The organism is Pseudomonas sp. p21, assembly GCF_001642705.1.
In the GTDB taxonomy this organism is placed as follows: Bacteria; Pseudomonadota; Gammaproteobacteria; order Pseudomonadales; family Pseudomonadaceae; genus Aquipseudomonas.
Genome location: NZ_LWBV01000001.1, coordinates 742,582 through 798,110 on the forward strand (window position 1 = coordinate 742,582; position 55,529 = coordinate 798,110).

A 55,529-nucleotide genomic window follows, 5' to 3' on the forward strand; every position below is an offset into this window, starting at 1 on the left:
GCTGGCGGTGGCCAACCTGCCCGGGCTGGTGCAGGCGGATTGCCAGCTGTATTGGCAGTTACCGACGAACGCGCAAGGTTTGAGCTGAAGGGTACATTCGGGTAGACTACCCTCCCTTCTTGATACAGCTTCTGTGGGTTCCTCGAAAACACAGGGGTTGCCGATTACCAAGCAGTTTTTTGCTGGGCTGATTCTGAAAATGACGAGCGAGCTCCATGCCGGGGATACCCCTGGTCTGTACAGACGCGGCAGTTTTTCGAGATGCACTGTGATTGACGCAGGTGATCGGGGGCTTCGGCCTTCCTTCGCTTTCTCCGGCGGCGCTGGCCGCCTTAACGCAGACTTCTAGGGTTTTTCATGACGCGCTACATATTCGTCACGGGCGGTGTTGTTTCTTCATTGGGGAAAGGCATTGCCTCGGCTTCCCTGGCGGCCATCCTGGAAGCGCGGGGCCTGAAGGTCACCATGCTCAAGCTGGATCCGTACATCAACGTCGATCCGGGCACCATGAGCCCGTTCCAGCACGGTGAAGTGTTCGTCACCCACGATGGCGCCGAGACCGACCTCGACCTGGGCCACTACGAGCGGTTCATCCGCACCACCATGACCCAGAACAACAACTTCACCACCGGCCGCATCTACGAGCACGTACTGCGCAAGGAGCGTCGTGGTGACTACCTGGGCGCGACCATCCAGGTCATCCCGCACATCACCGACGAAATCAAGCGTCGCATCATCAAGGGCGCCGGCGATGCCGACGTGGCCCTGGTGGAAATCGGCGGTACCGTGGGGGACATCGAGTCGCAGCCGTTCCTCGAGGCCATCCGCCAGCTGCGCGTCGAAGTGGGCTCCAAGCGCGCCATGCTGATGCACCTGACGCTGGTCCCATACATCGCCACCGCTGGCGAGACCAAGACCAAGCCGACCCAGCACTCGGTCAAGGAGCTGCGCTCCATCGGCCTGCAGCCTGACGTGCTGATCTGCCGCTCCGACCACCCGGTCGATGCCTCGTCGCGTCGCAAGATCGCGCTGTTCACCAACGTTGAAGAGCGCGCGGTGATTTCGCTGGAAGACGTCGACACCATCTACAAGATCCCGGGCGTGCTGCACGCACAGGGCCTGGACGACTTCGTCGTCGAGCGCTTCGGCCTGCAGTGCAACGGCGCCGATCTGTCCGAGTGGGACAAGGTGGTCGATGCCAAGCTCAACCCTGAGCACGAAGTGACCATCGCCATGGTCGGCAAGTACATGGAGCTGCTGGATGCTTACAAGTCGCTGATCGAAGCGATGAGCCACGCCGGTATCACCAACCGCACCAAGGTCAACCTGCGCTACATCGACTCGGAAGACATCGAGAACCAGGGCACCAGCCTGCTCGAAGGCGCCGATGCCATCCTGGTGCCGGGCGGTTTCGGCCTGCGCGGCGTGGAAGGCAAGATCACCGCGGTGCAATACGCCCGTGAGAACAAGGTGCCGTACCTGGGTATCTGCCTGGGCATGCAGGTGGCCGTGATCGAATTTGCCCGTAACGTGATGGGCTGGAAAGACGCCAACTCCACCGAGTTCGACCGCAACAGCGGCCACCCGGTAGTCGGCCTGATCACCGAGTGGGCCGATGCCACCGGTGCTGTCGAAACCCGCAGCGAAGCCTCCGACCTGGGTGGCACCATGCGCCTGGGCGCACAGGACTGCCAGCTGGCGGCCGGTTCCAAGGTGCACGATTGCTACGGCAAGGACGTGATCACCGAGCGTCACCGCCATCGCTACGAAGTGAACAACAACCTGCTGCCGCAACTGATCGATGCCGGCCTGGTGGTTTCCGGCCGTTCCGAAGACGGCGCGCTGGTGGAAGTGGTCGAGTCCAAGGACCACCCATGGTTCGTCGCTTGCCAGTTCCACCCGGAATTCACCTCGACCCCGCGTGACGGCCACCCGCTGTTCAGCGGTTTCGTCAAGGCAGCCCTGGCTCAGAAGGACAAGGCCTGATCAATGACCCAGAAGATCATTCGCGTCGGTAACATCGAGATCGCCAACGACAAGCCGTTCGTCCTGTTCGGCGGCATGAATGTCCTGGAGTCCCGTGACCTGGCAATGAAGGTCTGCGAAGAGTACGTGCGGGTGACCGAAAAGCTCGGTATCCCGTACGTGTTCAAGGCCAGCTTCGACAAGGCCAACCGTTCGTCAGTGGCGTCCTACCGTGGCCCGGGCATGGAAGAAGGGCTGAAGATCTTCGAAGAGATCAAGCGCACCTTCAATGTGCCAGTCATCACCGACGTGCACGAGCCTTACCAGGCCGAGCCGGTAGCCAAGGTGTGCGACATCATCCAGCTGCCGGCCTTCCTGTCGCGGCAGACCGACCTGGTAGTGGCCATGGCCAAGACCGGCGCGGTGATCAACATCAAGAAGGCCCAGTTCCTCGCACCCCAGGAAATGAAACACATCCTGACCAAGTGCGAAGAGGCCGGTAATGACCAGTTGATCCTCTGCGAGCGTGGTTCGAGCTTCGGCTACAACAACCTGGTGGTGGACATGCTCGGCTTCGGCATCATGAAGCAGTTCGAGTACCCGGTGTTCTTCGACGTGACCCATGCCCTGCAGATGCCGGGTGGTCGCGCCGATTCCGCCGGTGGTCGCCGCGCCCAGGTCACCGACCTGGCCAAGGCCGGCATGAGCCAGGGCCTGGCGGGGCTGTTCCTCGAAGCCCACCCCGATCCGGACAACGCCAAGTGCGATGGCCCATGCGCCCTGCGCCTGGACAAACTGGAGCCGTTCCTGGCCCAGCTCAAGCAACTGGACGACCTGGTGAAAAGTTTTCCGACGGTAGAAACCGCGTAAAGCTCAATTCTCGGGTAAAGTACCGCCCGATCCACCCCTGACCAGTCGGTCAGGGGTTCCCTTCACCCGGCCTGCCCACTGCAAGTCCGCCCGGTGAACGGCAAGAATTTCCTAAGCTAAGTTGTTTTCGTCAATTCTGGAGTGCTTACAACAATGGCAAAAATCGTCGACATCAAAGGTCGTGAAGTTCTCGATTCGCGTGGCAACCCCACCGTGGAAGCCGATGTACTGCTCGACAACGGCATCATCGGCAGCGCCTGCGCGCCGTCCGGTGCTTCCACTGGCTCGCGCGAAGCGCTGGAGCTGCGTGATGGCGACAAGAGCCGTTACCTGGGCAAGGGCGTGCTGAAGGCCGTCGCCAACATCAACGGCCCGATCCGTGACCTGCTGCTGGGCAAGGACCCTGCCGACCAGAAGGCCCTGGATCGCGCCATGATCGAGCTGGACGGTACCGAGAACAAGGCCAAGCTGGGCGCCAACGCCATCCTGGCCGTTTCCCTGGCTGCCGCCAAGGCCGCTGCCCAGGACCAGGACCTGCCGCTGTACGCGCACATCGCCAACCTGAACGGCACCCCGGGCCAGTACTCGATGCCGGTACCGATGATGAACATCATCAACGGTGGCGAGCACGCCGACAACAACGTCGACATCCAGGAGTTCATGGTTCAGCCGGTTGGCGCCAAGACCTTCTCCGACGGCCTGCGCATGGGTACCGAAATCTTCCACCACCTCAAAGCCGTGCTGAAGGCCCGTGGCCTGAACACCGCTGTTGGTGACGAAGGTGGTTTCGCCCCTAACCTGGCTTCCAACGAAGACGCCCTGGGCGCCATCGCCGAAGCCGTTGAAAAAGCCGGCTACAAGCTGGGCACCGACGTGACCCTGGCCCTGGACTGCGCGGCTTCCGAGTTCTACGAAGACGGCAAGTACAACCTGTCCGGCGAAGGCAAGTCGTTCGACGCCGAAGGCTTCGCCGAGTACCTGAAAGGCCTGACCGAGCGCTTCCCGATCATCTCGATCGAAGACGGCCTGGACGAGTCCGACTGGGCTGGCTGGAAGATCCTCACCGACAAGATCGGCGCCAAGGTGCAGCTGGTTGGCGACGACCTGTTCGTGACCAACACCAAGATCCTCAAGGAAGGCATCGAGAAGGGCATCGGTAACTCGATCCTGATCAAGTTCAACCAGATCGGCTCGCTGACCGAAACCCTGGAAGCCATCCAGATGGCCAAGGCTGCAGGCTACACCGCGGTGATCTCGCACCGTTCCGGTGAAACCGAAGACTCGACCATTGCCGACCTGGCCGTGGGTACCGCTGCTGGCCAGATCAAGACTGGCTCGCTGTGCCGTTCCGACCGCGTTTCCAAGTACAACCAGCTGCTGCGCATCGAAGAGCAACTGGGTGCCAAAGCGGTTTACCGCGGTCGTGCCGAGTTTCGCGGCTAAGCAAGAGATGGTAAAAAGACAGCAGCCGGAGTTGTAGGAACGTTCGTACTGATCTTTCCTACATTCCAACGGGTTTCTGTCGACGAAGCCTGGCCTCGGCCAGGCTTCGTGCTATTCAAGGCCCCGAAGTAAAAAGTACCCGGCAGCCTTTTTAACCTGGATAACGTGATGCGCAGTCCCTATTGGTTGTTCCTCGTCCTGCTCCTGCTGCTGGGTGGCCTGCAATACCGCCTGTGGGTGGGTAATGGCAGCCTGGCGCAAGTGACCGAGCTGAAGCAGCAGATTGCCGAGCAGCATGCCGAAAACGAGCGCTTGCTCGAGCGCAACCGCGTGCTCGATGCCGAAGTGCTGGAACTGAAAAAAGGCATGGAGACCGTTGAAGAGCGGGCTCGCCACGAATTGGGAATGGTCAAAGAGGGCGAAACCCTCTTCCAGTTGCCACAAAAATGATCGAAACGTTACCGGCCTTCTGGGCCGTGATTCCTGCTGCGGGCGTAGGTGCCCGCATGGCTGCCGACCGCCCCAAGCAGTACCTGGAGCTGGCCGGGCAGACTATTCTCGAGCACAGCCTCGACTGTTTTCTTGGCCACCCGATGCTCAAGGGCGTGGTGGTCAGCATTGCCGAAGACGACCCGTATTGGCCTCGCCTGCGTTGTGCCAGCGACTCGCGCATCCAGCGCGCGGCGGGTGGCCGCGAGCGTGCCGACTCGGTGCTCAATGCCTTGCTGATGCTGCATGCCCAAGGGGCAGCGGACAGCGACTGGGTGCTGGTGCACGATGCCGCGCGACCGAACCTGGCGCGCAGCGATCTGGACAAGCTGTTGTCGGAGTTGGCGGGCGACCCGGTGGGTGGCCTGCTGGCGGTGCCGGCGCGCGATACCCTCAAGCGGGCCAATGCCGATGGCCGGGTGGGCGCTACCGTAGACCGCAGCACCATCTGGCAGGCCTATACCCCGCAGATGTTCCGCCTGGGGGCCTTGCATCGGGCGCTGGCCGAATGCCTGGTGTCGGATGTGCCGGTGACCGACGAGTCCTCCGCCATCGAGTGGTCCGGCCAGGCGCCGCGGCTGGTCGAGGGGCGCAGCGACAACATCAAGGTGACCCGGCCGGAAGACCTGGAGTGGTTGCGCCAGCGTTGGGCGGGGCGCCGCTGAATTTCTTGCTCCTGTGCCGGCCTCTTCGCGGGTAAACCCGCTCCCACAGGTACAGCGCAAACCTGAAGGGATGTGCGATACCTGTGGGAGCGGGTTTACCCGCGAAGAGGCCGGCACAGCCAACATGCCGCTTCAGCCTTGCCGATACTCCGGCAACCCCGCCAACCCTTCCTTCAGGTAATCCACCAGCCGCCGTACCTTCGGCGACAGGTGCCGCTGCTGCGGATACAGCGCCCACACCGCCGTGTTCGGCGGCTGGTGCGCCTCCAGCAACGACACCAGCGCGCCACTGTTCAGGTGCTCCAGCACGTAGTAATCCGGCAATTGGCACAACCCCATCCCCTGCAGCGCCGCGTCCAGCACCGCCTGCCCGCTGTTGCAGCGCCAGTTGCCCTGCACGCGCTGGCTGATCTCGCGGCCGTCCTGCAGCAGCGCCCACAAGTCAGAACTGCCCACCAGGCAATTGTGCCGCGCCAGTTCTGACAGGCTGTGTGGCCGACCGTAACGTTCCAGGTAGGCCGGTGAGGCGCACAGGTACATGCGCCGAGGCGCCAGGCGGGTTGCCACCAGTCGCGAGTCGGCCAGCCGGCCCAGGCGGATGGCCAGGTCCATGCCTTCATGCACCAGGTCGAGGGTGTGGTTGCTCAGTTCCACATCCACCCGCAACTGCGGGTAAAGCGCCATGAACCGCGTCACCAGCGGTACGATGAAGCGCTCGCCATAGGCCACCGCGCAGGTCATGCGCAGCAACCCCTTGGGTTCGCTCGCCAGGTCGCCCATGGCGCGCAGGGCCTCCTCGCGGCCATCCTGCAGACGCTGGCAGTGCTGCAGGAATGTCTGCCCGGCCTCGCTCAGGGTCACCCGCCGGGTACTGCGGTACAGCAGGCGCGTCTGCAGCCGTTCTTCCAGCCGGGCGATCTGCCGGCTGATGTGCGACGAGGAAACCCCCAGGCGCTCGGCGGCCGCGGTGAACTGGCCCGACTCGGCCACGGCGACGAATTCGTCGATGCCTTCCCAGCGGCTGCTCATTGATTATCCCTGCATGGCAATAATGTTTTGTCTTTGCCCGGATTATTCATCAAATGGCGGTGAATTACACTGCCAGACTGAATCGACCCTCTGTCTGGAGACCTTTGATGATCAAGTCCCGTGCTGCCGTAGCCTTCGAGGCCAAGAAACCCCTGGAAATCGTCGAAGTCGACGTGGCCATGCCCAAGGCCGGTGAAGTGCTGCTGCGCGTGGTCGCCAGCGGTGTCTGCCACACCGACGCCTACACCCTGTCCGGCGCCGACCCGGAGGGTATCTTCCCGTCGATCCTCGGCCACGAAGGTGGTGCGATCGTCGAGGCAGTAGGCGAGGGCGTCACCTCGGTCGCCGTCGGTGACCACGTCATCCCGCTGTACACCCCGGAATGCGGCAAGTGCAAGTTCTGCCTCTCGGGCAAGACCAACCTGTGCCAGGCCATCCGCGCCACCCAGGGCAAGGGCCTGATGCCGGACGGCACCACGCGCTTCTCCTACAAGGGCCAGCAGCTGTTCCACTACATGGGTACCTCGACCTTCTCCGAGTACACCGTGCTGCCGGAAATCTCCGTGGCCAAGATCCAGAAAGAAGCGCCACTGGAAAAGGTCTGCCTGCTGGGCTGTGGCGTCACCACCGGTATCGGCGCGGTGCTCAACACCGCCAAGGTCAAGCCGGGTGACACCGTGGCCATCTTCGGCCTGGGCGGCATCGGCCTGTCGGCGGTGATCGGTGCGGTCAAGGCCAAGGCCTCGCGCATCATCGCCATCGACATCAACCCGGCCAAGTTCGAAATCGCCCGCCAGCTGGGTGCCACCGACTGCATCAACCCGAAAGACTACGATCGCCCGATCCAGGAAGTGATCGTCGACCTCACCGACGGCGGCGTGGACTTCTCCTTCGAGTGCATCGGCAACGTGCAGCTGATGCGTGCTGCGCTGGAGTGCTGCCACAAGGGCTGGGGCGAGTCGGTGATCATCGGCGTGGCCGGTGCCGGCCAGGAAATCGCCACCCGTCCGTTCCAGCTGGTCACCGGCCGTGTATGGCGTGGTTCGGCGTTCGGTGGCGTGCGTGGCCGCAGCGAACTGCCAAGCTACGTGGAAATGTCCGAGAAGGGCGAGATCCCGCTGGATACCTTCATCACCCACACCATGGGCCTGGAAGACATCAACAAGGCCTTCGACCTGATGCATGAAGGCAAGAGCATCCGCAGCGTGATCCACTTCTGAGGTTTGCCATGAGCCTGGATAACATCTCCTGCCAGAAGAGCTTCGGCGGCTGGCACAAGCGTTACCGGCATCACTCCAAGGTGCTGGGCTGCGACATGGTGTTCGCCGTCTACCTGCCGCCGCAGGCCGAACAGGGTGAGAAGCTGCCGGTGCTGTACTGGCTCAGCGGCCTCACCTGCACCGACGAGAATTTCATGCAGAAGGCCGGCGCCCAGCGCCTGGCCGCTGAGCTTGGGCTGATCATCGTCGCCCCCGACACCAGCCCGCGTGGCGAGCAGGTGCCGGGCGATCCGGACGGCGCCTGGGACTTCGGCCTGGGTGCCGGCTTCTACCTCAATGCCACTCAGCAGCCCTGGGCCCAGCACTACCGCATGCACGACTATGTGGTGGAGGAGTTGCCTGCGTTGATCGAGGCACACTTCCCCGCCTCGGGCGAGCGCAGCATCAGTGGCCACTCCATGGGTGGGCATGGCGCGCTGGTGTGCGCCTTGCGCAACCCGGGGCGCTACCGCTCGGTGTCGGCGTTCTCGCCGATCAGCAACCCCATGGATTGTCCGTGGGGTGAGAAAGCCTTCAGCCGCTACCTGGGTGAAGACCGTGCGCGCTGGCGCGAGTGGGATGCCAGCGTGCTGCTGGCCGAAACTCCGGCCGGCGAGTGCCCGCCATTGCTGGTGGACCAGGGCGACCGCGACGACTTCCTCGAGAAGCAACTCAAGCCTGAAGCGCTGGAGCAGGCGGCACGCAAAGGGGGGCATGAACTGACCCTGCGCCTGCAGCCTGGCTATGACCACAGCTACTACTTCATCGCCAGCTTCATCGAGGAGCATCTGCGTCATCATGCGGTGGCGCTGGGGCGGGTGTAAGGCATAGCTGCGGTGTTTGCTTCATCGCCTGTAGGAGCAGCCTTGTGCTGCGAATGGGCTGCGAAGCAGACCCTGGGTCTAACGCTATCGCCGATATTGCCGGGGCCGCTTTGCGGCCCATTCGCAGCACAAGGCTGCTCCTACAACGACGGCCCCAATACTGGCTAAAGCAGGTAGAATCACGCCCTGACTCATTCAGGGCGTTTTTCTATGCGTATTGGCCACGGCTACGATGTGCACCGTTTCTGCGACGGTGATTTCATTACCCTGGGCGGGGTGCGTATCCCCCACAAATACGGCCTCCTGGCCCACTCCGACGGCGACGTGCTGCTGCACGCCCTGAGCGATGCCTTGCTTGGCGCGGCAGCGCTGGGCGATATCGGCAAGCACTTCCCCGACACCGACCCGCAGTTCAAAGGTGCCGACAGCCGCGTGCTGCTGCGCCATGTGGTCGGCATCCTCCAGGCCAAGGGCTGGAAGGTCGGCAACGTCGACGCCACCATCGTCGCCCAGGCGCCGAAGATGGCCCCGCACATCGAAACCATGCGCCAGCTGATCGCCGAAGACCTGCAGGTCGAACTCGACCAGGTCAACGTCAAGGCTACCACCACCGAGAAGCTGGGCTTCACCGGCCGCGAGGAGGGCATCGCCGTGCATTCGGTAGCCCTGCTGCTGCCCGCATGACCGAACTGGAATTGCTGGGCCCGCGCGCATCGGGCGAACCACTGGGTACCGCCGTCCTCAAGGCGGTGGCTGAAGATTTCCAGGTCGACGAAGTGCTGGACATCCCGCTGTCGGGCCAGGGCGAGCACCTGTGGCTGTGGGTCGAAAAGCGAGACCTGAACACCGAGGAGGCCGCCCGCCGTCTGGCCCGTGCCGCTGGCGTGCCGGTGCGCACGATCAGCTACGCCGGCCTCAAGGACCGCCAGGCCCTGACCCGCCAGTGGTTCAGCCTGCACCTGCCGGGCAAGGCCGACCCGGACCTGTCGCGTGCCGAGGATGCCAGCCTGCGCGTGCTCAAGCAGGTGCGCCACCAGCGCAAGCTGCAGCGCGGCGCGCATTCGGCCAACGGCTTCACGCTGCGTCTGACTGCCCTGGCTGCCGATCACCAGGCGGTGGATGCGCGCCTGGAACAGCTCAAGCAGCACGGCGTGCCCAACTATTTCGGCACCCAGCGCTTCGGCCACGGTGGCGGCAACGTTCACGACGCCCTCGACTGGGCCGCACGCAAGGCCCTGCCCGAGCAGCGCAACGTGCGCTCGCGGCTGCTGTCGGCCGGGCGCAGCTACCTGTTCAACCAGCTGTTGGCGGCCCGTGTCGCCGATGGCAGCTGGGCGCGGGCCCAGGTGGGCGACCTGCTGGCGTTCACCGACAGCCGCAGCTTCTTCCCGGCGGGTGAGGCGGAATGTGCCGACCCGCGCCTGGCGATACTCGACCTGCACCCGACCGGCCCGATGTGGGGCGCGGGCGATTCGCCGGCCGCTGGTGTCACCGCACAGTTGGAAAACGCCGTCGGCGCGCGTCAGCCGGAACTTTGCCAGTGGTTGGCCCAGGCGGGCATGGATCACGAACGACGCATTCTGCGGCTCCCTATTGGCGGCCTTACGTGGCATTATCCCGAGCCTGATATCCTGCAACTGGAATTCGTCCTTCCGGCCGGATGCTTCGCCACCGTGGTGGTGCGCGAAGTCGTGGATCTGGTGTCGGCAGGGCAGACGGACAGCTCATGCGTATTCTGATTTCGAACGACGACGGTGTTACCGCACCCGGCATCGCCGCGCTGCACGCTGCACTGGCGGATTACGCCGAGTGCGTGGTGATTGCCCCGGATCAAGACAAGAGCGGCGCCAGCAGTTCGCTGACGCTGGACCGGCCACTGCACCCGCAGACCTTGGCCAACGGCTTCATCAGCCTCAACGGTACACCGACCGACTGCGTGCACCTGGGGCTCAACGGGCTGTTGCCGCAGGCGCCGGACATGGTCGTGTCGGGGATCAACCTCGGGGCCAACCTGGGCGACGACGTGCTCTATTCGGGTACGGTCGCGGCCGCGTTGGAAGGCCGTTTCCTCGGCGGTACCTCGCTGGCGTTTTCGCTGTTGTCGCGCCAGCCGGACAACCTGCCGACCGCGGCCCATATCGCCCGCCGCCTAGTCGAGGCGCAGTCGCGCCTGGCCTTGCCGCCCCGCACCGTACTCAACGTCAACATCCCCAACCTGCCGCTGGAGCACATTCGTGGCATCCAGCTCACCCGCCTCGGTCACCGGGCGCGGGCGGCGGCGCCGACCAAGGTGGTCAACCCGCGCGGCAAGGAAGGCTACTGGATCGCCGTGGCCGGGGATGCCGAGGACGGCGGCCCGGGCACCGACTTCCACGCGGTGATGCAAGGCTACGTATCGATTACTCCGCTGCAGCTCGACCGCACCTTCAGTGATGCCTTCGAGCAGCTCGACGGTTGGCTGGAGGGCCTGCTCTGATGCGCGAGGACGATATGCTGCGGCGTGGCATCGGCATGACCTCCCAGCGTACCCGGGAGAGGCTGATCCAGCGTTTGTGCGAAGAGGGCGTTTCGAACACCAAGGTGCTCGACGTGATCCGTCGTACCCCGCGCCACCTGTTCGTCGACGAGGCGCTGGCGCATCGCGCCTACGAAGACACTGCGCTGCCGATCGGCCACAACCAGACCATCTCGCAACCGTTCATGGTTGCCCACATGAGCGAGCTGCTGCTCGAGGCCGGGCCGCTGGACAAGGTGCTGGAGATCGGCACCGGCTCGGGCTACCAGACGGCGATCCTGGCCCAGCTGGTCGAGCGGGTGTTCTCGGTGGAACGCATCAAGGTGCTGCAGGACCGGGCCAAGGAGCGCCTGGTGGAACTGAACCTGCGCAACGTGGTGTTCCGCTGGGGCGACGGTTGCGAGGGCTGGCCGGCGCTGGCGCCGTACAACGGCATCATCGTCACCGCCGTGGCGCCGGAAGTGCCGCAGGCACTGCTCGACCAGCTGGCACCCGGTGGCCGTATGGTGATCCCGGTGGGGCCAGCCGGCGAAACCCAGCAACTGATGCTGATCGTGCGCGAGGAGCATGGATTCTCCCGTCGCGTGCTGGGGGCGGTGCGCTTCGTACCGCTGCTCAACGGTCCGCTGGCCTGAACACTGCGGGTTCGAGCTACGCGATATTTTTGCGCCAGCACCGAATTCTTGCAGCAACGCCCTGTCTATCTGGCGGGGTGAAGCGTTAGCGCACAGCTTGCACCAAGGCTTTGCAGCAGTCCTTCACCAACCCTGCCAATGCGGGCGGGCTTGGTTATAATTGCAACAATATTGCATTTCTTGTCTTCATATCGTTTTTCGGCACCATGAGGGGAGCGCGGGTGGGTCACACAGTCATTCGGCAGCGCAAGGACGGGTCGGGTTTCACGCTTCTGGTGATTGCACTGGCCATGGGCACGCTACTGGTGGGTTGCTCGAGCACCAGCAGCAACAGCGCGCGGGTGGTCGACCGCAATAACACCGTGCCCAAGCGCCCGGCGGTAACCACCGGGCAGTACATCGTCAAACCTGGCGATACGCTGTTCTCCATCGCCTTCCGTTATGGCTGGGACTACAAGGAGCTGGCCGCGCGCAACGGCATCGCGGCGCCCTACACCATTCGCCCGGGGCAAGCGATTCGTTTCAGCAGCGGCTCTACCGGCAGCACCACGGTGGTGTCCAGCCCGTCGTCGTCGAGCAAGACCACGGTCATCCGGCGGCCTGTGGGAAGCACCGCCACACCCCCTGTCAACACCAGCAAACCGGCCACGCCGGCAGCCTCCAGCAGCGCCCCGGTGGTCGCCACCGTGCCTGCTGCGGAGCGCGCGGTAGGCGGCTGGACCTGGCCTGCCAACGGCGTGCTGATTGGAAAATTCGCTTCAAACGGTAGTTTGAATAAAGGCATTGATATCGCCGGTGATTTGGGACAGCCTGTTTTTGCTGCGTCTGATGGTGCAGTGGTTTACGCCGGGAGTGGCTTGAGGGGCTACGGCGAACTGATCATCATCAAGCACAGCGATACCTACGTCAGTGCCTACGGCCATAACCGCAGGCTGTTGGTTCGGGAGGGGCAGCAGGTCAAGGCAGGGCAGTCGATTGCTGAAATGGGGTCCACGGGCACTGATCGGGTGAAGCTGCATTTCGAGATTCGCCGCCAGGGTAAACCCGTCGATCCGCTCCAGTTCCTGCCACGTCGTTGACCGTTGTGCCCGGCCTGTTCCTGTGATGTAGAGGGGACAGGCTCCAGCGCTGCCAAGGAGATAGGTGCCGCTCGAGTCTGAGTTCGAACTCAGCAAAGGACTATAACAATGGCTCTCAGTAAAGAAGTGCCGGAGTTTGACATCGACGATGACGTCCTCCTGATGGAGACGGGCATCGTTTTGGAAACGGATGTGGTGTCAGACGAACCTGCTGTATCTTCGGTTCGGACGAGGGCCAAGTCGGGCTCTTCGCTCAAGCAACACAAGTACATCGATTACAGCCGGGCGCTCGATGCCACCCAGCTGTATCTCAACGAGATCGGATTCTCGCCTCTGCTTTCGCCGGAAGAGGAAGTGCACTTTGCGCGTTTGTCGCAAAAGGGCGACCCTGCTGGCCGCAAGCGCATGATCGAAAGCAACCTGCGCCTGGTTGTAAAAATTGCCCGTCGTTACGTGAATCGCGGCCTGTCGCTGCTCGACCTGATCGAGGAGGGTAACCTGGGGCTGATCCGTGCGGTCGAGAAGTTCGACCCGGAGCGTGGTTTCCGTTTCTCGACCTATGCGACCTGGTGGATTCGCCAGACCATCGAGCGGGCGATCATGAACCAGACCCGCACCATCCGCCTGCCGATCCACGTGGTCAAGGAACTGAACGTCTACTTGCGTGCGGCGCGCGAGCTGACCCAGAAGCTGGACCACGAACCCTCGCCAGAAGAAATCGCCACGCTGCTGGAGAAGCCGGTCGCCGAGGTCAAGCGCATGCTGGGCCTGAACGAGCGGGTGTCTTCGGTGGATGTGTCGCTCGGCCCGGATTCGGACAAGACCCTGCTCGATACCTTGACCGACGACCGCCCGAGCGACCCGTGCGAACTGCTGCAGGATGACGACCTGTCGCAGAGCATCGACCAGTGGTTGGGAGAGTTGACCGACAAGCAGCGTGAAGTGGTGGTGCGTCGCTTTGGCCTGCGCGGGCATGAAAGCAGCACCCTGGAAGATGTTGGCCTGGAGATTGGCCTGACCCGTGAGCGGGTGCGGCAGATACAGGTTGAGGGGCTCAAGCGTTTGCGCGAGATCCTCGAGAAGAACGGCCTGTCCAGTGAGTCGTTGTTCCAGTAGCGAAAGCCTGTAACACAAAGCGCCTCGATGAACTCGGGGCGTTTTTGTATGTGGCGATCAGAGGTGCCCCATTCAAAATTGCCGGGGGCGCTTTGCGCCCTTTCGCGACACAAGGCCGCTCCCACAGATACTTCATCGCCTTTGAATGCACCACTATCCTGTGGGAGCGGCCTTGTGTCGCGAAAGGGCTGCAAAGCAGCCCCAAGACATTATGTACTGCGCTATCCCAGTAACATCGCGTGTAAGCCTTTTCTTACTTGTTTTGTAAGCTATTTATGCGCGCTTCAGTAAATCATTGTCGTATCCAGATCCTGCGTTTTCCCAACCTGTTGAAAATTCTGGCTTATTCTGCTGTGAGGAATTGTGTCACCTGCAACACCCTGTGAGGTTTCACGGTTGCTCGCCCGGCCCAAGCCGCTAGTATTCGAACTGTGCACAGGGACATGCACAGGCTTTCAGGAGGAAGGCCAGGGACATCGCAAGAGGCGATTTCATCAGGATGATGTTTGGGACAAGCAGGGACTACGGAAAAAATGTGGGCGGGTCAAACCGCCCCTTTTTTTGCCCGCAGAAAAACAAAAAAGGCCCCGAGGGGCCTTTTTCGTGTCCGGGCGCTATCAGCGCTCCAGGTCTGCAATCTTGCCAGTCTTGCCATCCCACTCTTCAGCGTCCGGCAGGGCGTCCTTACGCTCGGTGATGTTCGGCCAGATTTCCGCCAGTTCGGCGTTCAGCTCGATGAAGTTCTCCATGCCCGCAGGCACTTCGTCTTCCGAGAAGATAGCTTGCGCTGGGCACTCCGGCTCGCACAGGGCGCAGTCGATGCACTCGTCCGGGTGGATGACCAGGAAGTTCGGGCCTTCGTAGAAGCAGTCCACCGGACAGACTTCCACGCAGTCGGTGTATTTGCATTTGATGCAGTTGTCGGTGACGACGAAGGTCATTTCTAATTCTCTCCTCAGGCGACGGCGGCGGCCCTTCCTCTCAGGGCCGCGCGGTTTACGGGTATGTGGCTGCAGGCCAGGCTAATAACCTGCAGCACCAGCAAACCGCGGCGGATTCTACCAGCTTGTAGTGGGCGCCGTTATAACAGGTTCTTTAGTTGATATAGCATTTCGATAGCTTGACGCGGGGTCATGTCGTCCAGTTGCAGTTTGCCCAGCTTCTCGATGGCCGGGTGTGGCAGGCTGGCGAACAGGTCGCTCTGGTGCGGGACCTGTGGTACGTCCTTGGCCTTTTGGGCCTGGGGGTGTTCATGCGGCAGGCTGGTGGTTTCCAGCCGCCCCAGGTGTTCGCGGGCACGCTGGATGACGGCCGTCGGCACGCCGGCCAACTGCGCCACGGCCAGGCCGTAACTCTGGCTGGCAGGGCCAGGCAGCACGTGGTGCAGGAACACGATGCGTTCGTTGTGCTCGGTGGCGTTCAGGTGCACGTTGGCCACCAGTGGCTCGCTTTCCGGCAGCACGGTGAGCTCGAAGTAGTGCGTGGCGAACAGCGTGTAGGCACGCAGTTGGGCCAGGCGCTCGGCGGCGGCCCAGGCCAGCGACAGGCCGTCGAAGGTGCTGGTGCCGCGGCCCACTTCGTCCATCAGTACCAGGCTGCGGTCGGTGGCGTTGTGCAGGATGTTGGCGGTTTCACTCATCTCGACCATGAAGGTCGAGCGGCCGCCGGCCAGGTCGTCGCTGGAGCCGATACGGGTGAAGATGCGGTCGACCAGCGACAGCTCGCAGCTGGCTGCCGGCACGAAGCTGCCGATGTGCGCCAGCAGCACGATCAGGGCGGTCTGGCGCATGTAGGTGGACTTACCGCCCATGTTCGGGCCGGTGATGATCAGCATGCGCGTGCTGTTGTCCAGGCCCAGGTCGTTGGCCACGAATGGCGTGGTCAGTACCTGTTCCACGACCGGGTGGCGGCCCTGCTCGATGCGCAGGCATGGCTCGTCGACGAAGCGCGGGCAGTTCAGGTCGAGGTTCAGCGCACGTTCGGCCAGGTTGCTGAGCACGTCCAGTTCGGCCAGAGCGGCGGCGCTGTCCTGCAGCGGTGCCAGGTGGCTGATCAGGGTTTCCAGCAGGGCGTCGTAGAGCATCTTCTCGCGGGCCAGGGCGCGGCTCTTGGCCGAAAGCGCCTTGTCCTCGAACGCCTTCAGCTCCGGGGTGATGAAGCGTTCGGCGCCCTTGAGGGTCTGGCGGCGGATGTAGTCGCCCGGGGCCTGCTCGGCCTGCTTGGTCGGCAGCTCGATGAAGTAACCATGCACGCGGTTGTAGCCGACCTTGAGGTTGGCCAGGCCGGTGCGGGCCTTTTCCCGGGCTTCCAGGTCGATCAGGAACTGGCCGGCGTTCTCGCTGATCGCCAGCAGTTCGTCCAGCTCGTTGTCATAGCCGGCCTTGAGCACGCCGCCATCGCGGATCACCGCCGGCGGGTTGTCGATGATCGCCCGCTCCAGCAGGCTGGCCAGTTCGGGGTAGGTGCCGGTAATGGCAGCCAGGCGCGCCAGGTGCGGCGCCTCCAGCTCGGCCATGGCGTTCTGCAGTTCGGGCAGCGCACCCAGGGCATCGCGCAGGCGTGCCAGGTCGCGTGGGCGGGCGTTGCGCAGGCCGATACGGGCAAGAATCCGCTCGATATCGCCAATTTCCTTGAGCTGCGGTTGCAGTTTCTCGAAGCGGTAGCCGTCGAGCAGGCAGCGGATCGAGTCCTGGCGTGCCTGCAGCACCTTGAGGTCGCGCAACGGGCGGTTCAGCCAGCGGCTCAGCAAACGGCTGGCCATGGCGGTCTGGCAGCGGTCGATCACCGACTGCAGGGTGTTGTCACGGCCGCCGGCCAGGTTGATGTCCAGCTCCAGGTTGCGGCGGCTGGCGCCGTCGAGGATGACCGTGTCGTCCAGGCGTTCGTGGCGCAGGCTGCGCAGGTGTGGCAGGGCCGTGCGCTGGGTTTCCTTGGCATAGATCAGCAGGCAGCCGGCTGCACCGATGGCCAGGGTAAGCTTGTCGCAGCCAAAGCCCTTGAGGTCCTTGGTTGCGAATTGCTGGCACAGGGCCTTGCGCGCCGAGTCGCGGTCGAAGTCCCATGGCGCACGGCGACGGGCGCCCGGGCGTTTCTCGGCAGGCAGGTCGCGCGTCCAGTCGTCGGGGATCAACAGCTCGACCGGGTTCAGGCGCTCGAGCTCGGCCAGCAGGTTTTCCCAGCCCTTGATCTCCTGCACGCTGAAGTTGCCGCTGGTGATGTCCAGCACGGCCAGGCCGAACAGGCGCTCATCACCGAGCAGCGCGGCAATCAGGTTGTCGCGACGCTCGTCGAGCAGGGCCTCGTCGCTGACCGTGCCGGGGGTGATGATGCGCACTACCTGGCGTTCCACCGGGCCCTTGCTGGTGGCAGGGTCGCCAATCTGCTCGCAGATCACCACCGATTCGCCGAGCTTGACCAGCTTGGCCAGGTAGCCTTCCAGCGAATGGAACGGAATCCCGCACATGGGGATGGACTGGCCGGCCGACTGGCCGCGCGCGGTCAGGGTGATGTCTAGCAGTTTTGCGGCTTTTTTCGCATCTTCGTAGAAGATCTCGTAGAAGTCGCCCATGCGGTAGAACATCAGCTGGTCCGGGTGCTGGTTTTTCAGCTTCCAGTACTGCTGCATCATCGGGGTGTGTGCGGAGAAGTCGGAGATTGCTTTATTCATCAAGGGCTTAGGAAGGTAGGTCTCAATATTGTGGGGCAAATTTGGGGCGTTCTGTGTTGCATGCGTAACGCCGAGACCCACCGGATTTTTCAAGCCGCATAGGTTAACACGGCTACCCGGCAGGCAGTACCTGCAAGTCCGGCGAGTGTGCAGGGATGCAATGAAGGCTAGTTGACATCATGGTGCCCCCATGGAGAATTGCGCGCTTTTGCCCATCAGGGATGGCCTGCCTGACGTATTCGCGGTGGCCCACGGCCCAGTAAACAGTTATTGCAACCAGGTTGATTAGTGCGGTGAGCGCAATTCGTTTTGATGTAGATGCGGTTTTTTGTATTTCCCTCGACACTCGCGCTGACCGGCGCACGCTGTTCAGCGAAACCATCGGGCGGCAACTCGACAACGAAGTGCACTTTCATGTCGTCGAGAAAAACAGCGACCCCAAGCGCGGTTGCTACGAATCCCATCAGCAACTGGCCCGTCATGCGCTGGACAACGGCCTCGATCGAATCCTGATCTTCGAAGACGATGCCCTGGCCTATGAGTTCAAGCCTTCGCGGGTGCGCTGGGTAAACCGCTTCATGCAGAAACGGCCTTTCGAGGCCTTGCACCTGGGCTATTCCATGGGGCGAACCTGGCTGACCTGGTTCCCGTTCATCGCCCGGGGGCGGGTAGTGGCGCTGCATGCCTATGTGCTGTCGCGCGAGGGCTGCCGGATCCTGGCAGAGACCCCCTACGATGGCATCCCGGTGGATGTGGTGGTCAAGCACCGGATCCGCCAGCATTGCGTATTCCCCATGATGTTCCGCCAGCACGCGGCTGCGGTGGCCGGTAGCGATCTGGAACAAGTGGTGCGCAATGAGGACGAATGGTGGGAGCGCAACTGGGCAAAGCACCTCCGCTCACCGATGAAGAACGTCTGGCGAACCGTGCTGCGGCTGAATTTCTGATTGGGTGTGGGCTTGAGGTGCATGCCTTGAGCGGTTTGGCGCCTGTGAGATCGAGCGCCGCCCGCGCGGCGCTTCGCAGCACAAGGCTGAGCCTACTGTTTGTTTCGGGCCAATTATTCCTGTGAAGAAGGCGCGCGGCCCCTGGGTGTCCACTTCGATAATGCGTCGGGCAAACAAGGCGGTCGCGCGCGCAGGCACAGGCTTGACTGGCCCGAAACAAACTGTAGGAGCAGCCTTGTGCTGCGAAGCGCCGCGCGGGCGGCGCTCGATCTCACAGGCGCTAAAAATCCAGAGGCGAACATCCTCATGCCCAGCACGCCGCCAGACGCCCATCCCCTATCCCCAAAATGTTAGGGTAGAGGGCAGCCTTCAAGGAGCCCGACATGGACCCGATCACCACGCTCGCCACCCGATTGGGTGAACACCTGCGCCGCTTCAATGCGCAGGTGACCACCGCCGAATCCTGCACCGGCGGCGGCATCGCCGAAGCCATTACCCGCGTGCCCGGCAGCTCGGCCTGGTTCGAGGCCGGTTATGTGACCTATTCCAACACCCAGAAAACCCGTCAGCTGGGAGTGCCCGAGGCGTTGTTCGGCCAGGTTGGCGCGGTCAGCCAGGAAGTAGTCGAAGCCATGGTCCGCGGCGCCCAGGCTGCCAGCGGCGCGCGCTTTGCCGTGGCGGTGAGCGGCGTGGCCGGGCCGGACGGTGGTTCGCCGGCCAAACCGGTGGGGACCGTGTGGCTGGCCTGGGGTGACGGCAACAGGGTGTTCAGCGAACGCCGGCAGTTCGACGGCGACCGCGAGGCGGTACGCCGACAGACGGTGATCGCCGCGTTAGACGGCTTGTTACAGCTTGGTGCCGAGTAAATCGAAGACAGGGGTTTGCGCGGGCGCTTGCCTGTGGAATAATACTGGCTACTTATACAGGTATTCCGGCCGTCAGGGCCAAGTCGAACACGTGAGGATTTCAATGGACGACAACAAGAAGCGCGCCTTGGCTGCGGCCCTGGGTCAGATCGAACGCCAATTCGGCAAGGGCGCGGTCATGCGCATGGGCGACCACGAGCGCCAGGCTATCCCTGCCATCTCCACCGGCTCGCTGGGCCTGGACATTGCCCTGGGCATCGGCGGCCTGCCAAAAGGCCGTATCGTCGAGATCTACGGTCCGGAATCGTCGGGTAAGACCACGCTGACCCTGTCGGTCATCGCCGAAGCCCAGAAAAACGGCGCCACCTGCGCCTTCGTCGACGCCGAACACGCCCTCGACCCTGAATACGCCGGCAAGCTGGGCGTCAACGTCGACGACCTGCTGGTTTCGCAGCCGGACACCGGCGAACAGGCCCTGGAAATCACCGACATGCTGGTGCGTTCCAACGCTGTTGACGTGATTATCGTCGACTCCGTGGCCGCCCTGGTACCGAAGGCCGAGATCGAAGGCGAGATGGGTGACATGCACGTGGGCCTGCAGGCGCGCCTGATGTCCCAGGCGCTGCGCAAGATCACCGGTAACATCAAGAACGCCAACTGCCTGGTCATCTTCATCAACCAGATCCGTATGAAGATCGGTGTGATGTTCGGCAGCCCGGAAACCACCACCGGCGGTAACGCCCTGAAGTTCTACGCCTCGGTGCGTCTGGATATCCGCCGTACCGGCGCGGTCAAGGAAGGCGACGAGGTGGTCGGTAGCGAAACCCGAGTCAAGATCGTCAAGAACAAGGTCTCGCCGCCGTTCCGTCAGGCCGAGTTCCAGATTCTCTATGGCAAGGGCATCTACCGTAACGGCGAGATCATTGACCTGGGTGTTTCCCAGGGCCTGGTCGAGAAATCCGGTGCCTGGTACGCCTACCAGGGCAACAAGATCGGTCAAGGCAAAGCAAACGCTGCCAAGTACCTGGCTGAGAACCCGGCTATTGGTGCCGAGATCGAGAAGCAGATTCGCGAGAAGCTGCTGACCTCTGGTGCTGTTGCGGCTGCTGGTAAGGCTGCTGCTGCCGAAGCCGATGCCGATGACATGGCCGACGCTGACGCCGGTTATTGATTGCGCGGTAGATAGCCGAACATGTCCGCCGTACTCGACACCCCCGTCGCCATTCGGCGGACAGCCATGGACCTGCTCGCGCGACGTGAGCACGGTCGCGTCGAGCTGACGCGCAAGTTGCGTCAGCGCGGCGCTTCGGACGAACTGATCGAGCCTGAACTCGACCGGCTCGCCGAAGAAGGGCTGCTTAGTGAAGCCCGCTACCTCGAAAGTTTCATCCGGTACCGTTCCAGTTCCGGCTACGGCCCTGCGCGTATTCGCGAAGAGCTAGGCCAGCGCGGTCTGGCGCGTGCTGATATCGAGCAGGCGCTACGCGAGAGCGAGGTGGACTGGGGCGAGCGCATGCGTGACGTATGGCAGCGCAAGTTTGCCGGGCAGCGCCCGCAAGATCCGCGCAGCCGTGCCCAGCAGACCCGGTTTCTGGCTTACCGGGGTTTCCCCATGGACATGATCGGCCGCCTGCTCAGTGGGCGTGATCTTGACGATTACTGAAAGCTGAGGCTGCTTCGCAGCCCTGTCGCGACACAAGGCCGTTCTCACAAAACTGCATAACTCATTGGTCTGGCACGGACTCTGTGGGAGCGGGTTTACCCGCGAACACCGGCGTAGCCGGTGCCATGCACCACGTTGGATTCTTCGCGGCGGTTCGACGCCTCGATGAACCCGCTCCCACAGGGTGAATTGCGCCCCTGACGTTGGGCACGGAATCAACTGACCTTCAACGCCTCCCTGGCCCGCTGCGTGGTATGCATGGGCTGCGGCTTGGCCCAGTTCTCTGGCAGGTTGATGAAATCCACCAGCTCGCGCAGTCTGCCCTGATCCCGGCCATTGAAAGCAAATGACAAACGGGTCAGGTGGCTGAAATTGCCCACTTCGTGTTCGGCACTGCTATCAGGTTGCTGGTGATACTTGCCACTCAGGCGCAAGTCGGCAAAGCCTTCCTGGATGTCATACAGCGCCGCCTCGCTGAGCGGGTGGTGCATGCGGATCACGAACTGGCTCTTCAGCCAGCGGCTGGAGTGGTAGTTGCTGTAGAACTGGTTGATTTCCTCCACTGCCTCGTCAGCGCTGTGCACCAGGCGCAGCAGTTTCAGGTCGCTGGGCAGGATGTAGCGGTTTTCCTCCAGCTGGCGACTGATGAAATCCAGGCAGTCGCGCCAGAAGCTGCCGCCCGGCGAATCCAGCAGCACCACCGGCACCAGCGGGCTCTTGCCGGTCTGGATCAGGGTCAGTACCTCAAGCGCTTCATCCAGGGTGCCGAAACCGCCTGGGCACAGCACCAGGGCATCGGCCTCCTTGACGAAGAACAGCTTGCGGATGAAGAAGAAGTGGAACGGCAGCAGCTTGTCGGTGCCGTCCACCGTGGGGTTGGCGTGTTGTTCGAAGGGCAGGGTGATGTTGAAACCCAGGCTGTGGTCGCTGCCGGCGCCTTCGTGGGCAGCAGCCATGATGCCGCCGCCAGCACCGGTAATGACCATCAGGTCGGAGCGCGCCAGGGTTGCGCCCAGTTCGCGGGCCAGGGCGTACATCGGGTGTTCCAGCGGGGTGCGCGCCGAGCCGAACACGGTCACCTTGCGCCGGCCCTTGTAGCGTTCCAGGGTGCGGAACGAATGGTCCAGTTCGCGCAGGGCCTGCAGGGTGATCTTGGCGCTCCAGCGGTCGGTGTCGTCATGGGCCATGCGCAGGATGGTCAGCATCATGTCGCGGTACAGCGGCAGGTTGGGGCTGTTCGGTGCTACCAGTTGCAATTGTGCGTCGATGTTGCTCAGGTCGATGTTGTTGTCGCGGAAGTGGCTGAACAGCAGTTCACTCGATTGGTAAGGCATGCAACGTCTCCTTCTGCACCAATACCTCTGACCTCAATCTAGACCCTTGCGCCCAATCGTGCCGAGGGTGTTCGGCACAGCCGCCCGTCGGCATGCAACCACGGGTGATGCGGGTTTGGTTAACTGGGTAAAGCGAAACGTGTCGATGCAGGAGGTGGCGGTATGCATCGCTTGATCATCGAAGTGGATCGGCAGCTTTACCAACAGCTAGAGGATGCAGCCCTGGTGCATCACCTGAGCCTGGAGGTCGAGTGCCAGCGCAGGCTGTCGGGGCTGGAGTGCCGGTCGCGCTACTTGCAGGCGCTGCTGGCAGAGATGCGCGCCGATGCCGTCGAAAAGGGCGCTGGCGCGCCCGTGAAGACGAGAAAGCGTAGCGATTGAAAGTAGTCGTTACTTCTTCTTGTTGCCGGCCACGCAGCTGGCATTGTCGAACGCCTGGTCCATGATCGGCTGGTTGGTCTTGTAGACGGTGAAGCGGTAGACCATGACCGCGCCTTTGGACATCAGGTTACGGAAACCGCTGTTGCGGCATACGCTGTCACCCAGCTGGCTGCGTACCTGCTCGGGGTTGGCCTGCATGCGCTCGGCGTGCTCCTGGCGCACGCTCAGGTGGTTGACCAGTGCCTTGCCTTCCACCGTATAACCCTGGTCGAGGATATCCTCGTTGATGGCTCGCGGGGTGCCGACGCTGCTTTCTTTGGCAACCTTCTGCAGCATGTTGTTCAGGTCGTATTCCTGCTTGGAAGCCGCCTGGGCTGCCAAGGGAAGGGCAAGCAACAGGCTCAGAGCGGGGACGATACGGCGCAGCATGAATCTCTCCTGGTTCGATGACTGGCGCTTTGACATGCGCCGGTCGACGGCGTTCCCTGAAAATCGCGCAGGCGCGAGGCTGGGGTACGGTAAAAACAGCGATTATAAGGTCCGCGCCGCCACCTGCACAGCAATTGCCCCCTGTTCTGGTAGACTGGCGCCCTTAGTTTTCTCCGAGCCATCCTTGTGTCCATTCCCAACCTGTCCCGAGGCCTGCCGGCATGAGCCATGCGGTAGCGCGCCTGCGCGCCGAACGCCTGGCCCGCAGCAACAAACCCTTCATCGCCCGTGGCTCGCGTGCCGAACGCTGCCCCGACTGCCGGGTTATCGCCACGCACTGCCTGTGCGCCTGGAAGCCCCGGGTGCAGGCCGAGTCCGGCGTGTGCCTGCTGATGCATGACACCGAGCCGCTGAAGCCCACCAATACCGGCTGGCTGATCGCCGACCTGATCGAGGACACCTCGGCCTTCGGCTGGCTGCGCACGTCGGTCGACGAACGCTTGCTGGCGTTGCTGGACGACCCGCGCTGGCAGCCCTACATCGTCTTCCCCGGCGAATTCGTCGCCCAGGAGCGGGTGGTCAGCGAGGTGGTGCGTGAACCGGGCAAGCGCCCCCTGTTCATCCTGCTGGATGCCACCTGGACCGAGGCGCGCAAGATGTTCCGCAAAAGCCCGTACCTCGACCGCTTCCCGGTGTTGAGCCTGCAGGCCGAGCAGATGTCCCGCTATCGCCTGCGCCGCTCCAAGCGCGACGATCACTTCTGCACCGCGGAAGTTGCGGCCATGTGCCTGGACCTGGCCGGTGATACCCAGGCCTCGCAGGCGCTGGATGCCTACCTGGATGTGTTCAGCCTGCATTACCTGAGCGGCAAGCGGCGCCTGCCGCTGGACGAGCAGGACGACACCCACCAGCGTTTGCATACCTTCCTATAGTCCAAGGGGCACAACCCCTGCTTTGGTTCATAATGACCCTTACCCGAGTGCCCGACACAGAACAGGATCCCCAGATCGATGGCCACTTACGAAATCCTGATTGCCGATGACCACCCGCTGTTCCGTGGCGCCTTGCGCCAGGCTGTTACCCTTGGCCTGGGCCCGGATGTACGCCTGGTTGAAGTCGCCAGCATTGCCGAACTGGAAACCCGCCTGAGCGAAAAAGCCGACTGGGACCTGGTGTTGCTGGACTTGAACATGCCGGGTGCCTACGGTTTTTCCGGGCTGGTGCTGCTGCGCGGGCAATACCCGCAGATACCCGTGGTGATGGTATCGGCGCAGGAAGAGGCCGCAGTGGTGGTCAAGTCCCGCGAGTTCGGCGCCAGTGGCTTCATTCCCAAGTCCAGCACCCTGGAAGTGATCCAGGATGCGGTGCGCAAGGTGCTCGACGGCGAGGTCTGGTGGCCGCCGCAGGCGTTCGAAAAGGTCGATGTCTCGGCCGAGGCCAAGGCCGCCAGCGAAGGCCTGGCCAGCCTCACGCCGCAGCAGTTCCGCGTGCTGACCATGGTCTGCGAAGGCTTGCTGAACAAGCAGATCGCCTATGAGCTGAACGTGTCGGAAGCGACCATCAAGGCCCACGTGACCGCGATCTTCCGCAAGCTGGGTGTACGTACCCGCACCCAGGCCGCGTTGCTGCTGCAACAACTTGAATCGGTTGCCAGTAACTGAATGCGCGTGGCTTCACGCTTTTTTGACCCGTGCCGGTCTAGTCTGCTGGCCTTTCTGTTGTGAAGTGACTCACATGACATCGCCATTCAAGGGCCAGACCGGTCTCAAACGTATTCTCAACGCCGCCGGCTATTCGCTGGACGGCCTGCGCGCCGCCTTCAAGGGCGAGGCCGCGTTCCGCCAGCTGGTGCTGCTCAACGTGCTGCTGGTGCCGATCGCCTTCTGGCTGCCGGTCAGCCGTGCGGAGCGGGCGATCATGATCGCCGTATGCCTGTTGGGCTTGATCGTCGAGCTGTTCAACTCGGCGGTGGAGGCAGCCATCGACCGCATTTCGCTGGAGCGCCACCCGCTGTCGAAAAACGCCAAGGACATGGGCAGCGCCGCGCAACTGGTGGCACTGACCATGGTGGCGCTGGTGTGGGGTGTGATCCTGCTTTAAGCGATCGGTGGCAACACGATCTCGTCACTGCGGGTGAAGCCCGCAGTGAAGTTGCGGCACAGTTCGAGAAATTCGCGCATGGCCGAGGTCTGGTACTTCTGTTTGTGCCAGATGAAGTAGAACTGGCGCATCAGGTCCAGCTCCGGGGTTTCCACTGCTACCAGGCTGCCGCGGCGGAAGGCGTCGCGCAGGGCCAGACGCGAGATGCAGCCGATGCCCAGGCCCGACTCCACCGCGCGCTTGATTGCTTCGGTGTGTTCCAGCTCCAGGCGGATGTTGAGGTTGGTGCGGTGGTGGCGCATGGCCTGGTCGAAGGTCAGGCGCGTGCCTGAGCCTTGTTCGCGCAGGATCCATGCTTCCTGGGACAAGGTCTGTACATCGGCGCGGCCCAGCTTGGCCAGCGGGTGCTGCGGCGCGCAGAACACCACCAGTTCGTCCTCGACCCAGGGCTGCACTTCCAGGTCCGGGTGGTTGCAATCGCCTTCGATCAGACCCAGATCAATTTCGTAGTGCGCGACCTGTTGCACGATGTGCGCAGTGTTCTGCACATGTAGCTTCACCTGGCTTTCCGGGTGCACCTGCATGAAACTGCCGATCAGCAGGGTGGCCAGGTAATTGCCGATGGTTAGCGTGGCACCGACTGCCAGCGAGCCGAAACCGGACTTGCCGTTGAGCAGGTCTTCGATTTCCTTGGCCTGGTCGAGCAGGGCCACGGCTTGGGGCAGCAGTTGCTGGCCCAGGGCATTGAGGCTCAGGCGCTTGCCGGCGCGGTCGAACAGCTGGCAGCTGGACTGGCGCTCAAGCTCGGTGATCGAGGTGCTGGCGGCCGACTGCGACAAGGCCAGCACACTGGCGGCGCGGGAAACGCTCTGGTGCTGGGCCACGGCAACGAAGACTTGCAGCTGACGAAGTGTAAATCGCATATCGATATAACCGATAACACATATCTTGATAATCCAGTTAACAGATATTGTCGCTGCCCCTAAACTATCGCGCAACTGCGCGTCTTGCGCGCGCCGCGTCTTTCTTCAGGAGCCCCACTAGATGAGCAACATGAACCACGAACGTGTCCTCAGTGTTCACCACTGGAACGACACCCTGTTCAGCTTCAAGTGCACCCGCGACCCGGGCCTGCGCTTCGAGAACGGTCAGTTCGTGATGATCGGCCTGCAACAGGACAACGGCCGTCCGCTCATGCGCGCCTATTCCATCGCGTCGCCAAACTGGGAAGAGCATCTGGAGTTCTTCAGCATCAAGGTGCCGGACGGCCCGCTGACCTCGCAGTTGCAGCACCTGAAGGAAGGCGACGAGATCATCATCAGCAAGAAGCCTACCGGTACCCTGGTACTCGACGACCTGAACCCGGGCAAGCACCTGTATCTGCTGAGCACCGGCACTGGCCTGGCGCCGTTCATGAGTGTCATCCAGGACCCGGAAACCTACGAGCGCTTCGAGAAAGTGATCCTGGTGCACGGTGTGCGCTACGTGAACGAAGTGGCCTACCGCGAGTTCATCACCGAGCACCTGCCGCAGAACGAATTCTTCGGTGAGTCGGTTCGCGACAAGCTGATCTACTACCCGACCGTGACCCGCGAACCGTTCGAGAACCAGGGCCGCCTGACCGACCTGATGCGCAGCGGCAAGCTGTTCAGCGACATCGGCTTGCCACCGATCAACCCGCAGGACGACCGCGCGATGATCTGCGGCAGCCCGAGCATGCTCGACGAGACCAGCGAAGTGCTGGACAGCTTCGGCCTGAAGATCTCCCCGCGTATGCGCGAGCCGGGTGATTACCTGATCGAGCGTGCATTCGTCGAGAAGTAAGGCGCAGGCTGAGGCAAAGAAGGCGACCCTTGGGTCGCCTTTCTTGTGCCTGGGATTCATCTATCGCCTGTGCCGGCCCTTTCGCGGGCAAGCCCGCGAAGAGGCCGGAACAGGCAAGGCACAATCTATTCGACGCGCGTCTCGCCGCTATACACCAATATTTCCCGACACCGCTTGCACAGGTAGCGCCGCCCCTGGCGCACCAGCTTGTGCCGCTGGGCGGTAAACGGGAAGTCGCTCTGCGGGCACGGGCAGCGGTATATGTAGCGGGTGGCCACGCGCCGTTGCACCTCGTAGTTGTGGCAACGGTTGGAGGGCAGTTCATACACCCCGCGCATGATCAGCTGCCACTCCTCGCCATGGGCCTGGATACGGTCGCCGAACAGCTGGTGGGCCACCAGATGCGCCACTTCATGAGCCACGGTCTGGCGCAGGAAGTCTTCCTGGTTTTCGCGGTAAAGCTGCAGGTTGAAGCGCAGCAGGTTCTCGTGCAGGTGGGCGACCCCGGCTTTTTGCCCGCGCAGCTTGAAGCTGACTTCCGGGCGCGGGAAGGGGCGTTTGAAGAAGGTTTCGGCTTGCTGGTAACAGGTTTCGACGCGTTGTCTGAGCAGCTCGGGCATGGCGGGGTGGTTCTCCTGACCGGGCATTATGCCGCAACCCCGGGCAGCCTGCGAGCCACAGGTCAGCACAGCCAGAGGCCGCCTTGCGGCGGCCCCAGGTTGATGCCCCAGTGTTGGTCGAGTCTGTTCTAGTTGGTGTAGACGGGCCCCACGCCCAGTCCCCAGATGATCACCGTGGCGGCCATGATCGCCACCAGTACCACAAGGCCCACCGCCAGCACCGAGCTGGAGAACAGGAAGCCTTCGTCGGACGGTATGTTCATGAACGTCGGCAAGCCGACGTACAGCAGGTACACCGTGTAGCAGATGGCGGCGGTGCCGATCAGCATGCCCAGCCACAGGTGCGGGTACAGTGCCGCCAGGCCACCGATGAACAACGGGGTGGCGGTGTAGGTGGCAAAGGCGATGCACTGTGCCATGGACGGGTTGGCATCGTAGGTGCGGGCCATCCAGTGGATGAACGCCCCCATTACCGCCACCCCGGCAAGCATCGCCAGATACGACATGATGCTCATCCAGATTGCGCTTTCCATGGTCAGCATTACCGCTGGCCGGTCGCCGATCACCCAGCCGACCTGGGTGGTACCGATGAACGCCGAAATGGCGGGGATCGCAGCCAGGATCAGGGTGTGCGTCAGGTACATGTGGCTGATGGTTTCTTCTTCGCCACGAATTTCCCGCCATTCCTGGTCGGGATGGGTAAACAGCCCCACAACGTGATGAATCATGCCGGTCACTCCTCTCAATGTTGCCAAACGCCCCCCAGATGGAGCGCAAGCGGCCCGAGGCCCGAACACCGATGCAAGCGGTAATGTGGCCTTATGTCGCAGTATAGGAAGCCGTTACCCGCATAAACCGCGCTTTTTAGAGCAAATTGCGCTGTAAGGCGCGCTGTTGATTACATTGAAGTCTTTATCGGAATGCCTACAGCGCCGCCGCGTTTGTGCGTAAAATAGCCGGCTTTTGTCACACCTCGCGGATCCAAGCGCTATGGGCACCCTCTCGGTCAACCAGAACAAACTGCAAAAACGCCTGCGTCGTCTCGCCGGCGAAGCCATCACCGACTACAACATGATCGAGGATGGCGACAAGGTCATGGTCTGCCTGTCCGGCGGCAAGGACAGCTACACCATGCTCGACGTTCTGTTGCACCTGCAGAAGGTGGCACCGATCAAGTTCGAGATCGTTGCGGTGAACATGGACCAGAAGCAGCCGGGGTTCCCCGAGCATGTGCTGCCGGCCTACCTCAAGGAACTGGGCGTGGAGTACCACATCGTCGAGAAGGACACCTACTCGGTGGTCAAGGAGTTGGTGCCCGAGGGCAAGACCACCTGCTCGCTGTGTTCGCGCCTGCGCCGTGGCACCCTGTACACCTTCGCCGACGAAATCGGCGCGACCAAGATGGCGCTGGGCCACCACCGCGACGATATCGTCGAAACCTTCTTCCTCAACATGTTCTTCAATGGCGCGCTCAAGGGCATGCCGCCGAAGCTGCGCGCCGACGATGGCCGCAATGTGGTGATCCGCCCGCTGGCCTACTGCAGCGAGAAGGATATCCAGGCCTACTCGGACATGAAGGAATTCCCGATCATCCCGTGCAACCTGTGCGGTTCGCAGGAAAACCTGCAGCGCCAGGTGGTCAAGGACATGCTGGTGGAGTGGGAACGCAAGCACCCGGGCCGTACCGAGAGCATCTTCCGTGCCTTGCAGAACGTGGCACCGTCGCAGCTGGCCGACCGCAACCTGTTCGACTTCACCAGCCTGAAGATCGACGAAAACGCCACACCGCGTTTCCTTGACGTGCTGAACATCTGAGCCCATGCGCGATTACCAGTGGTTGCATGAATACTGCCTGAACCGCTTCGGCTCGGCCCAGGCCCTGGAGGCCTTCCTGCCGCAGCCGCGCACGCCGGTGCAACTGCGTGATATCAGCGACGACCGCTACCTGTCGACCTTGGCCCTGCGCGTGTTCCGCGCCGGGCTCAAGCACAGCCTGGTGGATGCCAAGTGGCCGGCGTTCGAGCAGGTGTTCTTCGGCTTCGACCCGGAGAAGGTGGTACTGATGGGCGCCGAGCACCTCGAGCGGCTGATGCACGACGAGCGCATCATCCGCCACCTGGGCAAGCTCAAGAGTGTGCCGCGCAATGCGCAGATGGTCCTTGACGTGGCGAAGGAGAAGGGCAGTTTCGGTGCCTTCATCGCCGACTGGCCGGTGACCGACATCGTCGGTTTGTGGAAGTACCTGGCCAAGCACGGCAACCAGCTGGGCGGGTTGTCGGCGCCGCGCTTCTTGCGCATGGTCGGCAAGGACACGTTCATCCCTACCGATGACATGGCGGCGGCGTTGATTGCGCAGAAGGTAATCGACAAGCCGCCGACCAGCCAGCGTGATCTGGCCTTGGTGCAGCAGGCGTTCAACCAGTGGCATGCAGAAAGTGGGCGGCCGCTGTGCCAGTTGTCGGTGATGCTGGCGCATACCGTCAACCATTGAGATTTGTGTCGACCTTTTCGCGGGCATGCCCGCTCCCACAGGTACAACGCAGGCCTCAAGTGTGGCGCGATCCCTGTGGGAGCGGGCAAGCCCGCGAAGAATCTAACTGCCTTCGCCCGCCATGCGCCGCTCATGCTGGAACTTCCAGCGCACATACAGCAGCCCGGCAATGAACAGCCCCAGGCTCACCAGCACTTCTACCCAACCAAATAGCGCCCGCGCCGGGTCGAACGCCGCCAGCACGCCCTTGATGAAATAGATATTCACCACGAAGCAGGTCCAGGCATGTGCCCGGGCGCTGCCCGTCAGCATGCCCGGCAGCAACAGCAGCAAGGGTACCAGTTCGATCGCCAGGATCACCTCTACCCGCGCCCCGTGCAGGTTGGCGAACCACAGGTTGTTCACCACCAGCAGGGTGATCAGGCCGAAGAAGAACGCCAGGCTCAATGCCCGCGTCAGGCGCAGGCGCGGTGCCAGCCATTCCAGTGTTGGCAATACCTTGGGCTTCTTAGCCACGTGCCGCCTCCAGGGCCTTGGCAGTGGTCGCCAGGCGTTGGCCAAGGGCGCGGCACAGGGCTATCTCGTGTTGATCGAGCTCGCGCTTGCCATCGGCGCCAGCATGATGGCTGGCGCCATACGGTGTGCCGCCGCCGCGAGTCTCGAGCAATGCCGATTCACTGTACGGCAGGCCCATTACCAGCATGCCGTGGTGCATCAGCGGCAGCATCATCGACAGCAGGGTGGTTTCCTGGCCGCCGTGCAGGCTGGCGGTGGAGGTGAACACGCCTGCCGGCTTGCCGACCAGTTCACCTCCCAGCCACAGGCTGCTGGTGCCATCCAGGAAGTACTTGAGCGGCGCCGCCATGTTGCCGAAGCGGGTCGGGCTGCCCAGTACCAGGCCGGCGCAGTGGCGCAGGTCGTCCAGGGTGGCGTACAGCGCGCCACTGGCCGGGATGTCCGGGGCCACCGCTTCGCACTCGGTGGAAATCGCCGGCACCGTGCGCAGGCGAGCCTCCATGCCGGCCAGCTCGATGCCGCGGGCGATGTGCCGGGCCATCTCGCTGGTCGAACCATGGCGGCTGTAATACAGCACCAGGATGTAGGGCTGGTTCACGGCAGGATCTCCAGTACTTTCTCGGTCGGGCGGCCAACCACGGCCTTGTCACCGGCGACCAGGATCGGCCGCTCGATCAGCTTGGGGTGCCGGGCCATGGCCTCGATCAGTTGTGCGTCGGTCAGCGCCGGGTCGGCCAGGTTCAGCTCCTTGTACTCGTCCTCGCCGGTACGCAGCAGCTGGCGCGGGGCGATGCCCAGCTTGCCGAGCAGGGCCTTGAGGGTGGCGGCGTCGGGCGGGGTCTCGAGGTAGCGCACGATGGTCGGCGCCAGGCCGCGAGCCTCGAGCAGTTCCAGGGCGCCGCGGGATTTCGAGCAGCGCGGGTTATGATAGAGCGTGAGGTCGGTCATGTCGGGTCGCATCCAGCAGGGTGTGGCGGCTATTCTAACCGCAGCGACTGACCATTTTGCTTTAAAACTCGAGAAGGATTGACCCATGGCAAGGCGTCTGGCAGCAGTACTGGCCATCACCGCGAGCCTGTTGCTCGGTGGTTGCGGTGCCGATTATGGCGTGGACCAACACGGTAATACGGTTAAGGCCGAGCAGATCGACGGGCACTGGCTGGTGCTCAACTACTGGGCCGAATGGTGTGGGCCGTGCCGTACCGAAATCCCTGAACTGAACGCGGCAGCCAAGCAGTGGGCGGCCGACGGTATCAAAGTGGTGGGGGTGAACTTCGATGGCTTGCAGGGGCAGGAGCTGAAACAGGCTGCCGAAACCCTGGGTATCGCTTTCACCGTATTGGCGCAGGACCCCGCCGAGCGCTATGACTTGCCACGTAGCGAGGCGTTGCCGGTGACCTACATCATCGATGACAAGGGCAAGGTGCGGGAACAGCTGATGGGCGAGCAGACCCGGGAAGGGCTGCAGGCCAGGATCAAGGCCCTGAAGGGCGCCTGATGCATTTTGGGGCCGCAAAGCGGCCCCGGCAATATTCAGCCTTCCTCAGGCCAGAAGCGCAGCGGCTTGCCTTCGTCCGGCCAGAAACGCATCTGCTCGATAGGCGACACATCCCAGCGCTGCACCGTTTCCAGCGCCTGCAGGAAGCGCTTTTCCTGCTCCATCAATGCCGGTGCGCACAGCTTGCGGGTCTTGCCGACCTTGCCGAAGCTCAGGTGCTCGCCGTCCAGTGTGTACGGCGCAAACCAGTGGTTGCAGCCGCCATTGCCATAGGCACGGCCATCGCTGGCAAGGGTAAGGGTCAGGTGGCTGTAGTCGATCAGCGGCCGTTCGCCGATCCACTCCAGCACGTAGCTGCGCTCCTGCTGCAGTTTGGGAGGTTCCGCGGCGCAGCCGAGCAGGCCGGTGGCAATCAGCACGCCGGTCAGCAGATTCTTCACTCGGCGCTCTCCTGGCAACGCGGGCACAGGTGCTTCTCGCCACGGCTGGCCCAGCCCAGCTCGGCAACGCGCGCGCTGGCGGCCGGCTGGCGGGCTTTCTTGCCCAGCTTGGCGTCTACCGCGAACTCGAAGTCCAGCACCGCGTCGCAGCTGTCGCAGGCGACCTGCCAGGTGAGGATTTCCAGTTCGTTGAACACCGGGCCGCTGGCCACGGCAACCCACTGGCCGCGCGGGTTGATCAGGTGACGCACGCTCTCCACTGTCAGGCGCATGGACAAGTCCTTGCTGCCCTTGAGGGTGACCAGCAGGGTGTCGCCTTTGTGCATCGAACCGCCATTGCCGGTGACCTGGTAACGGCCCGGCACCAGTGCACGGCACTCGATCAGGGTGTGTTGCGGGTTGAAAAGGGTGTAGCGGAAATCGTGCTCGACCATGGGTCCTCCAGAAATGCCGCGTATCCTAGCACTAACCCATCACCAGATTCTGTGGATTGCCTGCCGCCCAGCAGTTGATGTTGTCCAGCGTGGTCGCGGCGATGGCATCCAGTGCCTCGCGGGTAAGGAAGGCCTGGTGGGCGGTGATGATCACGTTGGGGAAGGTCAGCAGGCGGGCCAGTACGTCGTCCTGCAGCGGCAGGTCGGAGCGGTCCTCGAAGAACAGCTGGGCTTCTTCTTCGTAGACGTCCAGGCCCAGGTAGCCGAGCTGGCCGCTCTTCAGCGCGTCGATCAGCGCCGGGGTGTCGACCAGCGCGCCGCGGCCAGTGTTGATCAGCATGGCGCCGGGCTGCAGCTGGGCCAGGCTTTGCGCATTGATCAGGTGCCGGGTGTGCTCGGTCAGCGGGCAGTGCAGGCTGATGATGCGGGCTTCGCGCAGCAACTCGGGCAATGGCAGGTAGCGCGCGCCCAGGGCCAGCAGCTCGGGGTTGGGGTAGGGGTCATAGGCCAGCAACTGGCAGCCGAAACCGGCCATGATGCGGGCGAAGGTGGTGCCGATCTGCCCGGTACCGACCACGCCGACGGTCTTGCCGTGCAGGTCGAAGCCGGTCAGCCCGTGCAGGGTGAAGTCACCCTCGCGGGTGCGGTTGTAGGCCCGGTGCAGGCGCCGGTTGAGGGCCAGGATCAGCGCCACGGCGTGCTCGGCCACGGCGTGTGGCGAGTAGGCCGGCACCCGCACTACGGTAAGGCCCAGGCGCTGGGCGGCAGCCAGGTCGACATGGTTGTAGCCGGCCGAGCGCAGGGCGACCAGACGCGTGCCGCCTGCGGCCAGGCGTTGCAGCACCTGGGCGTCGAGTTCGTCATTGATGAAGGCGCAGACCACCTCGTAGCCATCGGCCAGGGCAGCGGTATCGAGGGTCAGGCGGGCGGGCTGGAAGTGCAGGTCCAGGGTGGTGCCACTGGCGGCTCGGGTGAAGCTTTCCTGGTCGTAGTGCTGGCTGCTGAACAACAGGGCGCGCATGGTGGGTTCCTTTTCCAGAGCAGGAGATACAGCATACCTTGAATATGGCGCGGGCCATTGTGGGAGCGGGCGTGCCCGCGAAGAAGGCTTCGCGGTGGATGGCACGGGCTTCGCCCGTGTTCGCGGGCACGCCCGCTCCCACAGGGAACTGTATCAGGCGCTCAATCTGGCTTGAGCAGCCAAGCGGTTGATTGCCGCATCCAGTTCATCCAGCGCCTGCTGTGCTTGCGGGTTCTCCTGCTTGAGCAAGGTTTCGCTGCGCTGGCACGCGGCCCGCAACTGCGGCACACCGCAATAACGTGAGGCGCCGTTCAGGCGGTGCACCTGCTCGATCAGGCTGCTGCGGTCGTCGGCCTCGCGAGCGGCGCGTATGGCTTGGCGGTCGGCTTCCAGCGAGGTAAGCAGCATGCTCAGCATGTCGGCTGCCAGGTCTGCCTTGCCAGCGGCCAGGCGCAGCCCTTCCTCAGGGTCGAGCACTTTCAGTTCATCGCCGTTGGCCAGTTGTTCAGCCAGCCGCTCCTGCTGTGGTGCGCCCAGGCTCAGGCCGGTCCATTTCATCACCACCTGGGCCAGCTGCCGTTCGCTGATCGGCTTGGTCAGGTAGTCGTCCATGCCACCGTGCAGCAACGCGCGTTTCTCGTTGGCCATGGCGTGGGCGGTGAGGGCGACGATCGGCAGCGGGTTACCGCTTTGGGTGTTTTCCCACAGGCGGATCTGCTCGGTGCAGGCGCGGCCGTCCATGCCGGGCATCTGCACATCCATCAGCACCAGGTCGAACGGCTCGTCCTGCACCGCCTGCACCGCCGCATAGCCGTTGTCGACGGCCAGCACCTCGGCGCCCAAGTCTTCGAGCAGGGTCTGCACCAGCAGCAGGTTGGCGGCGTTGTCGTCGACGCAGAGGATCTTCGGCTGGCGCTGGCCGTTGACGCCGTTCGCCTCGCCCTGCGGGCGGCGCGGTTGCACCAGTTCCAGCAACAGGCGGCGCAGTTTGCGTGTGCAGGTCGGCTTGGACAGCAATTGGCCATGGCCGTTGGGCAGGTACGGGTGGTACAGCGCCTGCTCGGTGGTCGGGCACAGCACCACACACTGGCAATGGTAGCGTTCGAGCTGCTGGTGGTAATGGCCCAGTTGCTCGGGCGACAGGTTGCCCAGGTTGGCCCCGAGCACGGCGAACTCGAACGGCAGGCCGGCCTGGCTGGCGGCCTGCACGCCCTGCAGCAACTGGTCGTAGGAGGCGAACAGGCTAACGCTGAGGCCGCAGTCTTCCAGTTGGTGTTCCAGTGCCTGTCGCGCCAGTTCGTGGCCATCGACGATGGCCGCGCGTCGGCCCAGCAGCGGTTGCAGCGGCATCTCCTCGACACCGTCGTGGGCCTTGGGCAGGTTGAGGCTGATCCAGAACTGCGAACCCTCGCCCGGGGTGCTGTCGACGCCGATTTCGCCGCCCATCTGCTCGATCAGGCGCTTGGAAATTACCAGCCCCAGGCCGGTGCCGCCAGGTTGGCGGGCCAGCGAGTTGTCGGCCTGGCTGAAGGCCTGGAACAGCGTACGTACATCCTGTGGCGACAGGCCGATACCGGTGTCCTGCACGCTGATACGCAGCTGCGCGCTGTCTTCGTGCTCGTCGTCGAGCATGGCGCGCACGACGATGGTGCCTTCGCGGGTGAACTTGATGGCGTTGCTGACCAGGTTGGTAAGGATCTGCTTGAGCCGCAACGGGTCGCCGATCAGCGACGACGGGGTATCCCGGTAGATCAGGCTGAGCAGCTCCAGCTGCTTGGCGTGGGCGGCCGGGGCGAGGATGGTCAGGGTATCCTGGATCAGGTCGCGCAGGTTGAACGGGATGCTGTCGAGCACCAGCTTGCCGGCCTCGATCTTGGAGAAGTCGAGGATCTCGTTGATGATCCCAAGCAGGTTGTCGGCGGACTTCTCGATGGTGCTCAGGTAGTCCAGCTGGCGCGGTGTCAGCTCGCTCTTCTGCAGCAAGTGGGTGAAACCGAGGATACCGTTGAGCGGGGTGCGGATTTCGTGGCTCATGTTGGCCAGGAATTCCGACTTGATGCGGCTGGCTTCCAGAGCCTCCTTGCGCGCCATGTCCAGCTCGATGTTCTGGATTTCGATGGTTTCCAGGTTCTGGCGCACGTCCTCGGTAGCCTGGTCGATGCTGTGCTGCAGCTCTTCGTGGGCGTTGTGCAGGGTTTCGGCCATGCGGTTGATACCGCGCGCCAGTTCGTCCAGCTCATGGCTGCCCATGGCCGGCAGGCGTTCTTCGAGGTGGCCGTCCTTGAGCTGGTTGACTGCGTGCTTGATACGCTTGATGGGGTCGTTGATGGTGCGGCTCATGCGCAGTGCCAGCAGGCCACTGAGCACCATGCAGGCGAGGATCAGCAACAGGCTGGTGAACAGGTTGCGGTAGCCGCGCAGCAGGGTGCCGTCGTGGGACAGCTCGATCTCGACCCAGCCCAGCAGGCGTTCGGCTTCGGCCGGCACGGCATCGGTGGCCAGGTCGCGGTGGTGGCCGAACACCGGCATCAGGTAGCGGGTGGCGTCATTGCCGCTGCGTTGCAGCAGCTGGGTGCCGGTGCCGCCGCTGGGCGGCTCGTTGAGCATGCTCGGGCCGGCGTGGGCCAGGCGCGCGCGGTCCGGGGCCAGGAAGGCGACGGCGCGCACATCGGCCTGCTCCAGGGTTTGTGCGGCAATGCGCTCCAGTTGTGCCGGTGCCAGCTTGGCCATGGCGGGGGCAGCCAGCGGCGCCAGTTGCTCGGCGATCATCTTGCCGCGTTGCAGCAACTGGGTGCGCAGGTCGTTCTGTTGCAGCCAGGTGAAGTAACTACCCAGCACCACGGCCATCAGGCCGGCCGGCAGCAGGGCCAGCAGCAGGACCCGGCTGCGAATTCCCAAGCGATCGAGCACACTCGCCTCCTGTCATGTGCCTGGACGCCGTCAAGCGATGACGGCCAAGCCGGGAAGTTACTCCGCCTGCCGTGCTATTGCACCTCTTTAGTACGTGTTTTGCGCACTTGCAGGGGCATTGGTCGCAGGGCGGTTGCCTGGCAGGCGCTGGATGCTCAATAATTGCGCAATTGAGAATGTATGGCAGTTGCCAATGAATCCTGTATCTATTCACAACTCCAATATCCTCGCCATCGAGGATGACCCGGTCCTCGGTGCCTACCTGCACGAAGAGCTGCAACGTGGCGGCTTCCAGGTGACCTGGTGCCGCAATGGCCTGGAGGGCCTGGAGACGGCTGGGCGTCAGGCTTTCGATGTAGTGCTCATGGACATCCTGCTGCCAGGGCTCAATGGTCTGGATGCCCTGGCACAGTTGCGCAAGCGCAGCGCCACGCCGGTGATCCTGATGTCGGCGCTGGGCGCCGAGGCCGACCGCATCAGCGGTTTCCAGCGCGGTGCCGACGACTACCTGCCCAAGCCATTCAGCATGGCCGAGCTGCAGGTGCGCATCGAGGCTATTCTGCGCCGAGTGGCCCTCGAAAGGCGCCACCAAGCCCCGCAGGTGCAGGCCGCCAGTGGCGAGTTGCAATACGACGAGGCGCTGTACGATGTGCGCCTGGATGGCCGCCTGGCCGGCCTGACCCCAAGCGAATACCGCCTGCTCGACATCCTCAACCGTAACCTCGACGAAGTGCTGAGCAAGCCGTTCCTTTACCAGCAAGTGTTGCAGCGAGGCTATTCGCGGCATGACCGCAGCCTGGACATGCACGTCAGCCAGATACGCCGCAAGCTCAAGGGCATCGGCTATCACGAACGGCAGGTCCGCACCGTGTGGGGCAAGGGCTACGTGCTCAGCGCCAGCGAGGCGGAGTGACCCATGCTCGACCGCCACTCGCTGTTCTGGAAGCTGGCGATCCTGCTGGTGGGCTTCTGCCTGCTGATGATCGGCCTGAGCTACACCTGGGGCCGGCACATGGAGACCCAGAACGCCTTCCTTTCGGAGCCTGCGCGGCAGGCCTTGCGTGGCTATGCCGCCGAGGCCGAGCAGGCCTGGCGCAGTGGTGGGCGGGCAGGGCTGGACCGCTGGGTGGCGGCGATGCACCAGCGCGAACGCGGCTGGGTTGGTGTGCTCGACCTCAACCTGCGGCCGCTCGACAGCGCCAGCCTCGGCCCACAGACCATGCAGCGGCTGACCCGCCTGCGCGGTGTCGACTGGCCGATGAGCCGGCGCAGCGTCGAGCAGCCGTGGCTGCGCATACCGTTCCCGGGGGCACCGGAGCAGGGCATGCTGGTGATCGAGCTGCCGCAACGCTTCAACCCCGGCCAGTACCGGGTGCTGTGGCGTATCGTCACCAACGGCATCATCCCTGGTCTGTTCACCCTGCTGTTGTGCGTGGGGCTGTACCGCATGCTGATCGTGCCGTTGAACCAGTTGCGCGAGCAGGCCAATGCCTGGCGCGCCGACCAGTTGTCCGCTCGCCTCGACCCACGCACCATCGCCCGGCATGACGAGCTGGGCGAACTGGCCCGTGCCTTCGACCAGATGGCCGAGCGGCTGCAGGGCACGGTAGCCATGCAGCAGCAGTTGCTGCGTGACCTGTCGCACGAAATGCGTACGCCACTCAGCCGGCTGCGGGTGGCCTGCGATGGCGAAACCGACCTGCAGCGCCTGCGTGAGCGCCTGGCGCGGGAGGTGGACTGCATGCAGCAGCTGGTCGAGGACACCCTGCAACTGGCCTGGCAGGATGCCGAACGTGCGCCGATGAACCTGGAGCCGATCGAGGTGCAGGCGCTGTGGGAGCTGCTGGCCGAGAATGCCTGCTACGAAAGCGGCTGGGCACCGGCGCGGCTGCGCTGCGAAGTGCCGGCCGACTGCTGGGTGCAGGGCAACCTCAACCACTTGGCCCAGGCGCTGGAGAACATGTTGCGCAATGCCATTCGTCACTCGCCGGCCGAGGGTGTGGTGCGCCTCGGTGGGCAGCGTGAGGGCAGTTATTGGTGGCTGTGGCTGGAGGATGAGGGCGGTGGTGTGGCCGAAGAAGACCTGGAGCGGATCTTTGCGCCGTTCTCGCGGCTGGACGGTTCGCGGCCAGGGGATGGCGGCTTCGGTCTGGGGCTGAGCATCGCCCGCAGCGCCATCCAGCGCCAGGGCGGGACCTTGTGGGCGCAGAATGGCAAACGCGGGCTGCGGTTGTGGATGCGCTTGCCGTTACATGTGCCGGCCCCTTCGCGGGCTTGCCCGCTCCCACAGGATCATCACTGTTCTTGAGGCCAGTGGAGTCCCTGTGGGAGCAGGCGTGCCCGCGAAGAGGCCGGCACAGCTCATCGATATAGCTTGTAGCTATATCCACCACAGATTGCGTGATATGGCGACGAAGGGTTTGCCGGTATGATAGGCACCCCTGCCGTCCGGATTGTGAAATACGCCATGACCTTGCAGTACCCAACCATCGCCGATTGCGTCGGCAATACGCCCCTGGTTCGCCTGCAGCGCATCGCTGGCGAAACCAGCAACACCCTTCTGCTCAAGCTCGAAGGTAACAATCCCGCCGGCTCGGTGAAGGATCGCCCGGCATTGTCGATGATCACCCGCGCCGAACTGCGCGGCCAGATCAAGCCCGGCGACACCTTGATCGAAGCCACCTCCGGCAACACCGGCATCGCCCTGGCGATGGCGGCGGCGATCAAGGGCTACAAGATGATCCTGATCATGCCCGACAACTCCACCGCCGAGCGCAAGGCCGCCATGACCGCCTACGGTGCCGAGCTGATCCTGGTGACCAAGGAAGAGGGCATGGAAGGCGCCCGTGACCTGGCCGAGAAGCTGCAGGCCGAAGGCCGTGGCCTGGTGCTGGACCAGTTCGCCAACGGCGACAATCCGATCGCCCACTACAACAGCACCGGCCCCGAGATCTGGCAGCAGACCCAGGGCACCATCACCCATTTCATCAGCTCCATGGGTACCACCGGTACCATCATGGGCTGCTCGCAGTACCTCAAGGAACAGAACCCGGCGGTGCAGATCATCGGCCTGCAACCAATGGAAGGCTCGGCCATTCCGGGCATCCGCCGCTGGCCCGAGGAATACCTGCCGAAAATCTTCGACGCCAGCCGCGTCGACCGCGTGGTCGACATGTCGCAGCAGGAAGCCGAGGAAACCACCCGCCGCCTTGCCCGTGAAGAGGGCATTTTCTGCGGTGTGTCTTCCGGTGGTGCAGTCGCGGCCATGCTGCGCCTGTCCCGAGAGGTGGAAAATGCCACGATGGTCGCGATCATCTGCGACCGCGGCGACCGTTACCTGTCCACCGGCCTGTTCGACCCGAGTTAAATGTCCAAGAAAAAAAGCAACAGCGGCCTGCGCTTCCAGCCGGCCGGCGGCAACCGCAGCCCCCAGGTCCCCGTGGGCAAGAAGCAGCGCCTGGAAATCGAGCGCCTGGCCGGTGATGGTCGGGGTATAGCCTTCCACGAGGGGCGCACCTGGTTCGTCAGTGGCGCCCTGGCCGGCGAGGCCGTAGAGGCGCGGGTGCTCAATGCCCGTGGCAAAGTGGTCGAAGCCCGCCTGGAGCGCCTGCTGCAGGCCAGCCCCGAGCGCCGTCAGGCACCGTGCCGGTATTACGAGCGCTGCGGTGGTTGCAACCTGCAACACCTGCCGCATGAAGCGCAACTGGCGCTCAAGCAGCGCACCCTGGCCGAGCAGCTGCAGCGGGTAGCCGGCGTGCAGCCCGAGGAATGGGCCGCACCGCTGAGCGGGCCGGAGTTCGGCTACCGGCGCCGCGCCCGCGTGGCCGTGCGCTGGGATGTCAAGGCGCGCCAGCTGGAGGTCGGCTTCCGCGCCGAAGCCAGCCAGGACATCATTGCCATTGACGATTGTGCGGTGCTGGTACAGCCCTTGCAGTCGATTCTGCGCCACCTGCCGACTGTGCTGCGCTCGCTGAGCAAGCCGCAGGCGCTGGGCCACGTGGAACTGTTCAGCGGCACCGCCGAGGCGCTGTTGGTGCGCCATGTCGCGCCGCTGCCGGCCGAAGACCTGGCCAGGCTGCAGGCATTCTGCGAGCAGGCCAATGCCCAGTTGTGGCTGCAGGGCGAAGGTGAGCCGGCGCCAGTGGACCCGGCCGCGCAACTGGGCTTTGCCCTCGCACCATGGCAGCTGGAACTGGCCTGGCGCCCAGGTGATTTCGTGCAGGTGAATGCCCAGGTCAACACGGCGATGATCGAGCAGGCCCTGGCCTGGCTCGCACCGCAGGCCGACGAGCGCGTGCTGGACCTGTTCTGCGGCCTGGGCAACTTTGCCCTGCCACTGGCTCGCCAGGCGCGCGAAGTGGTAGCAGTGGAAGGTGTGCAGGCCATGGTCGATCGGGCCGCGGCCAATGCCCGGAACAACAATGTGCATAACGCACGGTTTTTTCAGGCCGATTTATCGCAGCCTTTGGCAGGCGCCGGATGGGCCGCCGAGGGCTTTTCTGCGGTACTCTTGGATCCACCGCGCGACGGTGCTTTCGAGGTGGTGCAAGGCATCGCCCGCCTCAAGGCCAGAAGGCTGGTCTATGTATCGTGCAACCCGGCCACGCTGGCGCGAGACGCCCAAGTGCTGGTCGGCCAGGGGTACCGGTTAAAAAGGGCCGGGATTCTCGACATGTTTCCTCAGACGGCGCATGTCGAGGCCATGGCGTTATTCGAAGCGGGCTAGCTGACTGGCCCCTTGGTGCGGCTTCCACGGAATGGTGGCCGCACGTTGATCGCCAGCACACCCGCGTGGTGTGCTGTATGGAAAGGTAAAACAAAGATGGTACAGGTGAGAGTGCACCAGCCGGTCAACACCGACGGCAGTATCAATCTCGAAGCATGGCTGGACCATGTGGTAAGCGTCGATTCGGCACTGGATCGCGCAGCGCTGAAAGAGGCCTGCGAGTTTGCCCATGAAGTCGAGAAAAAGGGCAACCCGGCCAAGCATTCCTGGGCGGATGGTACGTCCAGCTTCCAGGCGGGCCTGGAGATCGCCGAAATCCTCGCCGACCTCAAGCTCGACCAGGATTCCCTGGTGGCGGCGGTCATCTACCGTTCGGTGCGCGAGGGCAAGGTGACCCTGGCCGAGGTCAGCCAGCGCTTTGGCCCGGTGGTGTCCAAGCTGATCGACGGCGTGCTGCGCATGGCCGCCATCAGTGCCAGCCTCAGCCCGCGACAGTCGCTGGTGCTGGGTTCGCAGGCGCAGGTCGAGAACCTGCGCAAGATGCTCGTGGCCATGGTCGACGACGTGCGCGTGGCGCTGATCAAGCTGGCCGAGCGCACCTGCGCGATCCGTGCGGTCAAGGCCGCCGATGACGAGAAACGCCTGCGTGTCGCGCGCGAGGTGTTCGACATCTATGCGCCACTGGCGCACCGCCTGGGTATCGGCCACATCAAGTGGGAGCTGGAAGACCTGTCCTTCCGCTACCTCGAGCCTGACCAATACAAGCAGATCGCCAAGCTGCTGCACGAGCGCCGGCTGGACCGCGAGCGCTTCATCAGCGAGGTGATGAACCAGTTGCAGAACGAGCTTCTGGCCACTGGCGTCAAGGCCGACATCAGCGGCCGGGCGAAACATATCTATTCGATCTGGCGCAAGATGCAGCGCAAAGGCCTGGAATTCAGCCAGATCTACGACGTGCGCGCGGTACGCGTGCTGGTGCCGGAAATCCGCGACTGCTACACCGCGCTGGGCATCGTGCACACCCTGTGGCGGCACATCCCCAAGGAGTTCGACGACTACATCGCCAACCCCAAGGAGAACGGCTATCGCTCGCTGCACACCGCGGTGATCGGCCCCGAGGGCAAGGTGCTGGAAGTGCAGATCCGCACCCACGGCATGCACGAGGAAGCCGAGCTTGGGGTTTGCGCCCACTGGCGCTACAAGGGCACTGACGTCAAGTCCAGTTCCAACCATTACGAAGAGAAGATCTCCTGGCTGCGCCAGGTGCTGGAGTGGCACGAAGAGCTGGGCGACATCGGTGGCCTGGCCGAGCAACTGCGGGTCGACATCGAGCCGGACCGGGTCTACGTATTCACCCCGGACGGCCACGCAATCGACTTGCCCAAGGGTGCCACGCCGCTGGACTTTGCCTACCGCGTGCACACCGAAATCGGCCACAACTGCCGCGGTGCCAAGATCAACGGGCGCATCGTGCCGCTCAACTACAGCCTGCAGACCGGCGAGCAGGTCGAGATCATCACCAGCAAGCACGGCAACCCCAGCCGTGACTGGTTGAACTCGAACCTGGGCTACGTCACCACTTCGCGGGCGCGGGCCAAGATCGTGCACTGGTTCAAGCTGCAGGCACGCGACCAGAACGTCGCCGCCGGCAAGACCTTGCTCGAACGCGAGCTCAGCCGCCTGGGCCTGCCGCAGGTGGATTTCGAGCGTCTGGCCGAGAAGACCAACGTCAAGACTGCCGAGGACATGTTCGCTTCGCTGGGTGCCGGCGACCTGCGCCTGGCGCACCTGGTCAACGCTGCCCAGCAGTTGCTGGAGCCCGAACGCATCGAGCAGATCGAACTGGTACCGCGCAAACCTACCGGGCCGCGTACCGGCAAGCGTGGTGACATCCAGATCCAGGGGGTCGGCAACCTGCTGACGCAGATGGCCGGCTGCTGCCAGCCGCTGCCGGGCGACGCCATCGTCGGTTACATCACCCAGGGTCGGGGCGTGAGCATCCACCGCCAGGACTGCGCCTCGGTGCTGCAGTTGGCGGGCAAGGAGCCGGAGCGCATGATCCAGGTCAGCTGGGGGCCGATCCCGGTGCAGACCTACCCGGTCGACATCGTCATCCGTGCCTACGACCGCCCGGGGCTGCTGCGCGACGTGTCGCAGGTATTGCTGAACGAGAAGATCAACGTGCTGGCGGTGAACACCCGCTCGAACAAGGAAGACAACACCGCGCTGATGTCGCTGACCATCGAGATTCCGGGCCTGGACGCGCTGGGGCGCCTGCTGGGGCGGATCTCGCAGTTGCCGAACATCATCGAGACGCGGCGCAATCGTACCCCTTGAGACCGCGGTGGCTTCTTCGCGGGCTTGCCCGCTCCCACAGGTCAAGTGCACATCTGAAGATTTGCACCATCCCTGTGGGAGCGGGCAAGCCCGCGAAGAAGCCACTACCGAAGGACCTGCCTGAATGACCTACACCCTCGAAGACCTGCTGCACCTCATGGCCCGCCTGCGCGACCCGCAATATGGCTGCCCGTGGGACTTGAAGCAGAACTACGCGAGCATCGTCCCGCATACCATCGAAGAGGCCTACGAGGTTGCCGACACCATCGAGCGCGGCGATTTCGAGCACCTGCAGGGGGAGTTGGGTGACCTGCTGTTCCAGGTGGTCTACTACAGCCAGCTGGCTCGCGAGGAGGGGCGTTTCGAGTTCGATGGCGTGGTCGACAGCATCACCCGCAAGCTCATTCGCCGTCACCCGCATGTGTTCCCCACCGGCGAGCTGTACGCGCCGGTAGACACCCCCAGCCTGAGCGAGGCCCAGGTCAAGTCACGCTGGGAAGAGATCAAAGCCGAAGAACGCGCGGAAAAGAGCCAGCCCGAACAGTTGTCGCTGCTCGACGACGTGCCGGCAGCATTGCCGGCGTTGTCGCGGGCAGCCAAACTGCAAAAGCGCGCGGCCACGGTCGGTTTCGACTGGCCTGCGGCATTGCCGGTACTGGACAAGGTCCGCGAAGAGCTGGATGAGGTGCTGCAGGCCATGGCCGACGGCGATGCCGATGCGCTCGAGGATGAAATCGGCGACCTGCTGTTCGCCACCGTCAACCTGGCCCGCCACCTCAAGCATGATCCGGAACATGCCCTGCGCCGTGCCAATCGCAAGTTCGAGCGGCGTTTCCGCTTCATCGAACAGGCATTGCGCGACAGTGGCCGACCCATCGAAGATTGTAACCTTGACGAACTGGATGCCCTTTGGGGTGAAGCCAAACGTCAGGAAAAGAACCTGCCCAGCTGCGGCTGAGCTGTTGCATAAGTGAGTGAACATTCATGAGCCTTTCCCTTCGCGACCAATTGCTCAAAGCCGGTCTGGTCAACCAGAAACAGGTTTCCCAGGCCAACAAGGCCGAGAAGAAACAGAAACGCCTGGAACACAAAGGCCAGGTCGAGGTGGACGACAGCCAGCAGCGCATGGCCAAGGAAGCCATGGCCGAGAAAGCCAAGCGTGACCAGGAACTGAACCGCCAGCAGCAGGAAAAAGCCGAGCAGAAGGCGCGGGCCGCGCAGATCAAGCAGCTGATCGAAGCGACTCGCCTGCCGAAGCTGAGCACCGAGGACTACTACAACTTCGTCGACGACAAGAAGGTCAAGCGCATTGCCGTCAATGCCCTGATGCGCACCAAGCTGAGCAATGGCGCGCTGGCCGTGGTGTCGTTTGCCGGTGGCTACGAGGTGATCCCTCGTGAGGCGGCGCTGAAGATCCAGGAACGCGACCCCAACCGTATCCTGCTGCTGAACACCCATGTCGAGGAAGCCGACGAGGACGACCCGTACGCGGCCTACAAGATCCCTGATGATCTGATGTGGTAAACACGAAAAACCCCGCCTTGGCGGGGTTTTTCATTTGAAGATGGGGTCATTGCGTGGCGCGCTGGTTTTCCAGGTTTTCCAGCTCTATACGGTACTGGTGCGCTTCGTGTTCGTTGTGGAACATCCCTACCAGCTGGCCTTGTTGATGCACATCCCAGATCCGCACGCCAGCGGCCAGGCCTTCGTGGGACATTTTCGATTCGTCGCGTTCGGTTACTTGGACTGTCATCGCTAAACTCCACTGCTTCAGTTGGCTGCGACACTGTGTCGCACAACCTCTTTATAGAGTTTGTTAGCAGGCTAAGTAAATAAAACGGGCATGAAACAAGTTTCATGGAAGCCGGAGCGCAGTCAAATGTGGGAGCGGCCCTGGCAACCCTGAGTGAGGGCCGTGGGGCCGCTGCGCGCCCCTTTCGCGACGCAAGGCCGCTCCCACAAGAGCGCGCCTTCTCCAGTGCATAAAAAAGCCCCGCACCAGGCGGGGCTTCGGGTACTGCTGGCAGCGCTGGCTCAGTTGCCCTTCACCGGCTTGCCATCGACCGTGCCATCCTGCAGCACGATCACGTATTCCTTGCCATCGGTCTCGACCTGGCGCAGTTGCACCAGCAGGTAGTCCCAGTTCTTGGCGAACCACAGCTCGGTGATACGCTTGCTCTGGCTTGGGTCGCGCACGCGCTCGACCTTCACCGCATCGACCTGGCCGGTCTTGGTGGTGACTTTCTCAGTGCCCAGTACGCGGAAGTCGTAGGTGTCGATCTCGTCACCGTCGACCACCTGGTAGGTCATGCTCTTCTTGCCGGCGGCCACGTCATGCTGCAGGGCCAGCTGGTAGGACGACTTGTCCAGCACGCCGCGGTTCAGCGGCAGGCTGACGGCGTCGCCACGGTCGCTGCCGGTGACCTTCTTGCTGTTCCAGTCGAAGGTCAGGTCGACCTTCTTGGCCTTGCCCAGGCCGCCACGCTCGAAGTGGTACTTCTGCGGCAGCAGGGTGTCGTTGTCCATGCGCAGGGAGCTTTGCTCGGTCAGGCTGGCGATCATCATGGAGGCCTTGAAGTTAAGGTCCCAGGTACCGTTGGCATTCTTGACCAGGCTGCGTTCGGCGGTGCCGCTCATGGGCAGCTGCTTCCAGTCGGCGGTATAGCTGGCCGAGAAAGGCTTCAGATCAGCTGCCTGGAGGGGCAGGGCGAGCACGGCGAGAGCCAAGAGCAGGGCGCGACGCATAAATTCTCCTAGGATCGAATCAAGTGACCGCTGGCCGCCAGGGGTTGGCCATCCAGTAATGCACCCTGTTCGCCAAGACGCAAGCGCCCTTCAGCGAACCAGCGCACCGCCAGCGGGTAAATCAGGTGCTCCTGGCGGTGTACCCGCTGTGCCAGGCTTTCGATGGTGTCGTCAGACGCCACCGGTACCACAGCCTGTACGACCAGTGGGCCGCCATCGAGTTCCTCAGTCACGAAGTGTACGCTGCAGCCATGCTCGGCGTCGCCTGCCTCCAATGCCCGGCGGTGGGTATGCAGGCCCTTGTATTTAGGCAGCAGCGACGGGTGGATGTTGAGCAGGCGGCCCTGGTAGTGGCGCACGAAGTCGCCACTGAGGATGCGCATGAAACCGGCCAGCACCACCAGGTCCGGGGCGAAACCGTCGATGCGCGCCATCAGCGCGGCATCGAAGGCTTCACGGCCGTCGAACTGGGTGTGCTCGAGCACGACGCTGTCGATGCCGGCCGCCGCGGCGCGTTGCAGGCCGTAGGCATCGGCGCGGTTGGAAACCACCGCACGGATGCGCACCTGGCTGTCCTGGCCTTGGCAGCTGTCGATCAGCGCTTGCAGGTTGCTGCCGGAGCCCGACAGCAGTACCACTACATTGCAGGTCTTGCTTGGCATCAGTGTGCCTTGAGGTTCTGCAGCTCGACCTGGGCAGCGCCCTCGGCGGCTTCGGCGATGTGGCCGATCACCCATGGTTGTTCGCCAGCGGCGCGCAGTTCGTTCAGGGCGGCTTCTACCTGATCCTGGGCCACGCAGATGACCATGCCGACGCCGCAGTTCAGCACGCGGTGCATTTCATGCTCGTCGACGTTGCCTTTTTCCTGCAGGAAGTCGAACACCGCCGGGCGCTGCCAGCTGGCCACGTCGATGACCGCCTGGGCGTTGGCCGGCAGTACGCGCGGGATGTTGTCCAGCAGGCCGCCACCGGTGATGTGGGCCATGGCCTTGACCGCGCCGGTGTTCTTGATCAGCTGCAGCAGCGGCTTGACGTAGATGCGGGTCGGCGCCATCAGCAGGTCGGTCAGCGGCTTGCCGTCCAGCTGGGTGTTCTCGATGTCGGTGGCGGACACTTCAAGGATCTTGCGGATCAGCGAGTAGCCGTTGGAGTGCGGGCCCGAGGACGGCAGGGCAATCAGTGCGTCGCCGGTGGCAACCTTGGAACCGTCGATGATCTCGGCCTTTTCCACCACGCCGACGCAGAAGCCGGCCAGGTCGTAGTCTTCGCCTTCGTACATGCCAGGCATTTCGGCGGTTTCACCACCGACCAGCGAGCAGCCGGCCAGTTCGCAACCGGCACCGATGCCGGTGACCACGGTTGCGGCCACGTCGACGTTCAGTTTGCCGGTGGCATAGTAGTCGAGGAAGAACAGCGGCTCGGCGCCGCACACGACCAGGTCGTTGACGCACATGGCGACCAGGTCCTGGCCGATGCTGTCGTGCTTGTTCAGGTTCAGTGCCAGGCGCAGCTTGGTGCCGACGCCGTCGGTGCCGGAGACCAGCACCGGCTGCTTGTAGCCGGCCGGGATCTCGCAGAGGGCGCCGAAGCCGCCCAGGCCACCCATGACTTCAGGGCGTGCGGTGCGTTTTGCCACGCCCTTGATGCGTTCGACCAGTGCTTCGCCGGCGTCGATGTCTACACCGGCGTCCTTGTAGCTCAGGGAGGGTTGCTTGCTCATTGATCCAGGCCTTTAGGAGGGAGGGATTCTTAAAAAACGACCATGACGGCCAAGGCCGGCTGGTAAGCGGCGGCTGCCTGAAACGTCAGTGGTCTGTGGAGGCGCGCGATTTTATCAGGGTTGCCGGGCAGCGGCCATCCTCAGGCCGACGGGCAGGGCATGAAAATAGGTAAAAAGTTGGGGGTGTTCGCCACGAGAGGTGTGGCGCCTGTGAGATCGCGCGCCGCCCGCGCGGCGCTTCGCAGCACAAGGCTGCTCCTACTTCTGTTTCGGGCCAGTAACGCCTGTGCCATTGCACACGACCGCCTTGTTTGCCCGACCCAATATCGAGGTGGACGCCAAGGGGGCGCGCGCCTTTGCCTCAGGATTAACTGGCCCGAAACAGATGTAGGAGCAGCCTTGTGCTGCGAAGCGCCGCGCGGGCGGCGCTCGATCTCGCAGGCGCTGAACCTGTTGCGGCGAACACCTGTCAGACCCATCACATCTCCCCGGCAATCTCCGCAACCAATCTTTCATCCTCGCGACTGGTTACCTTGCGCCCCCGTGTATAAGGTATAGGCATTGCGGTAAGTGGACAGGAATCCTCCATGCGTCTCTTCAATATTCTGGCGGTCGGTTGCCTGGTCCTGATCTCGGCCACTGCCCAGGCTGAAAGTGTCTCCGGCCTTTACCAGGTGCGCGAGCCGGTCACCGGGCAGGGCGCCGAAGCCCGTGCCGAGGCCACCGCCAAGGCCCTCGATACCCTGGTAACGCGCCTGACCGGCGACCCCAGGGCGGCGCAAAGCCCGGCATTGGCCGGGTTGCGCAAGGACCCGCAGCAAATCATCAACCAGGTTGGCAGCGAAGCCGGGCCACCCGAGTCGGTGCTGGTCGAGTTCGACCCTGGCAGTACCGAGCGGGCCTTGCGCAAGGCCGGCCTGGCCTTGTGGGGCAGCAACCGTCCCTCGATCCTCGGCTGGTGGCTGAACGACAGTGCCGAGGGCAGTAACCTTGTCGGTGACGGCCAGGCCAGCGCCCAACCCCTGCGCCGTGCCGCCCAGCACCGTGGCCTGCCGTTGCGCCTGCCGCTGGCCGACCTACAGGAGCAACTGGTGGCCAATGCCGAGCACATCGACGGCAGCGACCCGGCCCCGTTGCGCGAAGCCTCCGACCGCTACGGGGCCGATGCCTTGCTGGCGGTGCATGCCCGGGAAGCCGATGGCAAGTGGCAGGGCAATTGGCAGCTGTGGCTGGGCGACCAGCGTGAGCAAGGCACTGCCGAAGGCGCCGATCCGGCAGCGCTGGCTGACGCCGTGATGCTGGCGCTCAGCAGCCGCTTGGCGCCGCGCTACGTCACCCGCCCGGGTGCCAGCAGCCAGTTGCAGGTGCAAGTGCAGGGGATGAACCTGCAGCGCTACGGCGAGCTTGCCCGCGTGCTCGAACCCTTTGGCCCGCGCTTGCAAATGGCTGAAGGCGGCACCCTGACCTACGGTGTCACCGCCAACCGCGATCAGCTGCGCGCCCAGCTCGGCCTGGCCAAGCTGCAGGAAGTACCGATAGAGCAGGTGCCTGCGGTGCCGGCCACGCCAGCTCCGGCAGACGCTGCCGGGGGCGGGCAACCAGTGCCGGCCCAGCCTGCACCCAAGCCGTTCGACGGCTTGCGTTTTCGCTGGTAAGGGGAGCACACCGTGACCGACGTACGTCGCTGGATCTGGCTGGGTGTTGCCCTGCTGGTCGCTGTGCTTCTTTATAGCCTGCACAACATTCTTACCCCGTTCCTGGTCGGCATCCTGCTGGCCTACCTGGCCGACCCGCTGGTGGATCGCCTGGAACGCCTGGGGCTTTCGCGCACCTGGGGCGTGGTGGTGGTGTTCGGCCTGTTCACCTTGCTGTTGCTGGCCTTGCTGCTGGTGCTCGTTCCGCTGCTGGCCAAGCAGCTGGTGCGCCTGTACGAGCTGGCGCCGCAGATGCTCGACTGGCTCGAGCACGTGGCATTGCCCTGGGTGCAGAGCCGCCTGGGCCTGGCTGACGGCTTCTGGAAATTCGACAAGATCAAGGCCGCCATCGGCACGCACATGGGGCAGACCACCGATATCGTCGGTGTGCTGCTGTCCCATGCCACCGCTTCGGGCCTGGCGCTGATGGCCTGGCTGGCCAACATGGTGCTGATCCCGGTGGTGGGTTTCTATCTGCTGCGTGACTGGGACCTGATGATGGCCAAGCTGCGCGGCCTGCTGCCGCGCCAGCGTGAGCCGCAAGTGATGGGCCTGGCGGGCGAATGCCATGAAGTGCTGGGGGCGTTCGTGCGTGGGCAACTGATGGTAATGGTGGCCCTGGGCATCATCTATTCGGCCGGGCTTATGCTGGTGGGGCTGGAGCTGGGGTTGCTGATCGGCATGCTCGCCGGGCTGGCTGCCATCGTACCGTACATGGGCTTCATCATCGGCATCGGCGCGGCCTTGGTGGCTGGCCTGTTCCAGTTTGGCGGCGACCTGTACCCGATGTTGGGCATCGTCGCGGTGTTCATGGTCGGGCAGGCGCTGGAAGGCATGGTGCTGACCCCGCTGCTGGTGGGAGACCGCATCGGTCTGCACCCGGTGGCGGTGATTTTCGCCATCCTGGCCGGCGGTGAGCTGTTCGGCTTTACCGGGGTGCTGCTGGCGCTGCCGGTGGCGGCTGTGATCATGGTGCTGCTGCGGCATGTGCATGACCTGTACAAGGAATCGGACATGTATGCCGGGGATATCGACCCGGAGTTGTGATGGAAGGGCTTGTACGGTCCATGTGGGTTTATCGAGGCGTCGAACCGCCGCGAACAATGCGACATGGTATAGGGCACCGGCTTCGCCGGTGTTCGCGGGTGAACCCTAATGCCAGTCAGTCAAGCAAATTGGGGCCGCTTTGCGGCCCTTCGCGGGCTTGCCCGCTCCCACAGGTGTGTCGCTGAGCCCATGATTTACCTGCCCCCTGTTGGAGCGGGCAAGCCCGCGAAGGGCTGCAAAGCAGCCCCAAAACAGCCCAAGAAAAGCGCAACTCGTTGATTTTACTTGTGCTATCCGCTGCTGTGATTGTGCACCCCGCGCTGCGGGTATAGACTTTGCACATTGTTCACCAAAGGCCCCCTGCGGTCCTGTCGACCGCCCGCGAGCATGAAACCACCGATCCAGTTGCCCCTGGGTGTGCGCCTGCGCGATGACGCCACCTTCATCAACTACTATCCGGGCGCCAATGCCGCGGCATTGGGCTACGTCGAGCGGCTATGCGAAGCCGACGCCGGCTGGACCGAGAGCCTTATCTATCTGTGGGGCAAGCAAGGTGTTGGCCGTAGCCACCTGCTGCAGGCCGCCACACACCGCTTCCAGCAACGCGGTGAGCCAGCCGTCTACCTGCCACTGGCGCAGTTGCTCGATCGTGGCGTAGAGCTGCTCGACTACCTGGCCCAGTACGAACTGGTGTGCATCGACGACTTGCACGTGATCGCCGGCAAGGCAGACTGGGAAGAGGCCATGTTCCACCTGTTCAACCGCCTGCGTGACAGCGGCCGGCGCCTGCTGCTGGCTGCCTCGGCATCGCCGCGCGAGCTGCCGATCAAGCTGCCGGACCTGAAGTCGCGGCTGACCCTCGCCCTGGTGTTCCAGATGCGTGGCCTGTCCGACGAAGACAAGCTGCGTGCCTTGCAACTGCGTGCTTCGCGTCGTGGCCTGCACCTCACCGACGAAGTTGGCCACTTCATTCTTACCCGCGGTGCACGCAGCATGAGTGCGTTGTTCGACCTGCTCGAACGCCTCGACCAGGCCTCGTTGCAGGCACAACGCAAGCTCACCATTCCTTTCCTCAAGGAAACCCTGGGCTGGTAACCCCGAAAACGCGGGGCCAGAGCGGCAAAACAAAAAAGTCACATCTTTTTCGATAAAATTTGCAAATGGCCATGATAGAGGGCATAGTTTCACCCTTCTAAAGGATTACAGACACGGTCGTGCCCATGCTGAAGCGCTTCGCACCCCTCGTGCCACTCGCACTCGTGACCCTGCTTTTTGGCTGTGCGGCCCAAGGCCCGGCTTCTCATTCAGAGCAGCAGCCTCAGGATCACAACCCCATCGCCGCACAATCGGCGTTCAAGGCCAAAGCCTCGTCCTCGTCGGTATTCGGCGAGCCGGAAGAACTGGCCACCGAAGATGACCTGGAGGCCTTCTCCAGCAGCAAGCCTTACCAGCTGCCAGCTCTGGCTGACAGCGTTCTCGAGCGCGGCATGTCGCTGATCGGCACCCGCTACCGCTTCGGTGGTACCTCGGAGCAGTCCGGCTTTGACTGCAGTGGCTTCATCGGCTACCTGTTCCGCGAAGAGGCGGGCGTGACCCTGCCGCGCTCCACGCGTGAAATGATCAACGTCGATGCCCCGAAAGTGGCCCGCAACAAGCTTAAGCCTGGTGACCTGCTGTTCTTCAGCACCAACGGCCGCGGCCGCGTCAGCCATGCCGGCATCTACCTGGGTGACAACCAGTTCATCCACTCCAGCAGCCGCCGCAGCGGTGGCGTGCGCATCGATAGCCTCGGTGACCGTTACTGGAGCAAGACCTTCATCGAAGCCAAGCGTGCCTTGGCCATGGCGCCGACCACCAATATCGCGCGCAACTGATAGCAAAATGATATATCCTGCCGCGGCGGCGATGCTTTGAAAAAAGCTCGCCGCCGTGCGCATTTATAGAAAGCGTCTAATCTAATTTCTCAACTCTTTTCGGCTGCGGCCCAGCGGTCTCAGACAGGATGTTCTGGCCATGGTAAAGATGGCGCGCTTCGCATTTCTCTCCCTGGCAGCCTTGCTGGCTGCCTGCTCCAGCCGTGCGCCTGCGCCGGCCCCTGTGGTGCAGCCGCAGGTTACCTATAGCCAGCCCAGCCCTTCGCCGATTGCCGATGACGTGTTGATCCGTGCAATCGGCCTGGTGGGTACGCCTTATCGCTGGGGCGGCAACACCCCGGACTCCGGTTTCGATTGCAGTGGCCTGATCAAGTACGTCTACCGTGATGCTGCCGGCATAAGCCTGCCGCGTTCGACGCGGGAGATGATCGTCATGCGTGCGCCGACCGTGGATGCCAAGTCGCTGCAATCCGGTGACCTGGTGTTCTTCGCCACCAGTGGCGGCTCGCAGGTCAGCCATGCCGGCATTTATGTCGGGGAAGGGCGCTTCGTGCATGCCCCTTCCAGCGGTGGCACGGTGCGCCTGGACTACCTGTCCAACAGCTACTGGGCCAAGGCATACCTGCAGGCCAAGCGCGTCATTCCGCAAGGGCATCTGGCGCAGAACCCCTGAATACCCGGGCTGCAAAGCGGCCCCAATCTTGGTAGCCGTCCGGGCTCACGGCGCCTTGCCCACCCGCCAGACCACATTGCCGACATCGTCGGCCACCAGCACGCCGCCACGCCCATCGTTGATTACCCCGACTGGGCGACCCTTGGCCTTGCCATGCTCATCCAGAAACCCGGTGAGCAGGTCCACAGGTTTGCCCGAGGGTTTTCCTGACGGGTCGAACGGCACGAAAATCACCTTGTAGCCACTGTGCGGCTTGCGGTTCCACGACCCGTGCTGGCCCACGAATGCCCCTTGTTCGAAGGGTGGTGGTAGCCCATTCGGTTCGGCGAATGCCAGCCCCAGCGATGCCGTGTGTGGGCCCACGGCATAGTCGGGCACCAGCGCCTGGGCTACTTTTTCAGGCGCTGGTGGTAGCACGCGCTCGTCCACATGCCGGCCGTAGTAGCTGTAGGGCCAGCCGTAGAAACCGCCGTCCTTCACGGAGGTGATGTAGTCCGGTACCAGATCGCTGCCGATTTCGTCACGCTCGTTGACTGCGGTCCACAACGCACCGCTGTTTGGCTCCCAGGCCAGGCCGTTAGGGTTGCGCAGGCCGGTGGCGAACAGGCGGTGCTGGCCGCTGGCGGGGTCCACTTCCCAGATCGCGGCGCGTCCCTGTTCCTTGTCCATACCGTTTTCGCCTACGTTGCTGTTGGAGCCGACTGTCACGAAAAGCTTCCTGCCATCAGGGCTGGCGATCACGTTCTTGGTCCAGTGGTGGTTGAGCGGTCCGCCGGGCAACTCGACCACCGGCTGGCCTTCATTGCGAATTTGCAAGGCTCCGGGCTCGTAGTGAAAGCGCAGCAGCCTGTCGGTGTTGGCGACAAAGAGGTCCTTGCCTACCAGCGCCATGCCGAACGGTGAGTTGAGCTCTTCGATGAAGGTCGTGCGGATTTCAGCCACGCCGTCGTGGTCGGCATCACGCAGCAGGGTGATCCGGTTGGCGCTGGGGACGCCTGCACCTGCGCGCTTCATCACCTTCTTCATCATCCAACCGCGCAGGCCCTTGCCATCTTCGGGCTTGGGCGGGGCATTGGTTTCGGCCACCAACACGTCGCCGTTGGGCAGCAGGTATAGCCAGCGAGGGTGGTCGAGCCCGCTGGCGAACGCTTTCACCTGGGTGACTGGTGCTGCTTCGGGCTTGACGTCCGTGGGCCAGCCCACTGCTGGAGCGATATTCACGGTGGGGAGGGTAGTTTTGACCGGAGCAGGCAACTGGGGGGGGTGGGCCACTGCCATCGAGTACATCCAGCCGCGCGGTTTCGCCGCAGGCAGTCAGGCTGGCGGCCAATAACCAAGGCATCAGGTGTTTCATGGGCGGTGTCCTCCTAACAGGGCCTATGGAACTGAGAGGTCGGCGATATTCGCCAGGTTCCCGGCAGCCATCCAACTGTCGTTGCTTTTGCTTTTGCTTCTAAGCGCGCGATAGTTCAGGCGCCGCCGATTGCGACTTCAGGAGGCCGAGCGAAGGGACTGCGTAGGGAGGTGACGGGCATCCATGCCCGTCACCTCCCTCCGCAAGACCTCTGCTCGGCCTCCTGAAGTCGCGAAGATCAAGATCAAGATCAAGATCAAGAGCAAGAGCAAGAGCAAGCAGGTCTGGTGGTGGCTCAATGTGCCAGTGAGATGCGCCGCTGCTGTTGC

General features: G+C 63.4%; 56 protein-coding genes and 2 pseudogenes (1 of these 58 running past the window's edge). 38 read left to right on the top strand and 20 right to left on the bottom strand.

Annotation, left to right across the window (positions count from 1 at the left end):
- The 6 genes from tilS to ispD form a co-directional block, all read left to right on the top strand.
- Nucleotides 1-88, top strand: the 3' portion of a protein-coding gene (gene tilS / locus A4C63_RS03495; protein ID WP_063911518.1) for a tRNA lysidine(34) synthetase TilS. The gene continues 1,196 nt to the left of window position 1, outside the view; the window shows 88 of its 1,284 coding nt (coding positions 1,197-1,284); the start codon falls outside the window, past its left edge; its stop codon occupies nt 86-88.
- Nucleotides 89-357: 269 nt separating this feature from the next.
- Entirely contained in the window at nt 358-1,986 is a 1,629-nt protein-coding gene (locus A4C63_RS03500) for a CTP synthase (RefSeq protein WP_063911519.1), read from the top strand.
- A gap of 3 nt (nt 1,987-1,989) precedes the next feature.
- Nucleotides 1,990-2,835: a 3-deoxy-8-phosphooctulonate synthase gene (kdsA, locus tag A4C63_RS03505; protein WP_063911520.1), complete on the top strand. Its 846-nt coding sequence runs from the start codon at nt 1,990-1,992 to the stop codon at nt 2,833-2,835.
- A gap of 153 nt (nt 2,836-2,988) precedes the next feature.
- Nucleotides 2,989-4,278, top strand: a complete 1,290-nt coding sequence (eno, locus tag A4C63_RS03510; protein ID WP_013971266.1) for a phosphopyruvate hydratase — start codon at nt 2,989-2,991, stop codon at nt 4,276-4,278.
- A gap of 168 nt (nt 4,279-4,446) precedes the next feature.
- On the top strand, nt 4,447-4,728 hold the full coding sequence (ftsB, locus tag A4C63_RS03515) for a cell division protein FtsB (protein WP_004375443.1): 282 nt from the start codon (nt 4,447-4,449) through the stop codon (nt 4,726-4,728).
- Entirely contained in the window at nt 4,725-5,432 is a 708-nt protein-coding gene (gene ispD, locus A4C63_RS03520) for a 2-C-methyl-D-erythritol 4-phosphate cytidylyltransferase (RefSeq protein ID WP_063911521.1), read from the top strand. The genes ftsB and ispD overlap by 4 nt, the downstream gene beginning before the upstream one ends.
- A gap of 132 nt (nt 5,433-5,564) precedes the next feature.
- Here ispD and A4C63_RS03525 read toward each other — a convergent pair whose 3' ends face one another.
- On the bottom strand, nt 5,565-6,461 hold the full coding sequence (locus A4C63_RS03525) for a LysR substrate-binding domain-containing protein (RefSeq protein WP_063911522.1): 897 nt from the start codon (nt 6,459-6,461) through the stop codon (nt 5,565-5,567).
- 107 nt (nt 6,462-6,568) lie between these two features.
- Between A4C63_RS03525 and A4C63_RS03530 the strand changes: the two genes are divergently transcribed.
- From A4C63_RS03530 to rpoS, 8 genes are all read left to right on the top strand, one after another.
- Entirely contained in the window at nt 6,569-7,681 is a 1,113-nt protein-coding gene (locus tag A4C63_RS03530) for an S-(hydroxymethyl)glutathione dehydrogenase/class III alcohol dehydrogenase (RefSeq protein ID WP_016712915.1), read from the top strand.
- Nucleotides 7,682-7,689: 8 nt separating this feature from the next.
- Complete coding sequence (gene fghA, locus A4C63_RS03535; protein WP_025337989.1) at nt 7,690-8,544, top strand: S-formylglutathione hydrolase; 855 nt, start codon at nt 7,690-7,692, stop codon at nt 8,542-8,544.
- 210 nt (nt 8,545-8,754) lie between these two features.
- Nucleotides 8,755-9,228: a 2-C-methyl-D-erythritol 2,4-cyclodiphosphate synthase gene (gene ispF, locus A4C63_RS03540; RefSeq protein WP_063911523.1), complete on the top strand. Its 474-nt coding sequence runs from the start codon at nt 8,755-8,757 to the stop codon at nt 9,226-9,228.
- A complete protein-coding gene (gene truD / locus A4C63_RS03545) occupies nt 9,225-10,283 on the top strand; it encodes a tRNA pseudouridine(13) synthase TruD (protein ID WP_063911524.1) in 1,059 nt (352 codons plus the stop codon). The genes ispF and truD overlap by 4 nt, the downstream gene beginning before the upstream one ends.
- The gene (gene surE, locus A4C63_RS03550) at nt 10,271-11,020 is read left to right on the top strand and encodes a 5'/3'-nucleotidase SurE (protein ID WP_025337991.1); all 750 of its coding nucleotides are present in this window, start codon (nt 10,271-10,273) and stop codon (nt 11,018-11,020) included. Before truD ends, surE begins: the two co-directional genes overlap by 13 nt.
- Before the next feature lie 35 nt (nt 11,021-11,055).
- The gene (locus A4C63_RS03555; RefSeq protein WP_015269209.1) at nt 11,056-11,694 is read left to right on the top strand and encodes a protein-L-isoaspartate(D-aspartate) O-methyltransferase; all 639 of its coding nucleotides are present in this window, start codon (nt 11,056-11,058) and stop codon (nt 11,692-11,694) included.
- 221 nt (nt 11,695-11,915) lie between these two features.
- On the top strand, nt 11,916-12,773 hold the full coding sequence (locus A4C63_RS03560; RefSeq protein ID WP_063911525.1) for a peptidoglycan DD-metalloendopeptidase family protein: 858 nt from the start codon (nt 11,916-11,918) through the stop codon (nt 12,771-12,773).
- A 108-nt stretch (nt 12,774-12,881) separates the two neighbouring features.
- Nucleotides 12,882-13,889, top strand: coding sequence for an RNA polymerase sigma factor RpoS (gene rpoS / locus A4C63_RS03565; protein WP_063911526.1), 1,008 nt, complete (start codon nt 12,882-12,884; stop codon nt 13,887-13,889).
- Nucleotides 13,890-14,506: 617 nt separating this feature from the next.
- Here the strand turns inward: rpoS and fdxA are convergent.
- Entirely contained in the window at nt 14,507-14,830 is a 324-nt protein-coding gene (fdxA, locus tag A4C63_RS03570) for a ferredoxin FdxA (RefSeq protein WP_004375459.1), read from the bottom strand.
- A gap of 140 nt (nt 14,831-14,970) precedes the next feature.
- Nucleotides 14,971-17,544, bottom strand: coding sequence for a DNA mismatch repair protein MutS (mutS, locus tag A4C63_RS03575; RefSeq protein ID WP_063911754.1), 2,574 nt, complete (start codon nt 17,542-17,544; stop codon nt 14,971-14,973).
- Between the two features lie 305 nt (nt 17,545-17,849).
- Between mutS and A4C63_RS03580 the strand changes: the two genes are divergently transcribed.
- From A4C63_RS03580 to recX, 4 genes are all read left to right on the top strand, one after another.
- Complete coding sequence (locus A4C63_RS03580; RefSeq protein WP_063911527.1) at nt 17,850-18,503, top strand: hypothetical protein; 654 nt, start codon at nt 17,850-17,852, stop codon at nt 18,501-18,503.
- Between the two features lie 383 nt (nt 18,504-18,886).
- The gene (locus tag A4C63_RS03585) at nt 18,887-19,369 is read left to right on the top strand and encodes a CinA family protein (RefSeq protein WP_063911528.1); all 483 of its coding nucleotides are present in this window, start codon (nt 18,887-18,889) and stop codon (nt 19,367-19,369) included.
- Between the two features lie 103 nt (nt 19,370-19,472).
- Nucleotides 19,473-20,540, top strand: a complete 1,068-nt coding sequence (recA, locus tag A4C63_RS03590) for a recombinase RecA (RefSeq protein ID WP_015269214.1) — start codon at nt 19,473-19,475, stop codon at nt 20,538-20,540.
- A 21-nt stretch (nt 20,541-20,561) separates the two neighbouring features.
- Complete coding sequence (gene recX / locus A4C63_RS03595; RefSeq protein WP_046616639.1) at nt 20,562-21,032, top strand: recombination regulator RecX; 471 nt, start codon at nt 20,562-20,564, stop codon at nt 21,030-21,032.
- A 215-nt stretch (nt 21,033-21,247) separates the two neighbouring features.
- Here the strand turns inward: recX and A4C63_RS03600 are convergent, their stop codons facing one another.
- On the bottom strand, nt 21,248-22,366 hold the full coding sequence (locus A4C63_RS03600; RefSeq protein WP_025337997.1) for an LOG family protein: 1,119 nt from the start codon (nt 22,364-22,366) through the stop codon (nt 21,248-21,250).
- Between the two features lie 162 nt (nt 22,367-22,528).
- Here A4C63_RS03600 and A4C63_RS03605 point away from each other — a divergent pair.
- Nucleotides 22,529-22,740, top strand: a pseudogene (locus tag A4C63_RS03605) (hypothetical protein).
- A 16-nt stretch (nt 22,741-22,756) separates the two neighbouring features.
- On the opposite strand, the gene A4C63_RS03610 reads toward A4C63_RS03605, so the two are convergent.
- On the bottom strand, nt 22,757-23,176 hold the full coding sequence (locus tag A4C63_RS03610; protein ID WP_063911530.1) for a quorum-sensing-regulated virulence factor family protein: 420 nt from the start codon (nt 23,174-23,176) through the stop codon (nt 22,757-22,759).
- 221 nt (nt 23,177-23,397) lie between these two features.
- On the opposite strand from A4C63_RS03610, the gene A4C63_RS03615 reads away from it, so the two are divergent.
- The 3 genes from A4C63_RS03615 (at nt 23,398) to A4C63_RS03625 (ending at nt 25,276) form a co-directional block, all read left to right on the top strand.
- The gene (locus A4C63_RS03615; RefSeq protein WP_013971344.1) at nt 23,398-24,108 is read left to right on the top strand and encodes a tRNA-uridine aminocarboxypropyltransferase; all 711 of its coding nucleotides are present in this window, start codon (nt 23,398-23,400) and stop codon (nt 24,106-24,108) included.
- 78 nt (nt 24,109-24,186) lie between these two features.
- Nucleotides 24,187-24,837, top strand: coding sequence for a response regulator transcription factor ErdR (gene erdR / locus A4C63_RS03620; RefSeq protein ID WP_016715442.1), 651 nt, complete (start codon nt 24,187-24,189; stop codon nt 24,835-24,837).
- Between the two features lie 73 nt (nt 24,838-24,910).
- Nucleotides 24,911-25,276, top strand: coding sequence for a diacylglycerol kinase (locus A4C63_RS03625; RefSeq protein WP_015269218.1), 366 nt, complete (start codon nt 24,911-24,913; stop codon nt 25,274-25,276).
- Here A4C63_RS03625 and finR read toward each other — a convergent pair.
- On the bottom strand, nt 25,273-26,199 hold the full coding sequence (gene finR / locus A4C63_RS03630; protein ID WP_004375481.1) for a LysR family transcriptional regulator FinR: 927 nt from the start codon (nt 26,197-26,199) through the stop codon (nt 25,273-25,275). The genes A4C63_RS03625 and finR overlap by 4 nt on opposite strands.
- 121 nt (nt 26,200-26,320) lie before the next feature.
- On the opposite strand from finR, the gene fpr reads away from it, so the two are divergent.
- Nucleotides 26,321-27,100 (top strand): ferredoxin-NADP reductase, encoded by a 780-nt coding sequence (gene fpr, locus A4C63_RS03635; RefSeq protein WP_003252381.1) that lies wholly within the window; start codon nt 26,321-26,323, stop codon nt 27,098-27,100.
- Between the two features lie 125 nt (nt 27,101-27,225).
- Here fpr and A4C63_RS03640 read toward each other — a convergent pair whose 3' ends face one another.
- Together A4C63_RS03640 and A4C63_RS03645 are read right to left on the bottom strand one after the other, a co-directional pair.
- Nucleotides 27,226-27,720, bottom strand: a complete 495-nt coding sequence (locus A4C63_RS03640) for a SprT family zinc-dependent metalloprotease (RefSeq protein ID WP_063911531.1) — start codon at nt 27,718-27,720, stop codon at nt 27,226-27,228.
- 128 nt (nt 27,721-27,848) lie between these two features.
- Entirely contained in the window at nt 27,849-28,448 is a 600-nt protein-coding gene (locus A4C63_RS03645; RefSeq protein WP_012270925.1) for a Yip1 family protein, read from the bottom strand.
- 262 nt (nt 28,449-28,710) lie between these two features.
- On the opposite strand from A4C63_RS03645, the gene ttcA reads away from it, so the two are divergent.
- Complete coding sequence (ttcA, locus tag A4C63_RS03650; protein ID WP_012270926.1) at nt 28,711-29,535, top strand: tRNA 2-thiocytidine(32) synthetase TtcA; 825 nt, start codon at nt 28,711-28,713, stop codon at nt 29,533-29,535.
- A 4-nt stretch (nt 29,536-29,539) separates the two neighbouring features.
- The gene (locus tag A4C63_RS03655; protein ID WP_025338003.1) at nt 29,540-30,211 is read left to right on the top strand and encodes a DNA-3-methyladenine glycosylase I; all 672 of its coding nucleotides are present in this window, start codon (nt 29,540-29,542) and stop codon (nt 30,209-30,211) included.
- Nucleotides 30,212-30,313: 102 nt separating this feature from the next.
- Here A4C63_RS03655 and A4C63_RS03660 read toward each other — a convergent pair whose 3' ends face one another.
- The 3 genes from A4C63_RS03660 to arsC are packed head-to-tail and all read right to left on the bottom strand — an operon-like array spanning nt 30,314 to nt 31,675.
- The gene (locus A4C63_RS03660) at nt 30,314-30,727 is read right to left on the bottom strand and encodes a DUF2069 domain-containing protein (protein ID WP_063911532.1); all 414 of its coding nucleotides are present in this window, start codon (nt 30,725-30,727) and stop codon (nt 30,314-30,316) included.
- The gene (wrbA, locus tag A4C63_RS03665) at nt 30,720-31,325 is read right to left on the bottom strand and encodes an NAD(P)H:quinone oxidoreductase (protein WP_063911533.1); all 606 of its coding nucleotides are present in this window, start codon (nt 31,323-31,325) and stop codon (nt 30,720-30,722) included. The genes A4C63_RS03660 and wrbA overlap by 8 nt, the downstream gene beginning before the upstream one ends.
- Complete coding sequence (arsC, locus tag A4C63_RS03670; RefSeq protein WP_063911534.1) at nt 31,322-31,675, bottom strand: arsenate reductase (glutaredoxin); 354 nt, start codon at nt 31,673-31,675, stop codon at nt 31,322-31,324. The genes wrbA and arsC overlap by 4 nt, the downstream gene beginning before the upstream one ends.
- Before the next feature lie 85 nt (nt 31,676-31,760).
- On the opposite strand from arsC, the gene A4C63_RS03675 reads away from it, so the two are divergent.
- Nucleotides 31,761-32,225: a TlpA disulfide reductase family protein gene (locus A4C63_RS03675; protein WP_063911535.1), complete on the top strand. Its 465-nt coding sequence runs from the start codon at nt 31,761-31,763 to the stop codon at nt 32,223-32,225.
- Nucleotides 32,226-32,260: 35 nt separating this feature from the next.
- On the opposite strand, the gene A4C63_RS03680 is transcribed toward A4C63_RS03675, so the two are convergent.
- The 4 genes from A4C63_RS03680 to A4C63_RS03695 all read right to left on the bottom strand — a co-directional run bounded on the left by A4C63_RS03680 (nt 32,261) and on the right by A4C63_RS03695 (nt 37,030).
- On the bottom strand, nt 32,261-32,665 hold the full coding sequence (locus A4C63_RS03680; RefSeq protein WP_063911536.1) for an META domain-containing protein: 405 nt from the start codon (nt 32,663-32,665) through the stop codon (nt 32,261-32,263).
- Nucleotides 32,662-33,099 carry a hypothetical protein gene (locus A4C63_RS03685; protein WP_004375491.1) on the bottom strand — a complete coding sequence of 146 codons (438 nt, stop codon included), beginning with the start codon at nt 33,097-33,099 and terminating at the stop codon, nt 32,662-32,664. Before A4C63_RS03685 ends, A4C63_RS03680 begins: the two co-directional genes overlap by 4 nt.
- 31 nt (nt 33,100-33,130) lie before the next feature.
- Nucleotides 33,131-34,120: a 2-hydroxyacid dehydrogenase gene (locus A4C63_RS03690; RefSeq protein WP_063911537.1), complete on the bottom strand. Its 990-nt coding sequence runs from the start codon at nt 34,118-34,120 to the stop codon at nt 33,131-33,133.
- Nucleotides 34,121-34,273: 153 nt separating this feature from the next.
- On the bottom strand, nt 34,274-37,030 hold the full coding sequence (locus A4C63_RS03695) for a response regulator (RefSeq protein ID WP_063911538.1): 2,757 nt from the start codon (nt 37,028-37,030) through the stop codon (nt 34,274-34,276).
- Nucleotides 37,031-37,223: 193 nt separating this feature from the next.
- On the opposite strand from A4C63_RS03695, the gene A4C63_RS03700 reads away from it, so the two are divergent.
- From A4C63_RS03700 to A4C63_RS03730, 7 genes are all read left to right on the top strand, one after another.
- On the top strand, nt 37,224-37,943 hold the full coding sequence (locus A4C63_RS03700; protein ID WP_063911539.1) for a response regulator transcription factor: 720 nt from the start codon (nt 37,224-37,226) through the stop codon (nt 37,941-37,943).
- Between the two features lie 3 nt (nt 37,944-37,946).
- Nucleotides 37,947-39,338 (top strand): sensor histidine kinase, encoded by a 1,392-nt coding sequence (locus A4C63_RS03705; protein WP_063911540.1) that lies wholly within the window; start codon nt 37,947-37,949, stop codon nt 39,336-39,338.
- 159 nt (nt 39,339-39,497) lie between these two features.
- A complete protein-coding gene (gene cysM, locus A4C63_RS03710; RefSeq protein ID WP_043936067.1) occupies nt 39,498-40,397 on the top strand; it encodes a cysteine synthase CysM in 900 nt (299 codons plus the stop codon).
- Nucleotides 40,398-41,756, top strand: coding sequence for a 23S rRNA (uracil(1939)-C(5))-methyltransferase RlmD (rlmD, locus tag A4C63_RS03715; protein ID WP_063911541.1), 1,359 nt, complete (start codon nt 40,398-40,400; stop codon nt 41,754-41,756).
- A gap of 96 nt (nt 41,757-41,852) precedes the next feature.
- On the top strand, nt 41,853-44,093 hold the full coding sequence (gene relA / locus A4C63_RS03720) for a GTP diphosphokinase (RefSeq protein ID WP_015269231.1): 2,241 nt from the start codon (nt 41,853-41,855) through the stop codon (nt 44,091-44,093).
- A 124-nt stretch (nt 44,094-44,217) separates the two neighbouring features.
- On the top strand, nt 44,218-45,051 hold the full coding sequence (mazG, locus tag A4C63_RS03725; protein WP_063911542.1) for a nucleoside triphosphate pyrophosphohydrolase: 834 nt from the start codon (nt 44,218-44,220) through the stop codon (nt 45,049-45,051).
- A gap of 26 nt (nt 45,052-45,077) precedes the next feature.
- Nucleotides 45,078-45,617 (top strand): DUF2058 domain-containing protein, encoded by a 540-nt coding sequence (locus A4C63_RS03730; RefSeq protein ID WP_063911543.1) that lies wholly within the window; start codon nt 45,078-45,080, stop codon nt 45,615-45,617.
- A 46-nt stretch (nt 45,618-45,663) separates the two neighbouring features.
- Here A4C63_RS03730 and A4C63_RS03735 read toward each other — a convergent pair whose 3' ends face one another.
- From A4C63_RS03735 to purM, 4 genes are all read right to left on the bottom strand, one after another.
- Nucleotides 45,664-45,846, bottom strand: a complete 183-nt coding sequence (locus tag A4C63_RS03735) for a hypothetical protein (protein ID WP_063911544.1) — start codon at nt 45,844-45,846, stop codon at nt 45,664-45,666.
- 281 nt (nt 45,847-46,127) lie between these two features.
- Nucleotides 46,128-46,838, bottom strand: coding sequence for a DUF3108 domain-containing protein (locus A4C63_RS03740; protein WP_063911545.1), 711 nt, complete (start codon nt 46,836-46,838; stop codon nt 46,128-46,130).
- Between the two features lie 8 nt (nt 46,839-46,846).
- Nucleotides 46,847-47,500 (bottom strand): phosphoribosylglycinamide formyltransferase, encoded by a 654-nt coding sequence (purN, locus tag A4C63_RS03745; protein ID WP_063911546.1) that lies wholly within the window; start codon nt 47,498-47,500, stop codon nt 46,847-46,849.
- Nucleotides 47,500-48,558, bottom strand: a complete 1,059-nt coding sequence (purM, locus tag A4C63_RS03750) for a phosphoribosylformylglycinamidine cyclo-ligase (RefSeq protein WP_013971366.1) — start codon at nt 48,556-48,558, stop codon at nt 47,500-47,502. Before purM ends, purN begins: the two co-directional genes overlap by 1 nt.
- A 587-nt stretch (nt 48,559-49,145) precedes the next feature.
- Between purM and A4C63_RS03755 the strand changes: the two genes are divergently transcribed.
- The 5 genes from A4C63_RS03755 (at nt 49,146) to A4C63_RS03775 (ending at nt 53,846) form a co-directional block, all read left to right on the top strand.
- Complete coding sequence (locus A4C63_RS03755; protein ID WP_063911547.1) at nt 49,146-50,213, top strand: DUF2066 domain-containing protein; 1,068 nt, start codon at nt 49,146-49,148, stop codon at nt 50,211-50,213.
- A 12-nt stretch (nt 50,214-50,225) separates the two neighbouring features.
- Nucleotides 50,226-51,299 (top strand): AI-2E family transporter, encoded by a 1,074-nt coding sequence (locus A4C63_RS03760; protein ID WP_046616663.1) that lies wholly within the window; start codon nt 50,226-50,228, stop codon nt 51,297-51,299.
- Between the two features lie 387 nt (nt 51,300-51,686).
- On the top strand, nt 51,687-52,394 hold the full coding sequence (gene hda, locus A4C63_RS03765; RefSeq protein ID WP_003252443.1) for a DnaA regulatory inactivator Hda: 708 nt from the start codon (nt 51,687-51,689) through the stop codon (nt 52,392-52,394).
- A gap of 125 nt (nt 52,395-52,519) precedes the next feature.
- Nucleotides 52,520-53,173 (top strand): C40 family peptidase, encoded by a 654-nt coding sequence (locus A4C63_RS03770; protein ID WP_063911548.1) that lies wholly within the window; start codon nt 52,520-52,522, stop codon nt 53,171-53,173.
- Nucleotides 53,174-53,312: 139 nt separating this feature from the next.
- A complete protein-coding gene (locus A4C63_RS03775) occupies nt 53,313-53,846 on the top strand; it encodes a C40 family peptidase (protein ID WP_063911549.1) in 534 nt (177 codons plus the stop codon).
- 45 nt (nt 53,847-53,891) lie between these two features.
- Here A4C63_RS03775 and A4C63_RS03780 read toward each other — a convergent pair.
- Nucleotides 53,892-55,200, bottom strand: a pseudogene (locus tag A4C63_RS03780) (sorbosone dehydrogenase family protein).
- Nucleotides 55,201-55,529 lie beyond the last annotated feature (329 nt).

Coding starts and splice junctions, on each gene's coding strand:
- A4C63_RS03755 (WP_063911547.1), top strand. CDS start 49,146: ATGCGTCTCTTCAATATTCTGGCGGTCGGTTGCCTGGTCCTGATCTCG.
- recX (WP_046616639.1), top strand. CDS start 20,562: ATGTCCGCCGTACTCGACACCCCCGTCGCCATTCGGCGGACAGCCATG.
- A4C63_RS03555 (WP_015269209.1), top strand. CDS start 11,056: ATGACCTCCCAGCGTACCCGGGAGAGGCTGATCCAGCGTTTGTGCGAA.
- hda (WP_003252443.1), top strand. CDS start 51,687: ATGAAACCACCGATCCAGTTGCCCCTGGGTGTGCGCCTGCGCGATGAC.
- relA (WP_015269231.1), top strand. CDS start 41,853: ATGGTACAGGTGAGAGTGCACCAGCCGGTCAACACCGACGGCAGTATC.
- fdxA (WP_004375459.1), bottom strand. CDS start 14,830: ATGACCTTCGTCGTCACCGACAACTGCATCAAATGCAAATACACCGAC.
- ispD (WP_063911521.1), top strand. CDS start 4,725: ATGATCGAAACGTTACCGGCCTTCTGGGCCGTGATTCCTGCTGCGGGC.
- A4C63_RS03525 (WP_063911522.1), bottom strand. CDS start 6,461: ATGAGCAGCCGCTGGGAAGGCATCGACGAATTCGTCGCCGTGGCCGAG.
- truD (WP_063911524.1), top strand. CDS start 9,225: ATGACCGAACTGGAATTGCTGGGCCCGCGCGCATCGGGCGAACCACTG.
- arsC (WP_063911534.1), bottom strand. CDS start 31,675: ATGACCGACCTCACGCTCTATCATAACCCGCGCTGCTCGAAATCCCGC.
- A4C63_RS03735 (WP_063911544.1), bottom strand. CDS start 45,846: ATGACAGTCCAAGTAACCGAACGCGACGAATCGAAAATGTCCCACGAA.
- A4C63_RS03640 (WP_063911531.1), bottom strand. CDS start 27,720: ATGCCCGAGCTGCTCAGACAACGCGTCGAAACCTGTTACCAGCAAGCC.
- A4C63_RS03500 (WP_063911519.1), top strand. CDS start 358: ATGACGCGCTACATATTCGTCACGGGCGGTGTTGTTTCTTCATTGGGG.
- ispF (WP_063911523.1), top strand. CDS start 8,755: ATGCGTATTGGCCACGGCTACGATGTGCACCGTTTCTGCGACGGTGAT.
- finR (WP_004375481.1), bottom strand. CDS start 26,199: ATGCGATTTACACTTCGTCAGCTGCAAGTCTTCGTTGCCGTGGCCCAG.
- A4C63_RS03690 (WP_063911537.1), bottom strand. CDS start 34,120: ATGCGCGCCCTGTTGTTCAGCAGCCAGCACTACGACCAGGAAAGCTTC.
- purM (WP_013971366.1), bottom strand. CDS start 48,558: ATGAGCAAGCAACCCTCCCTGAGCTACAAGGACGCCGGTGTAGACATC.
- recA (WP_015269214.1), top strand. CDS start 19,473: ATGGACGACAACAAGAAGCGCGCCTTGGCTGCGGCCCTGGGTCAGATC.
- A4C63_RS03585 (WP_063911528.1), top strand. CDS start 18,887: ATGGACCCGATCACCACGCTCGCCACCCGATTGGGTGAACACCTGCGC.
- A4C63_RS03685 (WP_004375491.1), bottom strand. CDS start 33,099: ATGGTCGAGCACGATTTCCGCTACACCCTTTTCAACCCGCAACACACC.
- mazG (WP_063911542.1), top strand. CDS start 44,218: ATGACCTACACCCTCGAAGACCTGCTGCACCTCATGGCCCGCCTGCGC.
- ftsB (WP_004375443.1), top strand. CDS start 4,447: ATGCGCAGTCCCTATTGGTTGTTCCTCGTCCTGCTCCTGCTGCTGGGT.
- A4C63_RS03625 (WP_015269218.1), top strand. CDS start 24,911: ATGACATCGCCATTCAAGGGCCAGACCGGTCTCAAACGTATTCTCAAC.
- A4C63_RS03610 (WP_063911530.1), bottom strand. CDS start 23,176: ATGCTGCGCCGTATCGTCCCCGCTCTGAGCCTGTTGCTTGCCCTTCCC.
- fpr (WP_003252381.1), top strand. CDS start 26,321: ATGAGCAACATGAACCACGAACGTGTCCTCAGTGTTCACCACTGGAAC.
- kdsA (WP_063911520.1), top strand. CDS start 1,990: ATGACCCAGAAGATCATTCGCGTCGGTAACATCGAGATCGCCAACGAC.
- cysM (WP_043936067.1), top strand. CDS start 39,498: ATGACCTTGCAGTACCCAACCATCGCCGATTGCGTCGGCAATACGCCC.
- A4C63_RS03730 (WP_063911543.1), top strand. CDS start 45,078: ATGAGCCTTTCCCTTCGCGACCAATTGCTCAAAGCCGGTCTGGTCAAC.
- A4C63_RS03700 (WP_063911539.1), top strand. CDS start 37,224: ATGAATCCTGTATCTATTCACAACTCCAATATCCTCGCCATCGAGGAT.
- ttcA (WP_012270926.1), top strand. CDS start 28,711: ATGGGCACCCTCTCGGTCAACCAGAACAAACTGCAAAAACGCCTGCGT.
- A4C63_RS03530 (WP_016712915.1), top strand. CDS start 6,569: ATGATCAAGTCCCGTGCTGCCGTAGCCTTCGAGGCCAAGAAACCCCTG.
- A4C63_RS03705 (WP_063911540.1), top strand. CDS start 37,947: ATGCTCGACCGCCACTCGCTGTTCTGGAAGCTGGCGATCCTGCTGGTG.
- A4C63_RS03675 (WP_063911535.1), top strand. CDS start 31,761: ATGGCAAGGCGTCTGGCAGCAGTACTGGCCATCACCGCGAGCCTGTTG.
- A4C63_RS03600 (WP_025337997.1), bottom strand. CDS start 22,366: ATGCCTTACCAATCGAGTGAACTGCTGTTCAGCCACTTCCGCGACAAC.
- fghA (WP_025337989.1), top strand. CDS start 7,690: ATGAGCCTGGATAACATCTCCTGCCAGAAGAGCTTCGGCGGCTGGCAC.
- purN (WP_063911546.1), bottom strand. CDS start 47,500: ATGCCAAGCAAGACCTGCAATGTAGTGGTACTGCTGTCGGGCTCCGGC.
- eno (WP_013971266.1), top strand. CDS start 2,989: ATGGCAAAAATCGTCGACATCAAAGGTCGTGAAGTTCTCGATTCGCGT.
- A4C63_RS03775 (WP_063911549.1), top strand. CDS start 53,313: ATGGTAAAGATGGCGCGCTTCGCATTTCTCTCCCTGGCAGCCTTGCTG.
- surE (WP_025337991.1), top strand. CDS start 10,271: ATGCGTATTCTGATTTCGAACGACGACGGTGTTACCGCACCCGGCATC.
- A4C63_RS03770 (WP_063911548.1), top strand. CDS start 52,520: ATGCTGAAGCGCTTCGCACCCCTCGTGCCACTCGCACTCGTGACCCTG.
- A4C63_RS03615 (WP_013971344.1), top strand. CDS start 23,398: ATGAGCCATGCGGTAGCGCGCCTGCGCGCCGAACGCCTGGCCCGCAGC.
- rpoS (WP_063911526.1), top strand. CDS start 12,882: ATGGCTCTCAGTAAAGAAGTGCCGGAGTTTGACATCGACGATGACGTC.
- A4C63_RS03645 (WP_012270925.1), bottom strand. CDS start 28,448: ATGATTCATCACGTTGTGGGGCTGTTTACCCATCCCGACCAGGAATGG.
- rlmD (WP_063911541.1), top strand. CDS start 40,398: ATGTCCAAGAAAAAAAGCAACAGCGGCCTGCGCTTCCAGCCGGCCGGC.
- erdR (WP_016715442.1), top strand. CDS start 24,187: ATGGCCACTTACGAAATCCTGATTGCCGATGACCACCCGCTGTTCCGT.
- A4C63_RS03655 (WP_025338003.1), top strand. CDS start 29,540: ATGCGCGATTACCAGTGGTTGCATGAATACTGCCTGAACCGCTTCGGC.
- A4C63_RS03740 (WP_063911545.1), bottom strand. CDS start 46,838: ATGCGTCGCGCCCTGCTCTTGGCTCTCGCCGTGCTCGCCCTGCCCCTC.